A 57,671-nucleotide genomic window follows, 5' to 3' on the forward strand; every position below is an offset into this window, starting at 1 on the left:
GCTCCCGGCATGCCTCCGGGCAGTACGATCATATCGTAGCTTTTAACATCATCACTAATCATTGCATCTGCTTTGACTACAATGTCGTGGCTGCCGCGAATGAGTTCACCTGCTGTACTGAACATGTGACAATCGATCTGCGCCCGTCTCAAAATATCCACAATGGTCAGTGTTTCACTCTCTTCAAATCCTTCTGCCAGTATAACTGCAACTTTGCTCATGTTCATGCCCTCCTGTTATTTCAAATTTCTGCAGGACAACAATGGCCTGCTTACGCTTACAACGCTAATGTATCCGTGGTTACATTCATAATTTAGCATGAACATACGCAACTCGAAAGCACATATATACTGCTTGTATGTAACTATTAGCTGCAGTATGATGGTACCGGTACTATCAATTCCCATCAAAATCTCGAATGGACCTAATCAGGAGGTACTCATGCTCAATAACTATAAATACTTTCTAGTTCTGGCCGAAGAGCTGAACATTTCAAATGCAGCCAAACGTCTCTATATTTCCCACCAATCTTTAAGCAAATACTTAAAAGGGCTGGAAGAGAAGCATGGTGTTGCTTTTTTTGAGAGGAAGCCCAAAATAACCTTAACAGCCGCCGGGAAAATCATGCAGAACACCTTGCGTCAGATTGAGCTTCTCGATCAAAATATGGAGAATCAGCTTACGGACCTTAAGGAGGATAAATCGGGTACCATCCACTTCGGCATCACTGAAGGAAGATATCCCATTATTGTTCCGAAGCTGTTAAAAGAGTTCTACGATCTCCATCCCAAGGTCGAGTTAATCATTCATCGAAAGACATCACCGCAGATGCAGGAGATGGTATTGAACAATTCGCTGGATCTGTTTCTGTCTGGTGTTGATAATATTGTTACTCCACTTGTGAAGTACGAGACGATTCTCCACGAGCAAATGTATATAGTGATCTCGGACAATTTACTGAAGCAGTATTTTCCGGATCAATATCCGGGATGTATTGATACTTTTGCCCAGGGTGCTGACCTCAGCCTGTTCCAGCATGTGCCTTTTGTTCTGAACAAGAAAAACTTCAATTCCCGTATTCTGCTGGACAAGCATCTGTCTGAACGGGGGATTTCACTGAACTGCATTAATGAACTGACTCAGCCTGATATCCATCATCTGTTGTGTGCCGAAGACTATGCAGCCAGCTTCTGTCTAACCATGTATCTAAGGGGTATCGATGGGCTTAATGAGTCCGGTAATACGAACTCCCATCTGCATGTGTTCCCGATTTCGGACTTTGCTTACTTTAACCCGCTGGCGCTGATTTATCATAGAAATAAAATTTTCCCATCCTATACGGAGGATTTGAAAAGAATAGTAAAACGCTACTGTAGCCCTGCATCATATCTCCAGTAGCCGTAAGGATGCTTGAATTGCACGATGCATCCAAAAGTTGAGTTAGTGCAGTTAACTTGTGCTTGAGTTAAACAACACCGCAACCTTATATTTTGTTATGTAACTTCTGCAAATTGAAGTCAAAATAACGAGGTGGATGGTTGTGAGTTATATGATTGTTGAACTGGCGGATTATGTGGCCCGTCTCCGGTATGAGGATCTATCCGCAAGGGCTATAGAGGTTGGTAAACAGGTGATCCTGGATGCTTACGGGAATATGGTGTTCGGTCGTTACTCTGAAACAAGTGAGCGTATTATGGAGTACGCACAGATGACAGATAGTATGAATACAAGTGAAACTCGGGTATCGCTGCTCGGTGAGCAGGATATCCGCACCAGCTCGGATACCGCAGTGTTCGTACATACGATGCTGGCACGTTGCGCAGATCTGGATGATGGATACCGTCACGCCATGGGGCATCCCGGCTCCGTGCTGGTTCCCCTGCTGCTTACTATGGCTGAGCTGTACCACAAGGATGGCAAACAGATGATTACGGCAATTGTGGCAGCATATGATGTGTACGCCAGGTTAGGCGAGGTGATTAATCCCTTTATGTACCGGGAACGGGGCTTCGATGCTACAGGGGTATGCGGTGCGGTCGCGGCTGCAGCTTTGGTAAGCAAATTAACGAATGCGGATGCCGTACGAACCAAGGATGCCATGGGGATCGCTTCGCTGTTCACAGGAGGATTAATAGAATACCAGAACGACGGAACTTCCGGCAAAATTCTGTGCAGCGGCTGGGCTGCTCTAACAGGGATGAGGGCTGTAAGACTGGCAGCCTGCGGATTTACCGGCCCGGATGCTGCGCTTGAAGGGAAATATGGGTTTTTTCAGGCGTTCAAGGGTACCAGCGGTCATTGTAATACGGGTCAGGTGCTTGAGGGATTGGGCCAGAACTTCAAAATAACCAGTATCTATTTCAAACGTCATGCTTGCCAGCGCGGGCTTCATGCCACACTGGATGCCATGCTGGAAATGCGGGATAAGTATGATCTCACACCTTCGAAGATAAAATCCGTCGATGTGAGAACGTCTTCCTTCGTCTATCGTCTAAACAATCCCAAACCCAAGACAGCCATAGGAGCTCAGGCCAGCACGCAGTTTACTTCAGCCGTAGCACTGAAGTATGGCCGCATGGATTCAGAGGCTTTACTATTCAGAAGCTTTGAAGATCCTGAGATTCATGAATTGGTTCAAAAAATAACAGTCACCCAGGATGAGGAAGTGCAGCAGTACTTGCATGAGAACCCGACGCATTTTTGTGCTGCACGTGTTGTGTTGACATTACATGACGGCAGTACATACGAGAAGTGGATGCCTGTTCCGCTTGGCGATACAGAAACCCCGTTCGGCTGGGAGATGCTTGAACACAAATTCAGTCAATTAATTGCAGGCACGCCGTGTGAGAGAAACGGACAGGACAGAATCAGACTGATCAAAAATCTTGAGAACACGAGCAATGCCGATATGCTCCTTCGGATCTGAATGACTTAGTGGCTTCTATTAGCTGGTCCTCAAGCAGGATAACCGCCCCCTGGCGGTGGCCACGCACCCTGCAGACGGCGGAGCAGAACAATCTCCCCCAGGTGATAGGAGTTATGGGAGGCGATATTGCGCAGCAGCCCGCCCTTGGTCTCCCCTGGAAAATGGGCTAATGGCTCGTCAAGCTGTGCGCTCTGAGCGATAGCAACCGCCTTATCGACACCTTGCAGCAGATGTGCGATGGCCTCCTGAAGCTGGGCTTCCTCTGCCGGGGCCTTCTCCGCAGGCCAGCTCTCCTGTACGCTTGTAGGCCGCTGAGGCTGGCCGCCCTCCAGGTGGGTCAGCATGAAATCCTGCCAGAAGCCCATGTGCTTCACCAGCTGATAGATGGAGTAAGGAATTCCTTCTATTGTATAACCTGCAAGCTCCAGTGTCAGATCCGGCAAGGCCCGGGCGATCGGAATATGTCCGCGCTCTCCCACCAGAGATTTCACCAGTGCTTGACCAAAAGCATGATTGGATTCGGACATCAGTATGCTCCTCCTATTAATTGCGCGAAATATAATTTACCGAAATTCAATATAGCCGGATTCTGATGATTTGTCAATTCTGATATCGAATCTAATTTGCAACATCAAAAAGCGAAACGCTTGAAGCTCCGTTCCGCTTTTTGATCTCAGGCTATGGTATTCCATTCCAGTTAACGCTTATAAAGTACGCAGAATACCTAACAGCTCCTCCGACATCCTGCTTACTTCCTCTACAGAAGCATTAACCTCTTGCGTCAGTGCAGCCTGTGCTTCGGTCAAACTAGACATGCCGTTAATGGTGCTGATAATATGATCGATCCGGTCATTCATCTCCTGCGTGGTTTTCTCAATGTTGTTCGAAGCCATCTTGCTGTGGTCTGCGAGCTTGCGCACCTCACTTGCCACAATAGAGAAGCCCCGGCCATACTCCCCCGCATGAGCAGCTTCAATGGAAGCATTCAGCCCGAGCAGACTGGTCTGATTCGAGACCTCGCTGATGAATTTGGTGATTTCTTTGGTTTCATTCGTTTTTTCTTTCACATCAACTGCAGCCTTGTAGGATTGCTCCTGGACTTCGGCGATATCCTGAGCTTGCTCTGTTACCGATACAATCCCGTGAACAATCTCGTTAATCGCAGTCAGCAAGCCTTCCATCTGCAGGTTTACCCGTCTGATTGTATCCTCTTTATTGATTTCCTGCGTAATATCACGAATCGTTCCTGCTACCCGCAGAGGGATACCCTGCTCGTCCCGGATCGTTTCACCGCCTGCGTGATACCAGCGATACTCGCCATTTTTGGAGCGCAATCTGTAGTTCACTGTATAGTCCGTCTGCCCGGTGTAGTCATTCAGATGATTGGCGAAGGCATCCAGCGTGGGCTGCAGATCCTCCGGGTGTAGCTGGTTGCTCCAGCTGCTTAACAGGTTCGGGAAATCATGTTCGCCTTCAAAACCAATCGTTCTGCGGAATTGCTCCGACCACCAGAACTCATTATCCGGGTTGACCGGATCTCCTGCGATAACCACCATATCCCAAGGTGCTTCCACCAGGGCGCGGTTCACCAGATCATAGCGGACCACCAGTGCGCCCAGCTCGTCCTGCTTGATTTTTTTATCATGAATATCCAGCAAAGCTCCGGCTACCATAATAGGTGATCCGTCAGCGGCACGTACGGTTGTGCCCGTCGCCTGGAACCATTTGTACTCGCCTGCTTTCGTCTTGAGCCGGTATTCAATATCGTATTTGATCGTGCCCGTCCGGTCCAGCATATGATCTGCGAACAGCTGCAGAACCCCCTCTTTATCCTCGGGATGAAGGCAATTGGACCAGCTCTCCAGCACATTGGGGAAATCATGCTCATCCGTATAGCCGATCATCCGGCGCAGCTCATCCGTCCACCTGAACTCATTATTCGGATTCACCGGATCACCCTCATATACATCCATCTCCCACAGGGAGATCTCAATCGCTTCAGTGATCATTTCCAACCGAACCTTGTAATAGTCCTCACGCTTATGTATCACGGACGTTAGTCGCGTTAACAATGCTTGCAGTTCATCAGGAACTGCGGCAGAATATGTATCGGTTTGCTCTTCTTCCTTGCGTTCAGCCCGCTCCACATAGTTTCGTAATAGGTCGATCAGCTGATGGTCTGTTTGGGGCGGTGCACCTGCGTGTGTGTTTCCTTTGAATCTGTTCAGAATTGGCATGTTCTCTCAGTTCTCCTCATCTCATGGTGTGCGCTGCTTGGGAAAGCTAGATTGAGTATATAACAGGCCCGAACTTTTATATATAAATTTATATTTAAAATTTAATATAAAACAACGGCAGAATAAGACTTGACAAAAGTCTCAGACTGCCGCTGTTATTTGACTACCGTTTTGCATTTTCTCAAAAATTTTCGAAGCAATCTAATCCACTTGGGCTCGTATGCTTGGCTAATTGGAATCCCTTTATAATAAATATTATAAGGATCCATTCCCCATAGTTTTAAAAGTCCTTCAGGAACATCATGCTTATTTACAGGTGAGCTAGGATCTGCTCTGAAAAAATACTCATTACATGCAACACAGTACAAAATCAGCGATTCACCAGAGCCATATGCATAAACATTAAGCTCAGTTATACAGGTTTCACATTTACATATTCGATTGCGGTTTAGCCAATCAAGTAATTGCATGTTATCCCTTCCCCTTAGCTCAAATATACAATGTCAGTCTAATACTTTATTTTATAGATTAGAACTTGTTTTCTATGGATCAGGGAAACAGTTGGATTTTCTACACTTGCTGATGGACGATTAGGCCATAGTAGGATAGCAGTTGGAGAAAAGGCACTTAATTTTTCGCATTTTCTACTAAGGAGCGAGACTGAAGCAATTTAGTTGTACAATTTCCACTTGCTTCCTCCGTTTCTGCCAAAACCAACTGAACAAGATACGTTTATCCACCTACTTGCTGCCAGGTAACATCGACAACTAGGTAGCCCATACCAAAAAGGCACCCCGCTGACGAGGCACCTTACCTTGGATATATAATTATAGACGTTTGAGCTATACTGGATGGCCGGAGAAGGTGCGCTTAAGTCTCCAGCTCCTCCGGGGTCCAGTGCAGCTGAACGCCGAGCTCGATCAGTTGCTGCTGATAGGCCCTTAGATGTTCCGCTGATTCTCTGACTGCCGATGGTTCGACCTGTTGCCTGATGGCATAGGCCGCGAGGGTGCCCGCCGCTTCGCCGATATTCCATTCTGTGGGATGCAGGCGGTAGCAGCCGTTCGCAATCTGGGTCATGGATATGTTCTTGCAAGCCGGGAGCAGGTTCTTGACCCGCACCGGGATCAATGATCCGAGAGGAATCTCATAAGGATGGTTCGGGATATAAAAGGTACGCTGGCTCACTGTCGTGGGATGAAGATCCAGATGATAGCTGCCTACCCCTACGCTATCCTCATAACGCTTAGGCCCGGCCGGGCCGCGCAGCTCCTTGCTCACATCCTGCTCTGCTATCGTATACAATCCGCGGATGCGCCGGGATTCCCGGATATAAGGGGCCTTGGCCAGCCCGTCTTCTGTGCCGAGCACATCTCCGCGCAGGCGCACGCCCGGGTAGCCCTGCCCGCCGTCCATGCGGGGCGCTTCGGTCTGGAGCCAATACACGAGTGAGAGGGTAAGCTGTCTCGCCCCCTCCAGGTGCCGCTCCCGTTCCTCCGGCGATACGCCGATAATTGACCCCGCATAGTAATCGTTCAGTGCCCAGTTCAGCAGAGTGACTTCGCCGTCATTCAGCGGCTCCGTCCAGATGGCCGGGTCTACGATCCGCCGGTAATCCCACAGGGAGACAATCCCCTGCTCATTCGGGAACATCGTGAACTGCTTCAGCTTGCTAGTATCGTCTGCATCTGAAGCGAACCAGCTTAAGATCGGATACTGCGAGAACGATGGGACATATTCGCGCCAGTAATCATAATCTATTGGACGCGGAATCGTATAGTTTCCACCCGGCACATAGTCCACCGCCGCCACGTGGGTAATCGACTGCATGTCGAGCGGGTCCTGTGCCTCCAGAGCATGCGGCTCCCCTGTCTCGCTGCGGGCTTCAGCGCCGCTGACATGCTCCACTCCGGCCAGCGGCAGCAGATCGCCGCACTCCGTGGCGTCCAGATAATAGTCGCCGCGCAGCCTGAAAAGCTTACCGCCCGTTCCCTGCCGGACGGTCACTCCAGTAACGTAATCTCCTTCAGTATCGGCAGCGACCGGCACCGTATGATAGAGCACCTCGATCTGCCCGGTGTTCACATATGGGGCCAGCATCTCCTGCAGAACAGCCAGTGCTACCTTCGGCTCATGTGCCAGCCGGCTGACCCAACCGTTGCCGGGATTCAGTATAGGGTTACTCCTGGCAGCTTCCGTAAGCGGATAATTCCGCCTGTAATACTCCCTGACTCTGCTGCGGAACTCCCGGTAAGACGCGGTACTGCCCGATTCCTCAATCCAGCGGTGCTCATCCGGCGGCACGGCCTGGGAGGTCAATTGCCCGCCCAGCCAGTCCGTCTCCTCGGTCATAAGCACGCGCAGCCCGGCTTTGGCTGCGGCCAGTGCCGCCGCCGTTCCTCCAAGTCCGCCGCCGATAATTACTACATCCGAATGCTTCTCCTGTTCACCAGCCATCTCTCTGTCTCCTCCCTGCCGCAGCAGTTAGATCTGCCTTTCGCCTTCGTCCCGGCGCAGCCGTTCCAGAGCCAGCCGGGCTGCGCCGAAGCAGCCTGCCCGGTTGCCCAGCTCCGCCGGCACGATTCGGGCGGCCAAACTACCGCCCGCTTGCCCGGCCAGCAGCGGCCACCAGACCGCGCGGCTCTGAATGACCCCGCCGCCGATAATAATCAGCTCGGGGTCTACCGCCGCCCCGATGTTAGCTGTCACCAGCGCAAGATCCGCTGTGAAGCGCTCCAGCACCGCCAGTGCTGACGCGTCGCCCCGCTCCGCCGCCGCCATAATCTCCCGCCCGTGCGCATACGCCCGGCCGGTCTCCTCCAGTGCCAGCCGCAGCAGCGCCTGGCCGGACACATATTGCTCCGCGCAGCCGCGCTTGCCGCAATTACAGGGGCGACCTCCCGGCACCAGCACGCTGTGCCCCCAGTCGCCACCGCTCCAGGCGGCTCCGCGCAGCAGCCGGCCTTCCGCCAGATTAGCCCCGCCGACCCCGGTGCCCAGGGTCAGCATGACCAGGCTCGCCCTGCCGCGTCCCGCGCCCAGCCAGGCCTCGCCCAGCAGCGCCGCGTTGGCATCGTTATCGGCCACCGCAGGCCGTCCGAACGCAGCCGTTGCCCACTGCGTCAGCTGCATCCCCTGCCAGCCGGGCAGATTATCGGTGGCGTAGACCACCTCGCCCGAATCCGCATTCACCCTGCCCGCCGAGCCAATCCCCAGCGCTTCCACCGCAGGATGGCCAGCCAGCAGTTCCTCCACCAGGCTGTGGAGCTGGCCGAGAATAACCTCCCGGCCCAGCCGGGCCTCCGTGTCGCGTCCGGCTTCCGCGAGAATCGTCCCCGCTTCATCGGTTACAAGCCCTTTGATGCCTGTCCCTCCGATATCCACGCCTATGACTTGCCGCATTCGCGCCACCTCCACTATTGCATCTGTCTCTTCATTCGATTTGTACTCGGTTTTTCTGTGAAAATACGTCTGACACTGCGATAAACGTACGGGCTACACGGCGCACCCGGTCCAATTGTGTTCGGTTTTTCGATTACATTCGGCCTACGCGGCGCCACCAGTCCAATTGTGTTCGGTTTTTCGATTACATTCGGCCTACGCGGCGCCACCGGTCCAATTGTGTTCGGTTTTTCGATTACATTCGGCCTACATGGCGCACCCGGTCCAATTGTGTTCGGTTTTTCGATTACATTCGGCCTACGCGGCGCACCTGGTCCAATTCTATTCGGTTTTTCGATTACTTTTGGCCTACGCAGCGCACCCGGTCCAATTGTGTTCGGTTTTTCGATTACATTCGGCCTACACGGCGCACCCGGTCCAATTGTGTTCGGTTTTCCGCATACATTCTGCCCATTTGCCCTCGCACCAGCACATCAGCCCCCGCCAATCCCTTACCGTTACACGGTACATCACGTACCATCGCTTCATTCCCCCGAATCCTAATAAATCCGGTCAATGACCGCCCGCGCGGTGAGCTCCTTCATCCGCTTGGTCTCTTCGGCATGGAGCTGCTCCAGCCCTTGGCAGAGCAGGTCGATAATGAACAACTGGGAGACCTTAGCCCCTACGGAGCCGCCTTCCAGCGGCGATTCCTTCCCGGCTGTCAGCAGCACAATGTCGGCAATGGAAGCAATCGGGGACTTGGCGTAGTTAGTCATAGCAATCACCTTGGCCCCGTTCTGCTTGGCCTTCATCAGCATGTCATTCGTATCCAGTGTGCTGCCTGATACACTGATGCCAAATGCCACATCGCCCGCCCCCATCGTCACTGCCATCATCGACTGAATATGGCTGTCGGAATTGGCTTCGACACGCCGCCCGATCCGCAGGAAGCGGTTCTTGGCGTCCAGTGCTGTGATGCCGGATGAGCCTACGCCGAAGAACTGGACATACCGGGCCTGATCCAGAGCGTCTACCGCCTGCTGCAGCTGCTCCCGGTCCAGCATGCCCAGGCTGGATTGCAATACGCCAACCATTAAGGCATACAGGTGGTCGGCGTAATCCCCTCCGCCTGCCCCCTGCTCGCCGTCCGGCAGAGTCTGCCGCTTCGGTAGGCCCTGGGCCAGCATCAGCTTGAAATCCTGATAGCCCTTGAAGCCGATTTTGCGGCAGAAGCGCATCACCGTGGTCTCGCCCGTTCCGGCGAAATCCGCCAGCTCAGTCACAGACAGATAGATCAGATTATCCGGATGCTCAAGCACACACCGGGCTACCTTCTGCTCTGACTTAGTCATGGACGGGTAATACGTGTTGATTCGGTCATTCATTTCCATTACGGTTCATCCTCACTTTTCTCGCCGCTGCTGCGAACGGCCGGGTGATCAGCTGCGGCCGGGTAATTGCGGAGCCTACCACCACCGCATAGGCCCCCAGGTCCAGCGCTGCCTCCACTTGGGCGGGCTGGCTGATCCGGCCTTCGGCAATGACCGGAATATTCAGCCGCTGTGCAGCCTGCTCCAGCAACTCCAGATTCGGCCCTTCCTGCTGACGGGAATACGGTGTATATCCCGACAAGGTGGTCGAGACGCAGCTGACTCCAAGCGACTCAGCGTATAGCGCTTCCTCCAGAGTGGAGATATCCGCCATGGAAGCCGCCGGGCTTGCCGTGAGCAGGTCTATGATCTGCTCCAGCGTACAATTCCCCGGCCGGGTCTGCCGGGTCCCGTCAAAAGCTATAATATCCGCCCCCGCTTCCAGCAACTCCTCAGTCTCTCTAAGCGTAGGGGTAATATAGACGTCCGAATTCGGGTAATTGCGCTTCACGATGCCGATCACCGGCAGCGCAACTGCCTGCTTGATCGCCCGCACATCTGCCGCCCCGTTCGCCCGGATGGCGATGGCCCCGCCTTCCGCTGCCGCCACCGCCATCCGGGCCATAATCTCCGGCCCGTGCAGCGGCTCGTCAGGCAGCGCCTGGCAGGATACAATCAGCCCCAGATGCAGGCTTTCCAGTATATTTTTGCTCAGGGTCCCCACCCTCTCTCCTTATATTATATATAAATTGAACTTGCTACCGCTCCTACAGCTCCCAAATTCCCCCGTCACTCTTCCCTATCTGTATTGTTTCAAATTAATTTTATCATCAGCCCTGCCCTCACGATGGCTCATACTGCACAGTTAAGCCCACCTCGAACATCCGGTTCCATGGCATATAGCAATCGGTAATCTTAACCCTTCCCGCTGGACTGTCGATCCGTACAGCCAGCTCCTCACTCAGCCGTTCCTGTACACGCGCAGCTACGCGGCCGCGCGGTCCGTCCAGTTCGTATTTACCATAGCCCATCTCCTGCACCGGGCCCTCACTAAGCTCTCCGCGCACTACTGAACAATAGCATACATCCTCGGCATAGCGGAGCGCCAGGAAATCGAGATGCCCTTGTGTACGTCCGTAGATCAGATAGATCATCGCCTGCGAGATTACGGTCCCAAGCGAATTGGAGCTGGTATTCCAGGCGGCATATCCGGCCAGATCGAACAGGAGGTTCTTCTGCCGCAGCATCTTAACCAGCTTCTGATCACCGCCATTGGCATAGCCTACGTCCGCAACAGACACCGGCATCTCCTTGCTCTGCAGAAGGTAGTCCCCGTACTCTACAAGTTCCATCAGGTTCCGGTATACGTCATAACTATGAAAAGCATGCTTCTGCGACACCGCCTCCTCCATCGTCTCACCCGGCGTGCTGACCAGAAGAACCAGGTCTGCCTCGGCAGCACTGGATGCGATCAGCCCCCCGGCGGCCAGGATCTGATACTTCAGCGTCTCATAGAAAAAGCGGTCCTCGAACAGCGGCGTCACGAATGCCCCCTGCACAGCGGACAAACGCGGGTAGATCATCGGCCTCCGCCCTTCGGATTTGTTCAGCATCCGGGCGAGCAGCGTGCAGCCTACCTCATCTGCTCCCGGATACATATAAACCTTAAGCTCCAGATCAAGCGCCGTGATCCGTGCCCGCACCTTCTCCTGGTCCTTGGCGGTATGCCCATACGGCGCCGAATCATCCTGCGGAACAATCATGAAGTCAATCAGCCCGTCCCGGACCAGCTCCAGCGCCTGCTTGTTCGCTTCGATATTAATTGCTCTGCGGCTAAGATAATCCTGAAGCACCTCTGCCGGGAGCCGGAGATCAATATCGGCTAGCTCACGGATCTCCTCATCCGTGGCAATGCCCAGCTCCAGCCGGTGGCCGATGAAGCCCTTGCGGAAAATCTCCCGGCCCCAGTCGGCATAATAATCCGGTTCCTCGTCTGATAGAGAATACTGCGGACAGCGCATAATCAGCTGGAACGCATACAGCTTAAGCTGCGGATAACGCCGCCGGATCTCCCGCAGCCGCTCCAGGCGCGCAGCCAGCACTTCAAGCTCCAGCTGGTGCAGCCGCGAGGGAATAATGCCGCCGTAGAGCAGCGTATCCAGCGCGACCACCGCACCGTCAGCACCTTCACAGGCAGTCTCGAACCAGGACCACAGCCGCTCAACATCACCCGGACGTTTCTTCAGCCCCATAATCCCGGCGGGCGGACGCTCTACTCTATAATCTGTTCCCTGTGCCAGCAGATAAGGGAATTCATAATTGCAGGGCCGCTCATCGAGCGGAACCAGAATCAGCTTATGGTGCTTAGACATGCTGGTCCTCCTCCTTTGTCTCCTTCTCCATCACCGGCAGCTCGATCCCCAGCGCCTCAGCCGCACGCACAGCCGGATCACTGCCGAGACGCACACCATAGCTGCGGCAGGTCTCCAGCCGCTGGTGCACCTCCGCCTGAGCCTGCGGATTCAGCGGGTCCTTGAGCTGTCTGCGCACAGCCCGCCACAGTACAGCATCCCCGATGGCCCGGCGCAGCCATGGCCCTGCCTCTTCGATGAACTTGGCATTCTCTAAGCCGCCAAGCCGCACGGCAGCCTGCTCCAGCCGGCTGAAATAAGCGTCCAGCCGGTCCAGATCGCGCTCCGCCAGCGCATCGTCCAGCTCCGGGTACCCACCGGAGTACAGGCGGCTGTTCAGATTCTGGCGGCAGAAGAACATCATGTCCTCCGCCAGCTCCCCGGCGAATTCACGCACAGACAGCTCCCAGGACAGCTCCGGCATATAACGCTCGCTGTTCCACATATAATGGGCCATCGTGTTAAGCGTGATCTTGGAGCATTCCCACTGATTCATCGGATTGGCAACGACCGCTGTATGCCCGTAATTGCCGAGCCGGGAGCTGCGCCCGCGCACCGGATCGAGGAACAGCCGGTCCTTATCGCAGTCATTCACCGGAATATTGTCCCACAGCCACAGCTCATGCCCGTAAAAACTGTAATTATCCTCCGCATGCCCCCGGCCAATCTCCGGAGCGAAGACGAAATAGCCGGTCCAGAACACTTTGACAGCAGGATGAAGCTGCTCCCGGATATCCTTTTTGTACTCCGTATTCCAATACGACCAGTATTCCGACGGACACATCGCCAGGGTGAAGTGCGGCAGACATCCGGCTAAGTAATCATAGACCCGGTTCGTCACATAGGCATGGGCGGTCCCGGAGCGCTCCAGGAACTGCTTGTTGTCGTCTTGGAGCACATAATCGATGTCATCCATCAGCAGTGCGAAATGCCGCACTCCAATCGCGATCATGGCCCCAAGCTTCTCCGCAAGCTTCGCGAAGTCGCCTTGGCTGCGGAATTCCAGATCATTGCCCGGGCTAATACAATAGTAGAAATCCACCAGATGCTTGTCGCATTCCTGCTTAAGGTCATGAATTCTGGTGAACACATCGTCCGGGTACGGCTCACGCCATAGCTTCCGGTGATAGAGATCATCCTTCGGCGCGTACATGAAGGCGTTCATCCGGTGCCCGCTCATATAACTGACCGAATCCATCCGGTCCGCGAAGCTCCATGGCACGCCATAGAAGCCTTCAATAATGCCCCGCACCGGAAAAGAAGGCTCATCCTCCACCGTAACCACCGGCAGGCGGCAGCAATCCTCCTCCACGGTCAGGAGCATTTTCAGCGCATCCAGCCCGTACTTCAGTCCCCGACGGTTAGACGCAGCGACAACAAGCTTCGCATCCTCTCCAATCACCAGCCGGTATCCATCCGCAACAAGCCCGCCGTCATACTCCAGCATCAGCTGCGCATTGCCTTTATCAGCGGTGGCTACGCCCGGCCCGGCCGGTTCCAGAATTACGATGTCTCCGCCTTCAGCAAGTAGCCCGTTTACATCCTGATTCATCGCATACCGCGAGGCCAGCTCACAGCGCAGCTGCGGGCCCTCTACCACCAGCTCTTTCCCTTGCGTATAATAGTCGCGGAACAGATATTGGCAGTCCCGTAACGAAATTCCCATTGAGTTATGCCTCCTTAGTTAGCCTTTTATCGCGCCGGCAATCCCTTCCATATAATACTTCTGCGTGAACAGGAACACGAGGATGATCGGAAGCACCGAGATCATGGTTCCGGCGGCAATCCAGCCGAAGTTATAGGAGAATTGCCCGTTCAGATACGTAAGCGCCGCAGCGAGCGGATACTTCTCCGGGTCCTCCAGGACGACAATCGGCCACAGGAAGTTGTTCCAGAACGCCATGACCTCCAGTAATCCAATCACCGCAATCCCCGGCTTGACGAGCGGCATGACCAGTTGAATGAAGATGCGCAGCTCTGAGGCTCCGTCCATTTTACCTGAATCCCGGATGTCTGCCGGAATACCCAGGAACGTCTGCCGCATCAGGAAGATATTGAACACGGACACCGCTGCCGGAAGAACAACGCCGAAGAACGTATTGCCCAGCTGAAAAGCCTGAATCGTCAGATAATGCACAATCATAGCGGTTGCCGACGGAATAATCATGGTCGAGATCAGCAGCGTGAAGACCAGGTTCCGGCCCTTGAACCGGAAGGCCGCCAGCGGATAAGCCGTCAGACAGGATAGAATAATGTTGAACACGACTCCCAGCAGCGTGATGATGACCGTATTCAGAATGTATCGCGGAAAATTCATGAAGTTCCACACCTGCACATAGTTATCGAACGCAATGAAGGTGGGCAGAATGGCCGGCGGGTTCGCAAACACGTTGCGCCCTGGCATCAGCGAGACACTGAGCAGCCACAGGAACGGCCCCATCATGAACAGGGCGAGCAGGATCAGCAGTAGATAAGTGATTAGAACACGCAAGCTACGCGGCATCAATAGGAATTCACCCCGCCTTTCCGGTTCAGTCTGAATACGAGTACACTAAGCGCTCCCACCATCACACTGACGATCAGCCCGAGCGCCGAGGCATAGCCGAAGTTGAACTGCTCCAGCCCTTTTTGAAAAATATAGACGCTTGAGGTCAGTGTGGACGTCCCCGGTCCGCCCTTGGTCAGAATGTAGACCTCATCGAACACCCGGATCGCGCCCATCACCGAGATCAGCGTGCAGAACAGAATATGCGGGCGCAGCAGCGGCAGCGTCACATGTACAATCAGCCGCAGCGGGCCTGCCCCGTCCACTCTTGCGGCCTCATACAGATCTGCAGGAATGCCTTGAAGCCCGGCCAGATAGAGCATCATGTAATAGCCGAGGCCCTTCCACATCGTAATGAACATTAGAACATACAGCGCCGTGCTGCTCGTCGATAGCCAGGAGACCTGCTCACTGATAATCCCTGCCTTCAGCAGCAGGTAATTGACAACTCCGTTATTGCCGAGCAGCCAGCTCCAGATCAGCGCCACCGCAACCATCGAAGTGACGACCGGTATATAGTAGGCGGCCCGGAACATTTTGACTCCAGGAATCCGGCTGTTGACCAGAATCGCCATTAAGATCGAAATGATCTGGATCACCGGCACAATCAGCACATATACCAGTGAATTCCACAGTGAAATCAGGAAATTATGATCCTGGAAGGCCCGGGTGAAGTTCTCCAGACCTACATAATTCGTCTCTGTAATGACAGAATAATCTGTCAACGAGAGCGGTATACCGTAAATAATTGGCCAAAAGGTAAACACCGCCAGAAACAGCAGCCCCGGCGCCATAAACGCCCATGCGGTAAAAGATTCAGACCGAAACCCCTTGTACACCCTCTACACCCCCCACTCCTTCAAATACCCTCAAAATATATCCATCGGGGGAGAAGCTCCCCCGTATCAGCTATGCTTCAGCAGCTTAGGAACCCTGACTGATAATAGTATTGACTTCCTTCTCCACCTTGTTCAGCGTCTCCTTGATATCCGCGCCGTTCATCAGAATCTCCTGCAATCCCCGCGCCAGCGCAGAGTTGATATCTGCGGCGCTTGGAACGCCGACCATGTAATCGGTAGCCTTATCCAGACTCTGCGAAGAAGCCACCTTCGCTTCAGCTTCCAGAGAGCCGTCAGACTCGGTGAAGAACGGATCCTGAATGGACGCCTTGCTCGATGGCAGCGTGTTGGCGGCCTTGGAGAAGGCTGTCTGATTCTCGGCATTCGTAAGGAAGGCAGCGAATTCCACCGCCTGCTGCGGGTTCTTCGACTTCTGCGGCACGACCAGATTCATCGAATTGGAGAGACGCAGGTTCGCCTTGCCTGTCGGCAGCGGGACAGCAATGGTATTCTTGTAGACATCCGGCGCAGAGGTCTTGATGAAGTTAATGAATGTTGGGCCGGACAACTGGAAGGCTACCTGCTCACCGGAGAAATACTGAATCTGCTTGCTGAAATCCGCGTCCTCCTTGAGCACTACCCCTTCCTTCATCAGGTCGCGCATCTGGGTAATCATCGCCTCTGCTTCCGGCGTATTGAAGGCGGCGGCTGTCTTGTCCTCATTCAGGATTGAGATGCCGTCGATGGGGAACAGCTTGGAGACCAGCTGCTGGGCATACCCGGCTGCTCCGGTCTTCTCATGAACCTGTCGCGCCCACTCCACCAGCTCCTCGCGGGTCTGCGGCGGGTTCGCAGGGTCGAGGCCCGCCTTCTCCACCAGCTTCTTGTTCATGAACAGCACTTCTGTGCCAGTGTACCAGGGAAGTGCATACGCCTTGCCATCGAATACAGTGGAATTATAAATCCCCTCGAAATAACTCTTCGCCTGCTCATCCGTCAGATACTCGCTCAGATTCAGCAGTGCTCCCTTGCTGCCTAGCTGGCTGGCGAACTCGGTGTTCAGATTCACGACATCCGGGCTCTTGCCGCTGGCCGTGCTGGTCAACAGCCGCTGTGAGATGGCATCATAGGGATAGTCCTTCCACTCCACCGTTACTCCGGGGTGGCTGTCCTCATACTGGGTGATCAGATTATTGAAGTAATCATTGAACGTTGGCTGAAGTGCAATCGTCCAGAATTCAAGCTTCACCGGCTCCGCCGCAGCCGTAGCTTCAGCGCCCGTGCCGGGTTCTCCGGTGCTTCCGGCAGCCGGTGTCCCCTTCGTATTGCCATTTCCTCCGCAAGCCGCAAGCAGCATAGACATGGTCAGCAGCAGCGATACTGTGAAGCCCTTTCTGTTAGTTCCCACACCACATTCCCCCTCAGATTAAGTGTAAGGTGAGCGCCCTTCCCGCGTCAGGCTTCCTGACTTATTGCTCCCTCTTTGCAATGAGTATAGCAGAAATTTTAATTAAATGAAGTATTTTTCCTAAAATAAATTTAAAAAAGAAATAATTTTTCTTTTTATGCCCGCAAAACAGCCTCCGCCTGCACCGGAAGCATCTTCCCGGCAGGCGGAGGCTGTAGTTAGAATAGAATATCCCTTCATTATTCAGCTCCGGCCTGAGCCAGCCATTGCTTGAGCGTATCGAGATCCCCGATCTCTCCGACTACGATTTTGCTTATCTCGCCCGCCTTATTGATGATATAAGTTGACGGCAGTGCATTGACGCTATACGAGGCAGATATCCTTCCGGTAACATCGATAATGACGGGAAAAGAGAATTGTTGCTCCGCCATATACTCCGATACCGTCCCCTTGGATTCTCCTGCGTTCACGAACAAGGTCTCGACTGAAAGCTCTGCGGATTGGCTTAGTTCATTTAACAGCGGCATTTCCCGCATACAAGGCTTGCACCAGGTCGCCCAGAAGTTAAGCAGCACGACCCGGCCCTTGTATTCGCTGAGGCGCACCTTCTCCCCCTGTAAGGTTACCGCTTCGAACGCCGGAGCCAAAGCACCTGCGGTCATTCTCCCGGCCGGAGGTTGGCTGGACTGCTGAAGATATACCCCGATTCCGGCAGCACAGGCTGCGGCAATAATCAGCAGAGTAACGATCCGGCGCAGCTTCATCCCAGCCCCAGACTATGGTGAAAGGCGGCGTACAGCGAACCGAACTCTGTACGGATCTCTGCCGTAGTGCCTGACCCCACATGCTTGCCCTGATTCAAGAAGACAATCTGATCGGCCACCTGATCCGCAATCTCCAGCTGGTGGGTGGAAAAGAGAACCGTATGCCCCTCTTCCCGGATGTCCTGCAGCAGCTTCACGAATTCATTCATCCAGAACGGGTCCAGCCCGTTAGTCGGCTCATCCATAATCAGGAGCGGCGGCTTCGCCAGCAGCGCTTGCGCGAACAGCACACGCTGGCGCATCCCCTTGGAGAACGTGGTCACCAGGCTGTTGCGCTTATCCGCAAGTCCGACTAGAGCCAGCACCTCCTCTACCCGCTGTTTGCGTCTGGGAATCCGGCGCAGCGCCGCCCAGAAATTCAGCAGCTCTTCCGCAGACAGCCCGTGGCTGAACTGATAATCATCCGGCATATAGCCGATCTGCATGGAAAAGCGCTTGCGGGATTGCTTCCACTTCAGCCCGTTTACCGTAATTTCGCCTGAAGTCGGCTGTAGAATGCCAGCTACCATCCGCAGCACCGTGCTTTTGCCAGCTCCATTCCCGCCGCACAGGGCAAGTATGCTGCCGCCTGGAACCTGGAAGCTGATTTCTTCGACCAGTGTTTGCCGCCCGATGACCTTGGTAATCTCTTTCACCTGAATTAGCGGATTATCCACGGGAACGCCCCCTCTCCCAGATCCAATATACCGCTAAGATGGACAGCAGCACCCAGGCAGCGCAGACCCCGAGGAACAGCAGGCTGCCGCCCGGGCGGCTAATCCATTCCACCCACTGATAATATTCCGGTCCCAGAACCGACCCTCCGCCCAGCTTCACCACCACGAACAGGCGCACCAGCTCAGCCGGATTAAGCATCGTCAGCACAATCAGCACTGGCTTGATCCAGAGATACGGGAGCAGCCCTAGGCCTGCGATCAGGAATGTCGGCCAGCCGATCACCGCGAAGAACCAGACCGCTACAGAGATCGTCAAGGCCTGCCAGCGGTTGCGGGATAACGAGCCGATGATGAGGGCAAGGGTCAGGAACAGCAAGACCAGACCTGCCGAGAAGGCCAGGAACAGGAAGTAAGTATCCGCCGCAAAAGCCATCCCGAGCAGGCCGCTGAGCAGTCCCATCAGCCCGTAACCAAACGCTACAATCGTCAGCAGGACAGCGGCTAGCCCGGTATATTTTCCCAGGACAAATGATAAGGTTCCAATGGGATAGGTAGATAACAGCTGCCAGCTTCCGTCTTCCCGTTCCGAGGTCAGTGAGAAGGAGCCCAGAAATAACGTCATCAGCGGCAAAAGATACAGAATCAGGCTCAGCATGGAGCCCGTAACCGCAGTATAGCCTTCGACCGCGTTATTCACATGGATCAGCAGCAGCCCGAGACTGAAGGTACAGAACAAGGCCAGGAAGGAATAGGCCCACGGGTTGCGGAAGCCGATCTTAAGCTCTCTGCGGGCAATATGCAGGATGTCAGCCATACTCACATATCCGTCTCTTCGGAATGCGTACCTTCGTCTGAGCTATGCTCCTCCATATGACCTTCCCCGCTCTGCATGTCCATGTTCATCATATCCTTGTTCTGCTTCCATTCATGGGAGGCCAGCTCTCCGGCAGTCAGCACAGTGCCTAGCGCCTGCTCCTTCACGAATGCTTCTGCTGCCGCCTTGTCCTTGAAGCTGATCACTCCATAAGCCATCGGCGTACGCAGAGAAGCGTCATACACATAGCTCGCCTTGCTGAATTCAACCCAGCTCTTGTCGTTATAGTCGCGGACATAATCCATGCCGATCTGCTCCGTGCCGTTGCTCTTCTTCCACTCATTCATACAGCCGATATCGTCGAACTTGTAATTCTTGCCGTCCTTGGTCGTTAGCTGAGTGGCGAAAGCATCATCCTTCACCTGCATATTGCAGACCACACAGATATCGACGTCTTCATTAATCGCTACCGGCTCGTATTTCTTCTGTCCGCAGGCCGCGAGGATCACCAGACTCATTGCTACCATCAAGACCAGACTCCATCGTTTCATAATCGCAGTACCCCCAAGTATATGATTGTAATTACGGATAGGAACAGCAGCAGCCAGCCCGCTACCATGACCGTGCCCTGTCCGCCTGCCGCCTGATCCGGGCTAACCGTACCTGCCTCAAGCTGCATGAGCGGCGCTGAATCGGTGGACCACCCTGCCGAACCGCCGGTGTACATATCGCTCAGGAAGGTCATCCCCGGTGACTGGAAAAACAGCTGATACGCTGCATTCCCCGCAACCAATTCCTGATAGAAGGGGTTGATCGCATATTTCAGGTCGCTGACCCCATCCCCCGTGAGATCCAGTCCGCCAAAGGCATCCCAGTAATTCCCGTTCATCTCATTGTCCCTGCTGCCTGTGGCCTGGGCCTCAATGACGTTCGCAACAAACCCGTTACGCTCAAAGCGGTTGCCCTCTGCATTCTCGAACTGCACGCCGATATAGTTACGGAGCACCAGGTTCTGCTGCAGCTTGTTATCCGAGGACTGCTGCATGTAAATCCCCACCCGGTTGCCTTCGACCTGGTTGTTCATAATCGCGGAATTCCGCACATCGTAGAGCAGAATTCCCTGTGAATGCACATTCCGGCTCTGCTTGCGGAAGGAGTTCCCGGACACCACCACACCCGTAACACCCATCACCATCGCGCCGGTAATGTTGTATTCACCGGTGTTGTTAGTGACCTTCGAGCCATTGATATACATGCAGTGGACCCCGTACCGCAGATAAGTAAGCTTGTTCTGGTCCACCACCGTATTGCGGCTGTTCTCCAGATAGATGCCATCCCGCAGATAAGCGATGTCGTTGCCCCGGATCACAGCGCCGTGAGAGTTATAGAGATCGATCCCGTTGCCTCTCGTTCCCGGTGCTTCTCCTGTGGGGATGAACCAGCTTATTGAATTATCCGAGATCACCCCGCCATCGGCTTCACGAAGCAGTATGCCGTACCCTGCCGAATGAATGACCAGCCCCTTCAGGGTGACCTTGTCCGCTTCAACGCGTACAGCCGCCGCTTCCCCGTCATTATTCTGCTGAATCTTCAGGTTCTCAAGCCTTACACCGTCTGCCGTGATCAGCACCGCCGCCTGCTCGTCCTTTACCGTATGCAGCAGAATCGCCTCGCCGTTACCATTAATCATCACTCGCTTATCCAGCCGGACCGGACCGGAATAGGCTCCCGGAGCCAGGGTGATTAGATCTCCCTCACGGGCTGAGTCGATGATGGGCTGGAGCGGAAGGACTCCGGTGCTGGTGTCTGCGCTTACAATGCTGCCATGATTGAAGGAGCAGATTAACATGCCTAGAATCATGAAGACGAGAACCCTGATGCTGATGGAGCATTCATACCTTTTCACTACAACATTGTTCACCCCCACTGTAGGATGGTTTCTTGTGCAAACCCGAATTAAGTGTAAATAAAAGGAATTGAAGTGCCTATAGCCCAAACTGGCTATAGCGGCTAGAGTCTGTGACCATTCTGTGATTTATATCATATCCTCTCTTAATATTCGAAAAAGACACTCTTTAATTAAAGAGTGCCCATTTCCAGCTAATATAGAAGCCGTTACATGCTGCGGGACTAATCTTTTACCGGGGTGGAAGGATGAAGCTGTTGAATGAGCAGTATCCCGTCATACTGTTCGCGCGGGATCATTGTCTCATTGAGGACTCCCCATGCCTTGGCGGTACGCGGGGTGTACATCCATTCTGTGGTTGCGCTTAACGTGGTGTCTCTTAAGTTGATAAACTGTGCAGCGCCTGTTTCTTCACCCATAATCTCTTCAAGACTTCCCTTGTCATGCGGCATAATCTGCTCCACCTTACCGTTGTTCTTATGCGCACTTCCTTCATAAGCATATAATCCGATCACATAGTTATCTTGCTTCAGGGACCAAGGCAGCAGCTCCCCCATCGTAGGATAGGGTGTCTGATCATAACCGAATCCATTATGCTCGGTAATCATCGTAGAATTGTGTTTGCGGATATGGTAGTTGTGTCCCCACAGAATAATCTTTTCCCCCGGATAGGCTGTGTTTGCGAGCCAAGCCACATTCCCTGCCATCACGCGATCTCTCTCATAGCTCCCCTGCTTAACGTTCTTCTCCGGGTCTACCCCGGCCAGCAGCTGTACAATATGAGGATGGTAATAATCCAGCATATCGATCCTGTTCTGGAGGACACGCTCAAGAGTTGGCACCAGCTTGGGCTGTTTGGGATAGACTTTGCTCAATGAAGCCTTATGTTCTTTCACGAATGCCTGGAAAATCATATATTTGCTCTTGATTGCATCCTTCTGGGCTGTAAACTCTCCGATATCATCAATCATATTAAGCTTCAAATACCATTCTTCCGTCCGGGTAAACGCTTTGGCTTTAGAAGAGTCCACCCCGGCAAACCATTGTTCAACAAATGTAATAAAAGAGTCTGTGGCGGCCTGGGAGTCAAACCCGGTCAGCATCAGCGGATGATCTGTACGGCTCTGCTCCACTATGTACTCGAACAGCGGCAGATTCTCTTCCACCTGCCATACGCCGTAGATGGAGTTCTCCATCATCTGTTGCGGCTTCAGCTCCTGAACCTGTGTATACGCTGCGGCAGCATCCGCCAGGTTGGACTCGAAGGCGATGACGTTATAGCCCAGCTTTTCATGCAGATACTTAATTAGCCGGACCTTCACCGAATTATATTCGGTCGCCCCATGCGAGGCCTCGCCCAAGCTCACAATCCGTTTATCCGCCAGAATCGGCTGAAGAAACGCCAGATCGGAATAAGTGTCGCCCTTCTCAGCCTTAACAGTTGTGATGATGTTCGCAGTAGCCCGGACGTTCTCCTTCCAGCCGGCCTCGGCGGACATCGTACTCTTAACGTCAGCTGCAGGCGCCCCTTCCGCATGTACAGCTCCCCTAACGGTAATTAGAGTGAAACTGCACAAGACTGCTGACAATATTGCTTTGCGAAGCAATGGATTCATGATGTTAACCCTCCCTTTGTATATGTACTTCAGCTTATCAGGTGAAGGTTAAATCGAGCGTACTGCCCTGTTTAAAATTAGTTTAAAGCCGGACAGCTGTGCCCCGATGTATTCGGTTTTCGCATACGGTTGAACCCCAAAAAAAGCCCTTGAAAGTATCAAGGGCTGTAATGCCGTACGCCTGCGCTTATTGCTGAATCGCTTTGAACGACTCGGTCTGGCGGGTAATTCCCTGCTCCGCCGCGAAGCGCTCGATGCTTGAAGCGCCGAAGAATCCATGGATGCCCTTCGTCCGTTGAATGACATAAGCCGCATCCTCTGGCTCGGCAATCGGGCCGCCGTGGCAGATAATCATAATCTCCGGGTTGACCGCCCGTCCGGCTTCGATAATCGCTTCAATACGCTCTACACAATCGTCCAGGGTCAACGCGGTAACTGCACCAATCGTGCCCTTGGTGGTGAGGCCCATGTGGGCGACCAGAATATCTGCACCCGCCTCTGCCATGGCCCGTGCCTGTTCAGGGTCGAACACATAGGGGGTCGTCAGCATATCCAGCTCATGGGCGATGCGGATCATTTCAACCTCCAGGCCGTAGCCCATACCGGTCTCCTCCAGATTCTGGCGGAAGACGCCATCGATCAGACCCACGGTCGGGAAATTCTGCACACCGCTGAAGCCCTGCTCCTTCAGCTGCTTCAGGAATACCTCCATCACCCGGAACGGGTCGGTGCCGCATACCCCTGCCAGAACGGGCGTATCCTTGACGACAGGCAGCACCTCCGAGCCCATCTCCACTACAATCTGATTGGCGTCGCCATACGACAGCAAGCCTGCCAGTGAACCGCGTCCTGCCATTCTGTAACGCCCGGAATTGTACACAATCAGCATATCCGCTCCGCCTGCCTCACTACTCTTGGCGGTAATCCCCGTGCCTGCCCCGACACCAAGAAGAATCTTACCCGCCTTCACCTCTTGCTTGAATCTGTCCATAATCTCAGCTCTGGTCTGCTTATTCATTAGTAGCTCCTCCTTATTGTGGGGTTCAGGCCTTCGCGGCCTGCATGAGATCAATCAGCTTCTGGGCTGCTGCCCCGGCAAAGGCCGGATCGTTGATCGCCTCGTCCATTTCAATCAATTCAACCCTTGAGCGGTCCACCTGCCGGCGCAGGGTATCGAACAGCATCCGGTCCTCTTCAGGGCCGTAGAAGGGCTGACCCTCCACATCAATCGCCGAAATACCGCCAAGCGGCAGCATAAGCACCGTACTCTCCGTTGCCATATTGAGCTTCTCGGCGAGCTTCCTGCCGAGCTGTTCATTCTCTTCCACGGTCGTCCGCATCAGGGTGACTGTAGGATTATGATGGTAGAATTTGCGATCCTTGAACTTCTCCGGTACGGTATCCGCCGGTCCGAAGTTGCACATATCCAGGGCGCCCACCGAGACGACCTGCGGAATACGGTTGCGGCCTGCGGCCTCCAGGCGGTGCGGTCCTGCGTTCAAGACGCCGCCGATCAGTTCATCTGCCCATTCGGTGGTGGTTAAGTCCAGCACCCCTTCAATGAAGCCCGCTTCGATCAGCGCCTCCATCGATTGTCCGCCGATTCCGGTAGCATGGAATACCAGTACCTCGTAGCCGCGCTCCTCCAGATATTTGCGCGCTTCAGTCACACAAGGTGTGGTCACTCCGAACATGGTGGCTGCGACCAGCGGCTTTTTCTCCGGTTCATAGTCTGCTTCGAACATGAGCATGCCCGCGATGGCAAACATCGCATTGCTGAATATTCTCGTCGAGATCGAATTGAGGCCTGAGACATCCACGACAGACGGAATCATCATAATATCGCTGGTCCCGACATAGGGGGCGGTATTTCCGGAGGCAACCGTGGATACCAGCACCTTCGGTACGCCGATCGGCAAGGCTCTCATGGCAGGGGCAACCAGTGAGGTTCCGCCGGTGCCCCCGAAGGATATGATGCCGTCAAATTTGCCCTCCTGGTATAACCGGGGAGCAAGCTTCTCCAGCCCCTTGGACAAGACCTCTGTAGCTAACGCCCGGTCCTTCTTCGCGGCAAGCTCGTCCAGTTCCACACCTGCGGCGGATGCGACCTCCCGGTTAGACACATCGGGTTGAAAGGCTGGCTCGAATACACCGGTATGGATCATCAGGGCTCTGAGGCCCAGCTCCTCTGCAAGCTGCTTGATGTACAGATACTCCTCACCCTTCGTATCAAACGTTCCAGCTATGGCGATCGTCTTCATTCTGTGGCCTCCTCGTATACGAATCATAGATTCATCATACCGGGCATTTTTATGGATGAAAACGCTTTTATGTTCTATGTTTTTGTGTTTAGGTTAGATTTGTACTGCTTGGGCGAGCTGCCCATCAGCTTTTTGAACATTCGGCTGAACTGGGCATAGTCGGGGTAGCCGACCATTGTGGACACCTCGGATAATTGCAGATGCGGGGCCTGGAGCAGGATGGCAGCCTTTTGCATACGGAAGCCGACCAGATAGTTCTGGAAGCTGCACCCTACTTCCTTTTTAAACAAGCTGCTCAAATAACTGCGCGACACATGCGCCACCTTGGCCAGATCCGCGAACACTACTTCCTCGCTGTAATTCTGGGCGACATACTCTTTGACGAATTCTACGTAATCGTAATGCCGGGTGATGCCGCTGAGCATCTTGACCATGAGATCATCCTCATCCAGCTTGCCCAGGCGCTTGAAATCGCGGGTTATGGCTGTAATCGACTGCTCGGAGGGAATCCGTTCAAAGGCAGAGCCGCCAATGTAGCCCATAATCTGCGTGTTGCTGCTGTACATATACTGGACGTCAACCGGAGTCTTGACCGGACCGCCGTAGATCATCTTAATGACTTCAGGCTTAACCTCTCCGCAGGCAGTGAGAATACGCAGCGCCTTCGCCTTGGCAGCTTCCAGAGAGACCACCTTCCGTGCCCCCAGCAATCCGCCTACGGTTAGGCCGAGATGCACACAGATCACATCTGCCCCCGCTTCAGCCATCTGGACCGCCCCTGCTTCGTCGAAGACGAAGGCCACCGTGAACAGCTCCTGCTGATGAGCCAGACGTATAGCCTCCACCTCCCTGTCATAGCTGATACCGTCCTCCTCCAGTGCCTCTCTGAACACCCCGTCGATCAGGCCGACCGTCGGATAATTATTCACTCCCGCGAAGCCTCTGGCCTTAATCTCTTCTATATACAGGGACATTTCTCTCGTCGGATCATTCGCATTCAGCCCGAACAGCACCGGAGTGTCTCTAACCAGCGGTACAATCTCCTTCGAGGCAAAATCCATCACCATTTCATTACTGTTGCAGAAGGGCAGGAACCCCGCCAGCGAACTTCTCCCCATCTGCCGGAACTTGCCGGAGTTCAGCATTAGAATGAAGTCAGCTCCGCTGTCAGCGGCAACCTTGGCTGTAATTCCCGTACCTGTCGAGACACCAATAATATGGTTGCCTTCGCGCAGCTCTGACTGAAGCCGCTCCAGTATGGCTGTTCTGTTCAAGCTCTATCTCCTCATCTCTCCAGCAGAATTCCCAGCAGAACATACGCAAGCATGATCCCGCCGGCTGCATAATCCATCCGTGCATATTTCAGCACCCGATAGGAAGTCCGTCCCTTCCCGTTCCCGTAAGCCCTTGCCTCAATCGTCATCGCCAGCTGCTCCGCCCGCGCAAGGGTGGTGACGAGCAGCGGAATCACTAATTGGATGTAAGCCTGTATCCGGTTAAGGCCTTTGGTATCCTTGATATCATACCCTCTGGCCTGTTGTGCTACAAGAATGCGGTCCAGCTCCTGGGTAATGGTGGGGATAAAACGAATAGCCAGCATGACCGTCAAGGCCAGCGATTCTACCGGAACGCCCAAACGGGATAACGGCTTGCACAGCTGTTCCAGACCTTTGGCCAGATCGAGCGGTTTCGTCGTTAATGTCAGGATGAGAGCAAGCGAGACCAGGAGCAGAATCCGCCAGAGTGCGAAGAGCTCATTCCTGAGTCCTTCCTGGTTGAACAGGAGATGATAGAGCATTGGCAGCAGCAGGATGAATAGAATCGGCCGCAATGCCCGTAAGAGCATTCGAAACGGAACTCTGGACAAGAGGAGCTGTCCTCCCGCCAGAACTGTCGCAGCAATGTATCCGGTAATAGCCTGGAGATGCATACTGCCAATTGTGAAGGCTACAAGGATGAGCAGCTTGGTTCGCGGATCAAGCCGGTGGATGACAGAGTCTGAGGGGACATACTGCCCGAGTATGATTTTATCCGTCATCGCTCAGAGACCTCTTGCCTGCCAGATAGCATTCACCATTCGAAAAATCTCCGCTTCCCTGCAGCTTGCAGGCCGTGGCTTCGCTCCAGATACTTCCTCAATGATTCTCAAGAGCTGAATCGGTTCCGGTGCAGGCAGACCCGCTTGCTCCATGCAATCTGCCTGCTTCAGGAACAGTTCGTTTGCCTCCCAATGTCCTAACAAGCGGCCCTGCCCCATAATTATCACCTCATCCGAGTATTCGGCAACATCCTCCAGCTGATGGGACAGGAATAGCACAGTCCGCTCGTGCTCCTCCTGCCAGCTTTTTAGCCGCCTGAGCAAGTCGTTCTTGTTCCCGGGATCAAGCCCAGCGGTAGGTTCATCCAGAATAAGCAGCGCCGGCCCGGCGATCAGCACAGAAGCGATAGCCACCAGCCGCTTAAGTCCGCCACTTAGCTGTAAGGGATGCTGCTGAAGCAGCGCTGCGGGTAAGCCCAACTGCTCCATAACCTGCCGGATCGCTTGCTCCACGTTCGCCCGGGATTCGCCCTTCATGGTAAGCGCAAAAGCCAGCTCCTGATACACCGTTGCCGCAAATAGCTGCTGCTCCGGATACTGAAAGACATAGCCGATGTGCGGAACAGCCTTCAGCCTGCCTTGCGGATCCCTTGGCAACGGCTGCTGACGGTACGTATATTCGCCATTAGAGATCGGCAGCAGACCCTTGAATACTTTAGCGAGGGTGGATTTGCCGGCCCCTGACTTACCGATAACCGAAATCCATTTGCCCTCCTGAAGCGTGCAGCTTACCGACTTAAGAATGTCCCGCCCGTTCATCTTCACACTTACATCCTGCAATGCGTAGACCATAAGGTTCTGATCGTCTCCTTCCATTCTGCTTGCAGCGGAGCGTCCAGCCCGAGCGCCTGAAATAATCTTACGGCAAAAGGAGGTGCAAGCTGATGCTCCGTCATGCTTACACTGCTGAACAAGCCGGAGGGCGTCCCGTCAAAAGCCAGCTCTCCCCGGCTAAGCAGCAGCACACGGTCAGAAGGCAGTATCTCATCCATATGATGGGTAATGTGGATGATCGTCTGCCCTTGCCGGTGAAGCGTGTGCATCACCTGAAGAAGGTCCTGCCTGCCCTGCGGATCAAGCATGGAGGTGGCTTCATCCAGGATGAGGATGGACGGCTCCATTGCCAGAACCGCCGCTACGGCAACCCGCTGCTTCTGCCCGCCCGACAGCTGATGCGGAGCGGCGTCCATATAGTCTTCCATGTGAACGGCTTGCAGTGCACGGGTTGCCCGGCTGAGCATTGCGGTTCCCGGGACACGCAGATTCTCCAGCCCGAAGACCACCTCATCCAGCACGGAAGCCGTAATGAACTGATCGTCAGGATTCTGGAAGACCAGTCCAGCCCGCTCACGGATGCTTACGAGATTCTGGCGGTTCGAGGTAATCAGCCCTCCCAGCCTCACCTCTCCGGCTCTTGGCAGCAGCAATCCGTTCATTAGCTTGGCGATGGTGGATTTACCGCTGCCATTCGCGCCGATGATGGCAACGAATTCGCCTTGGCGAATGTCAAAGCTGAGCTGACGGAGCACCGGTTGCCCTCTCCGGTAAGCGAAATCGACTCGGTCAAAAACGAGCATGGGCGAAACTTCTTCCTGCACGGCCTTCTTCATGTCAACCCCTCTACCACGCGGCTCTTCATGAGCTGGCGGGCGATTTTGCCGGAACCGGTGTAGCTGAATCCCTCTACGTTAAACAACTTCTTAGGCAGCTTGTAGCTGGCCAGATAGGGGCGGCAATACTTCCTGATCTCATCGAGCGTAAGCCGTTCCTGGCCCTGCCACTGTATCAGTAACGTTACCTGCTCCCCCCAGCGTTCATCCGGTATGCCGAACACCATCGCCTCCCGGATATCCGGATGGCGAAGCAGTACTGCTTCCACTTCTTCCGGGAACACCTTGAGCCCCCCGCTCTTGATCATACTGCCCGCGCGTCCGGCCAGGCGCAGATGCATCTGCCGGTCCTGATATACGTAATCCCCTGTGCGCAGCCAGCCGTCCCGGAATACCCGCGCCGTCTCTTCCGGCAGGAGATGATATCCGGAGAAGATCATATCGCTGCGGATGTATAGCTCCCCCACCGTGCCTTGAGGAACCTCGCGGAACTGTTCATCGCAGATCAACAGCTCTACACCGCTGAACGGCTGGCCCAGAGAGTCCTGCGGCTCCGCTCCGGTAAGCTCCAGATAGCTGATGTAGCTGGCTTCAGAGGAGCCGTAATACTCATAGAGCCTAACCCCGTTGAACCTCTCGCGGCACTTAGGTATAGAAGACACAGGCCATTTGCCGCCGGAGCTAATCAAGGCCTGGATGGACACCTCGGCGTTGCTTGACTCCGCTTGGCGCAATAACGCCTCGGTCATAGCGGGCACAACGAACAGAATCATATCCGGTACGCGGCAGCACAGGGTGAGTACGCGCTCTGCATCGAATTCCGGAAGGAGATGGAACGTGGCTCTGCTGTACAGGGATTGCAGCAGGGCGAACAGCGACAGCGAATGCACGAACGGCCCGGGCGCAAGCACATGCTGCATCCGGTTCAGGCTGAACGCCTTCTCTGTAGCCTCCAAGCTGCTGAACCACGACTGATGGGTCCGCATATACCCCTTCGGGATACCTGTGGTGCCAGAGGTATATCCGATGAACAACAGTTCAGGGCTATCTGCGGCTTCAGCCTCCGGCCCGAAGCCTGCTACCCAATCCTCATAGCTGCCGGAGACCTGTTCCCTGCCGAAATATAGCTGGGGAATTCCGCTGTAACGACCAGTCAGATCAGCTGCGAAGCATGCTTCACTGACAATCAGCCCGGGAGCGCATTGCCGGATGACCTGCTCCAGCTCTGCTAGAGACCATTTCGGGTCCAGCAGTACGGGAGTGCAGCCTGCATAGATAGCACCCAGGACAAATTCGGCGAATTCCATGCGGTTACCGGATAGAAGCGCAACGGTCTGATTCGTGTGTCCGCCCTGCCGCAGACCGCTGGCAACCTGCTGAACCCGCTTCGTGAGCTGCTTATAGGTACGTTCTTCGTGTCCATCTGAAATTGCAATACGGTGAGGGACGAGTGCGGCACGTTCCAGAATGTGTTCTGCCAGATTCACCGGAATCTCACGCCCCCCTCTTCTCCTCAACCGGACTGAACACCCGGAGCTGCATGGTGATGACAGCGGCCAGCAGAGCCTTGATCAGATCTCCGGGCAGAAAAGCCGCAGACCCGGCAAGTCCGGTCCAGAGCGGAGTGTTCGTGATCCAGGCCATGGCAGAAGCCCCGATCAGATTCACCAGCAGAACGCCAAAGATCAGATTAACGGCGAACAGCTTCCAGGCCCGGAGCTTCGGCCAGACCGCTTCAGCGAACCAGCCGATCAGCCCGGCGGCCAGCGGCCAGCTGAACAGATAGCCTGCTGTCGGTCCAACGAGTATGGCCAGCCCGCCGCGTCCGCCTGGTAATACCGGTAAGCCTAAAGCGATAAGGATAAGAAAAATGATCAGGCTGAGTGCACCTGTCCGCCAGCCCAGGAAACAGCCGGCCAGCATGACGCCAAGCGTCTGGGCAGTGACAGGTACAGGAATAATGCCTAGCGATACGGGCGGAACCAAGCCCAGCACCGCGATAAGCGCGGCGAATAAGGCCGCATAGACCAACTCTTTGATTCTCAATTCAATAACCTCCACAAGATAAGATACAGGAATTGGGCGGCCTTCCGGTCAGGGAGTCCAGCCAACAAGCTGAATTATAGTGGAGGACGCCTTCATTGTAAACCATTAATTTTTAATAGGTTCACAATTAAGATGTGAGTATACCTGATTTTTCTAATGATCCTAAGCATGTTAATATATTTAAAGAGATGAGATCGGAACGTTAGACTTGTGGAGGGTTATAGGCATGACAGTTAAAGAACATATCCTGGCTTTACTGGATAGCAATAAGGGTGAATACTTCTCCGGCGAGGACATCGCCGGGCGGTTATCCGTGACGCGCAGCGCAGTGTGGAAGGCCATCAAAGCGCTGCAGAGTGACGGCTATTCCATTCAGGCCGTCACCAATAAGGGATACTCCCTGTCCCCCCAGACGGACATTCTGTCCGCCGCAGCAGTCGCCAAATACCTGGATGCCAGGGGGCAAACGCTGCGGCTTGAAGTTTTCAAGAGCGTGGCTTCCACGAACGAGCTGGTGAAGGCGCTGGCTTCCGGCGGTGAAGCGGAAGGCAAAGTCATCCTCTCGGAGGAGCAGACTGCCGGTCGGGGTCGGAAAGGCCGGCCTTTCTTTTCCCCTGCGGGGACGGGCATCTATATGAGCATTCTGCTGCGACCCCGGCTGTCGGCGGCAGATGCTACACTTCTGACTACCTCTGCTGCCGTTGCGGTGGCTCTGGCGATCGAGAGTGTGTCCGGCCTCAGCACGCAGATCAAATGGGTGAATGATGTATTCATGAACGGTAAAAAGGTATGCGGAATCCTCACCGAGGCTTCCCTGTCCCTGGAGAATGAGTGGCTGGATTATGCCGTACTCGGGATCGGGATCAATGTGGCGCTGCCTGCGGCGGGCTTCCCCGCCGCACTCTCTGAGATTGCAACCTCTGTATACAAGGAGGACAAGCCTCCAGGCGATCTGCGCAACCGGCTTACAGCCGAAGTGCTGAACCGCTTCATGGGCTATTATGAGCAGCTTAAGGAACGGCTGTTTCTGCCCGAATACCGGCAGCGCATGATGTCGCTGGGTGAGACGGTCATGGTTGTTAAGGAGCATAAAGAGCAAGCGGCAACCGCCGTTGATATCGACAACGACTGCCGCCTGAAGGTCCGGTATCCGAATGGCGACGAGGAATATCTGTCCAGCGGCGAAGTTCGTATTCTGCTCTAACGCTTAGAAACCACAATTCGCAAGAGATGCTTGCGGGGTGTGGTTTTTTTGTGCCATTATTCCGGCTCGGATATTTGACATGTGAATTGATTATCGATATAGTGTGAATGGATTCACACCACGTATTAAAGGAGGAAGCGATGCCAAAAAATACGTTCTTTCGATTGGATGAAGCCAGGCGCGAGGAAATATCGAACAGGGCTATGCAGCTTTTTGTGGATCATCTTTACGAGGATATATCGATGAAGATGGTTCTGGATAGCTTGTCCATGCACCCCGGAACCTTCTACCGTTATTTTGAAGACAAAGATGACCTGTATTGTCACTTAATCCGTAATGTGACCCGGAAAAGAGCTGCGTATTTTAATAACAGTACTGAAGATTCCCTGTTCCGGTCTTTCCTTACCGGCTTATTTGGTAACGTGAATGGTACGGTGGCCGAGCCGCTGAATGAGCTGGAGGTCAAGCTTACTGAGACTTTTTTACACATTCCCGAGGACATACTGCTGAAAGTATATCTGAACGTGCTAAAGGGCGAGTCCTTCCCCTTGATCAAGGATATTATACGGCGGCTGAGGGTGGACGGATATCTCCGGCCTGATATTGACGATGACCTGATTTCATTTATGTTTGAATCTATGCAGTTTAATTTAGTCATGTTTTATAGGGAATTCGGGATTAAGGATTCTCAGATGCAGCATAAGCTTAGCAAATACTTTGCTGACTTTATGGGTCATGGTCTGCTTGAAGATCATAAATATTCCGAGCTGGTTAGCGATATTAAAAAAGCAAAGGAGTAGAAGTGTATGAACAAGCATATGAGAACTTACGAGGTTTTTCCAGCACCTGTTGGCAGCTATACGGTTGGCCGGACTCAGATGGATCTGGAGTACACGGCTTCGGACCATTCCACAAGAGAACTGACAGCGTTCGTATTCTATCCGTCTGACAGCAGCGAAGGTAAAGCTACATCAGCATACATGTTTCCTGAAGTCTACGGGTTGTTAAAGGATCAGCCGCTCGTCACGGGGTATGTTACAAGCGATTTTTTCTCCATAGAGTTCAAGACCCGGTGTTACGAAGAACTTGCTCTCTCCGCGAAGGAGCAGCGCTATCCGGTGTTATTCTATGTTTGCGGCGGGGGCGGCTCTCCGGAATGGGGCACAGTGCTCTGTACAGACTTGGCCAGTATGGGATATGTTGTGGTAAGCATCGGCCATCCGAATAGCACGATGTACAAGCGTACAGACGGGCGTCTGTTTAATGTATCCAAGGACTTCTCCGATGCTATCATAGCGTTGTCTGAAGATCCGGAGATGCTGGCGCTGGCTGGTAAGATGGAGATGCGGCCTGACGATGAAGCTGCCGTTCAGATGTGCCGTAGCGTGCTTGCACTCCCGGTACTTGCCAAGTTAACAGAGTTTAGTGAGTTACAGGCAGAAGATGTGCGTTTTGTAGCCGATGTTCTGTACAAGCTGGACACTGGAGAGCTGGATTCTATCTTTAAAGGCAGACTGCTTGTTGACACCGGCATGGGCATCGTCGGACATTCTTATGGTGGGCTTACGACGGCGATGGTCTGCCGGGACGACGACCGGTTTACCTGCGGGATTGGCTTGGATAGCGGTGCATTCGGTCTCCTCGATAGCGATCTTAATACGCCCTTCCTGCTGCTGTATCGTGAACCCAACTACAACATGAATGCGATCATTGGCGCTAACAATAGCAGAGAAACCTATTATTTCTCTGTTGACCGGGTTGCGCATTTAGATTATTGTGACATCGTGTTTACTGGTATTAATGAGGACCTTAGAGGCGAACGGGATGCGATGGAGATGCGAAATCTGGTTACAGACTATACGAAGACCTTTTTGGATCATTACCTCCGGCAGAAGGCGGCAAGTGTGGAAAGTCTGGCTTACGATGGCGTGGACTTGGTCAGGAAGACCAATAATAAGTGAGCCTTACAGTTTCAATTTTCACCGGCAACAGAGAAATATCTACCCGGCGCCGAAGTCCATATTCTGTCTAAAACGCCAAAAAACCGCACCCCGCAAGCAATGTCTGCGCGGTGCGGTTTTTCAATTGCGGCTTATGAATGCTCCAGTGCTAAAATCACTTACTCCCCTGCGCCTGCTGGGTAGGCCCGTAATTCGCCGCTCCGGTGAAGTGAACATCTTCCGGCGTGGGATACACTTTCGGGATGCGCAGATCCCGCTGATATAGTCTCAAATGCTCTCCCCGGGGAGAGATATCCACGACATCACAGCCTCTCCAGTATACCTTGTATTCCTCACCGCGCACCGTCTCCTTCACAGTCAGCGTTTCCATTGGATGCTCCAGTTCCAGAGTGTCGCCTGCTCCAACATTGCGGATAACAAGCAGATTCCCTTCCCTCTCAGGTGTGCAGAAGGCTCCGTTAATCTTCAGGCTGGGGTTCTGACCCATCCAGTCATAGACCCGTACCGCAACATCGCATGGCTGCTTGGCTGTAATGGACATATAGCCCCGGTCGGGATAGCTCATGGTGACGGCAGCCTCCTTCGTCTCCTTATCCACCGGCATATTGACGATTACCGTTCCGTCATGGAATTCCACCGCCCGGTTCCATACGATCTCCAGGGCCACCGGAGCCATGCCGACACAACAGCCCGCAATCGAGCGGAACTTGGATAATGACATGGAATTGACGAGCGAGCCTCCGGTGAAGCCCCCGATCATTCTTTTATCAATCTCCCTGTAGGTTATACCTGCTTCGTCAGCCCGGGTGTTGTCTGTGACCACGTAGGAAGATACCTTAAGCTGATTCTCCACCAGCTGGTTCCGCGCAAACAAGGTCATATCCTCCCAATATTCCTCATACCCGGCCAGAATCAGCTCATTCGCACATTCGATCATATCCTTGATGCAGCAGGTCTCGCAATGCTCCTCATGCGGCGGATGCCACTGGGCATATTCCGGCACCCAGCCGAAGGAGGAGGACAGGCTGCGGATATAATCATAGATTCCTTTACCTGCGGTAATATACCGCTCCTTGCCTGTTACCCGGCCCAGACGTACCAGCCCGGAGGCCACCCAGCCTGCGGAATGGACATGGCCGAAGAATTCCATCCTGTAATTGAAATAGCGCGAAGGTCCGAGCAGATGGTTAGCAATGCCCGTTGCCAGATCAAGCGCGGCCTCATCTCCGGCAATTTCATATCTGCGCACCAGAGAATGCAGGACAATGGCATTGCGGATCGCCTGCTCCCCACGCCCGGTATGCCTGGACAGCTCGAAGCCGCCGTCCTTCAGGTACACATCATTGGGGAATTCGTACAGGGGCTCCTGCTCCTCATAATCCCCCGACCAGAACGTTCGAACCTTCCGCACGATCACCAGAGAGCGCATTCCCCTGACCAGCCCGGCTGCTCTGCTCTCCGCCTCCTGATCCCCGGGATCATTCTCCAGCATGCGGTTCAGCGCAGGAAGAATATAGCCCATTTCATGAAAAGAACTATGATTCGTATGCGTCCACGGATAAGGCTCATGAAAGCGCAGGCCGTGCTCTCCCCAGGACTTCATGAGATGACGGTAAAAGGATTGCTGCACCGCAGCGCCTTCCTCCGTCTTCAGCATTTTGCGCACCGCATCGATGGCCTCATACCAAGAGCCGACCAGCTCCGCATCGTCCACCCGGCAATGGGCAGCCTCGGCAGGCTTCTTATGCGGCAGTATCAGCCAGTAGGGCAGATTGTCTTCCTGCTCATCCACCATAGAGGTCAGATACCCCAGAACGAGCTTGGCGTTGTGTAACGGCGTGAACTTTTCATAGACCTGACTTGACATGTTGACTATCCCTCCGCTGGTTAATCTCCGGTAACCCTAACCTTGAAATCGTCGAAGTCGATGGACGCATTCGCGTAGCCGTCAACACCGAACAGTTGTCCAGTCAGAGTGCTGCCGCCAGTGTGGCGGAAGGCGAAATCCGTAGCGGCCGGAACAGATTCATTGTTGATATACACGCTGTACGTCTTGGCATCCCAGTTCGCGACCATTTTGATGGCGTACCATGTGCCCAGCGAGAAGTCTCTCACCTTGACCTTGTTGGAACCGCCATTTTGCACAAGGATTTTACCGGAATCGAACGCTGTAACCATCGAATAGTTGCTTGTACCGCTATCATTTCTTACCATGGCGCCGTTGGCATACTGGAAGCTGCTGTTTAACCGGACGCGATACTCTATGACAATGCGCTGATTCCCCGCAGCACTAACCTCCCCAAGATAAGGCAGGAACAGGTTGGCTTTGCCTGATACCGCGGTCGTGGTCAGCCGCAGAAATTTGTTGCCGGCTTCTTCCTGGACTACAGCCGTAGCGCCATTCGTCAAATCCTGCGCAGTAATGCCGTAAGGATATTTGCCTGCTGTATCGCCGGAGAAATCCCGGTACGCCTTATAAGTTATGCCGTTCTGCGTGGTATTCAGCGAATTCAGCAGGGCGGCTTCCGCATTAGCCAGCGCATTCAGTTCTGCATTGAACTGCGCCTCCGTCAGCTCCGCATTGCCGGCCAGCGTCTCCGCTTGATCCACAGCGGCAACGAAGTCCGCATACTTGGCTGCACTATAATTGCCTGCCCCGTTTCCAAGCGGATAAGAGTTATTTGCCAGCTTGCTGCGCAGCTGACTTACGATCTCATCCAGACCATAACCAGGTACAACCTCTACAGAGATAGTGGAGGAGAACTCCTGGCCGCTGATCTTGAGCGTCACAGGAATCTGAACCGTGCCAATGGTGCTGAAGTCCAGTCCTGCCGTCTCGCTGCCGGTCACCTGGGCCTGAACCGTCTGGTTGTGGTAGACGGCATTTACAACGCCCGGAAGCACGGGAACCACGCCTGAAGGTGTCTTCACTGTTGAAGTGACCTGAACGGCATTTGACGCGGCAATGACCGTTATACGGTGAGTGGTTTGCTTGCCACCATAGGAGGCAGTAATTAGCGCCGTGCCCGGTTGAACGGAATTTACCGTATGGGTGGCCGGGTCGATGACTGCCACGCCTGGATTGCTGCTGGTATATTGCGCACTTCCTGTTACATCCTGAACTTCATAATTGTTGTAATATGCTGTTGCCCGCAACGGTGAGCTGATCTGGCCGCTGATCAGCACAGGCTCAGGCCCGGTGAGCGTCAAGGACTGTACTGTTTTCGGTTCAGCCTTGACGTTAACTGCAACGGCAGCAGTTTTGCCGTTATAGGTGGCGGTAATGGTTGCACTTCCTGCTCCGGCGGCTTTCACCTGATTCCCTGCTTGAATCACGGCTACATTCGTATCGGACGAGGTCAGGATCACGCCTGCCGTGATAGCAGCATAGGTAGTTCCTGTTACTGTATAAAGGGGCAGACTGCGGATCTCGTTAAGACCAAGCGTATATCCGGGAGTCCCGAACAGCAGCTCCGTTGTATTCAGCCGGGATAGATCCAGGCTATCGATGTCGGCCAGATTATTCCCCTTGGTGAAGCGGAGAACGTTGTCTCCCTGCTGAAGATAGATTTTCGCCGTGGAGGCTCCCCAGCGGTTCGCGCCGGAATAGACAATATTCATCGTCGCTCCGGGCCCGCCGTTGACCGACAGGATATGGGAGGCATCCCCCGCATTCGCAGAGCCGTTGCTGTTGCGCACGGACATCACATAGAAGCCCGCTTCCGGCACGTTAACGTTGAACTGGGCGTAGTCGTAAGCGTTAGCCAGATTGGTGATCTTCATCCCGCCGGAGGCGGAGCTTTCGCGCCGGACTGCTGGGGATGAAGTGCCAGCCGGATCTTTTACAAGCAGAGCTTCTTCAGCTTGATAACGAATCCGGGCTGGCTCGCCTGATGGGATTGCTATCGGACTGTTCGGATTAACGGGTTCTCCCAGGTTCGGCGTGTTATCTGCGTTCCAGGAGAACTTCTGCGCGCGGACATTGCGGGTCCAGCCTGAGCCCGGCCAGCGGGCGGAGTGGTAGATGATCCAGTCCTCGGTCCCGTCCGGTGAGGTCACGATACTGTGATGGCCCGGGCCATAGACACCGTTCGCGCTGGAGAAGATCGGCTGATTACGCTTGGTCCAGGAAGCGGGATTCATCAGATCAGCGCTGGTGCTGGCGGTGATCAAGCCGAGACTATAGCTGTCTGTCCAGCTCCCATTGGCGGAGTAGACCAGATTGATCTTGTTCCCCTTGATCGTAATCTGCGGGCCTTCATTGATCCGGCCGGGTGAGGTCTCCCAGTCATACTCCGGCGTGGACAGGAGCACTCGCTGCGAGCTGATCGTCCACGGATTGCTCATTCTGGCGATGTACAGGTTCTGAAAGCTGCCATCGGTGTCCTCCCAGCCGGACCAGATGAAGTAGTGCTGGTCACCGATCGTCAGCACAGTGCCGTCAATCGCCCAGCGGTCCGTGGCATCGGTAATCTTGCCTTTGAAGGTCCAGCTTCCGGTCATCGGATCGGCACTGGCATTCTCCATCACATACATACGGTGGTTAGCGTTGGTTCCGTTATCGGCTGCAACGTAGATATACCATTTGTACTGGCCGTCCGTGTCTTTGAGATAATGCATCTCCGGCGCCCACACGTTGGAGCTGTACATGGTTCCCTTAACTGGCGACCAAGCCAGACTCCGCTCGCCTGCTTCAATACCGGTAATCGTCTTCGACCTGCGGACCATCACTCCACTGGCATTAACAAAGGTGTTGTAATAATAGCCGTCCGTGTGCTTGTATACCCAGGGATCGGCCCCGGTCTGCATGATGACATTGTAGAAATTCGTCACATTCGTTCCTCCTTGTGCAGCCACTACCGGCTCTGGTAGAGACGTCCCCGACTCTTCCGCCGCAGCTCTCCCTCCCCACTGAGGTAGCATGAGCAGGACCGCGAGGCTGAGCAGCAGAGCTTTGACGCTTGTTCTGGACCACTTCTGTTCTTTCCGGGCAAAATTAACCGCTTTCATTTTTTCATCTCCTTCTCGTTCGAATGATGACTCCGGCTAGCGTACTCATAATACCCTCCAGGGCCGCTTAAAAAAATGGACTATCTTAAATTGTTTTTGTAACCGTTTTAGTAGAAAATAATTTCAGTGCGTCAACGAGCCAGGTCAGTAACCAAACAATTGGATACTTGGCTAACAAATAATTGGATAAACGCAGCTCATCCTGAAGCCTGCCCTCCCCCATGCAGCCAAACAGGGCACCTCCCGCTAAACGGAGGTACCCTGTCCAAACTCATATACTATTAACTCCTCCCGGCAGCTTCGGGATTTTCACGTTCACGGTTGTCCCATAGCCCAATCGGCTGTCAACGGTAAGTCCGTAGCCTTCTCCGAACAGATGGCGGAGCCGGTTATGAATATTCAGCAGCCCGATGCCCTGCGCCGATTGCCCGGTCAGGGCAAGCTCCTTATGCTCCAGGCCAAGCTTGGCCTGAAGGGCGGCCAGTTCCTCCGGCTCCATTCCCCTGCCGGTATCCGTAATACAGAAGCACACATCTCCGCGCGCATCCAGGCTCCCGCTAATCTGAAGGCTTCCACCCTGATCCATCCGTTCCAGCCCGTGATAGACTGAATTCTCCACGATGGGCTGGAGGATCATCTTAGGGGTCTGCAGCTCCAGCAAGCTCTCCTCCACATCGAGCGACAAGGAGAATTTATTCTCGTAGCGGATCAGGATGATCTTCATGTAAGCTTGTATGCAGTCTACCTCTTCACGGATCTGCACAAGATCATCCTTCTTGATGCTATAGCGGAAGATCTTGGACATGCAGTACGTAATTTGCGCAATCTCCCGGCTCCCATACTCCAGTCCGATGCTGCTGATACAATTCAGCGTATTATACAGGAAGTGGGGATTAATCTGGCTCTGCAGGGCAGAGAACTCCGCCTGCTTCTGGCTCAGCTCGGATTCGTATAGTCTGGCCTGGGTATTGAACATCTCCCGCGTCATTTCGTCCATCTCGTCCATCATCCGGTTAATATCCTGGGCCAGCAGGCCCACCTCGTTGGTGAACCGGACTTTGATCCGGAAGCCTCTGTCCCGCCCTGCCACCTTCTTCATATCCATGACCAGTCCCATCAGGGGACGCATCAGATTGTGTAAGAAGAAGCTGCCTGTAATAATCATACTCACAATAATACCAAGGCCGACCATAATGCTAACCTTCCGCATGGGAATCATGTCGGCCGTCAGTTCCTGCACCGGGATCATACTGACCACACGCCACCCGTCAGCCTGCTCCAGCCCCTTAACCTGAACGAGAACCTCCTTGCCGCCGATCGTTGCTTTTACCCCGTTAAGCAATTGGTTCTTGTCCATAGACAGCACATCTTTGATCACATTGCCCCGCGCATAGGAATTGGTGGAGGCAACCACCTCGTCCCGGTTATTCAGAATATACAAGGTGGAGTTGTGCGTTAATTCCGTATTCGCGACCAGTCCCTGCATTTTGTCCATATTGACCATCACCATGCAGTAACCCGTAATCTGTGAGAAATGGACGCCCCCGATCGACTCCACAATGGGAGCAATATAGAAGAACTGATCTGTCCCTGTCCGGTCATCCTTCAGAATGGCGGTGAACTTCCCCTTCTGCCGAAGCGCAGGATCGTTCTTGTACGGGCGGATAAAGGTCTCATACAGGTTAATATAAAAAATATCGCCGCTTGCAGAATCCTCGCTGGAGAGGCGTCTTCCCTGGAGGTCATTGATCATGATGCCGTTCACATACGAATTGAAGGACCGCATATATTCCATCAGATCCAGGGCATAGGGAGCGCTGTCGAACGCCCTTTTGTAATCATCATCGGCGATGGTGAATTCCTGAATCAGCTTGCTGTTGACCGCAAAGCCGGTGCTGATCCGGATATCATTGAACACCGAATCAATCTTGCGGCGGGTCTGCTCAATCATCTTGTTGCTGTAGGTGACCGCCCGCTTCTGTGTCAGGTTCGAGAAGCTGTAGAAGAAGTAGAACTCCATGACCATGAAGATCAGGATGGAGCACACGATGAACAGCCATAGCTGATGCTTCAATTTCACCTTGCCGGTCTTCATGGCCTGCGGCTCCGTTCACTTTCCCTTTTTCTGAATTTGGCGGGCGTCATCCCGCAATGCTTCTTGAACACCTTATTGAAATAATAGTAATCTACATACCCGGACTGGATGGCAATGCTCTCAATAGACAAGTCTGTCTGCTGCAAAAGCCCGCGGGCTTTCCTGATCCTCAGCTCAGCCACGTATTCAGAGAAGGTTTTGCCCAGATTCTTCTTGAACAATTGACAGCAATACACCTGATTGATGAAAAATTGGACCGACAGCTCCTTCAAATACAGCTTCTGCTCATAATTCCGGTCGATATAGGCGACCATCCGGTTGAAGCAGGAGAGAATATCCCCTTCCTGCAAAGCACGGCTATTCCCTTGCCGGAGCACGGTAAGAACGTCATGCAGGAAGCTGCACAGCGACTCCAGATCCTCGAACCGCTCCTTCAGCTCGGCATAATTCAGGAACTCCAGCTCCATGTCTCTGAGTTCTTCCGAATAAGCGCTAGTCAGAAGTCCGACGGCCTGATTCCATAAGTAGACCACCTCAATCATTCCCAGCTCATGAAGCCTGAAGTATTCCTGCAAGCCCAGGATGTAAGTCTCGATGCTGTCATATTGATTACCATGAACTATAGAGTGCAGCTCATCTATACAGGGCTTCACCAGAGGCAGCTTGGGATTATAATAGTGAAATGCGCCGGAAGCATCATCCACGAATACCCGGGAGGCCGCCAGCTCTGCTTCCTTGATCAGCTTGCTGATCTGCTTAAGCCCGCTGCCGATGCTGCTGATCCCCACCACAGGAAGCCCTGGACTGCCTGCGGCCGCAGGCCATTCATCCGTGATTCCTTCCAGCTCACTCTCCTGCTCTGTGATCAGAACCGCCAGCAGGGTGCTTGCTCCGTTCTCTACCTCCAGCACATGAACCGGCTGTCCGTCCAGCTTCAGCAATTCGCCGAGCTTCGGCCGGTCTGCCTCATAATGGACAGCAAGCACCCGGCAGCAGCCTGCACTCATGCCGGCAGGAAGGCAGCGCCTGATCTCATCTTCATCTGCCGAGGTAAGCGCATCCAATAGAAGATGATTGCGCGCCGCACTTCGCCGGGAGAAGTGCAGGGCGAGCTTCGCCAGGAACGTATCGGTCATATCCACATCCAGCGGCTTCAGGAAGTAATCCAAGGCCCCGTAGCGCAGCGCTTCCTGGGCGTATTCAAATTCCGCATACCCGCTTATAATGACGAATTCCGAGTCTATGCCCTGCGCTTTGGCCCGCTTCATCAGATCGAGCCCGGAAATCTCCGGCATCCGGATATCTGTGACCACCAGATCCGGCTCCTGCAAGGCGATGGCTTCCCACGCCTGATATGCACTTGTGAACTGTCCCGAGATTTCAAAGCCATACTGCTCCCAGTCAAAGGCATTGCTGATCCCTCTAATCGCCCACGACTCATCATCTACAATAATGACCTTGTACATGGATATCCTCCTGAGACTGTGGATTCTTCTGATGTGGTTACACAAAGGAAATGCGGATAAACCAGGCCAATGAACAGCCGGTGGTTTATCCGTATTTCAGGTGTTACTTCTTATTCGCTGTGACTTCCCTGTAGTTCTTCACATTCTCTTCCTGAACCGCTTTACCGCCGGCATCCATGTATTCTTTGACCAGCTTATCGTACAAGGCGTCGAATTCGGACTCCTTGGCCACGATCAACCGGTCAATCATCTGCTTGTTCATATCGCCCAGCGTCTTGCCGTATTTGATGTTGGATTCGTTCGGTACCCCGTAATAGAAGGATGAATAGCCGTCTGTTGTGTTAATTTTGTACGATTCCATAGCGAGTTCCTCATATTGCTTATCCCCGGAGGCCAGGGCTGCGGCATAGGTTTTGACGTTCTTTTCGGTGTCACCCAGCTCAGCGCCGTTAACAATCATCGTATAATCCATGTTCAAATTACTCATCTGCATTTTCTCGCCGGTCTGTGATATCCCTTGCGGAATGCCGTCTTTCAGCGTATGGTGAACGCCTTCTTCACCGAACTGCAGGAAGAACATCACCTCCGGGTCCGCCATCCAGTTCAGATATTTGACCGCCAGCTCCGCGTTTTTGCTGCTTTTAGGAATGAAGGAGAAGATTCCGTTCTCATTATATACCTCTTTGAGGTATTTGCCTTCGGCATTTTTGAAGGTATCCACCGGAACATAGTGGGCATCCGGCGAGTTTTGCTTCAGTGGTTCACGGATTTTCTGGGTCATCGGATAATCCCAGTTGGCGGCATAGAAGCCGACCTTGCCGTTGGTGACATCGGCATCCGCTTGCTTGGTGGTTTTGTCCAGGGCAAAATCGGGGCTGATCAGCTTCTCATTATACAGCTTATTCAGCCATTTGTAGGCATCTTTGTTGCCCGGCTTCAGCCAGTTCGGCGTGGTGACGAATTCCTCCTCTGACATCTGGCCCCAGAAGGATTGAACGAGGTTGCCGAAGGTGTAGTTCATGCCGGCTGCCGCCGTTGCCCAGGGAATGACGCCGTTCACATTGCCCGGGTTCTTGTCGCGGAAGGCCACCAGCGTATTGTATAACTCATCTCTATTGGTCGGAAGCGGCATCCCGAGCTTGTCGAGCCAATCCTTACGGATGAACATCCCGTTCCAGGCCAGCAGGGTGCGCTTGCCCGGGATGGATACCTGCTTGTCGTTATATTTGCCGTAAGCGAGAACGTTCTCCCCGAGATAAGCCTTTAATTGCTGGCCGTGGCTCTCCAGCAGCTCGTCGAGCGTGTAGAGGCCGTCACTTTTGGCAAAGCGGGTCACCAGTGTCCCGTCATAGGTGAACGAGATGTCCGGAGCCTGGCCCGCAGCCATTAATACATTCAGCTTATCAACCTCCTGGGACCGGGGAACCGGTACATATTCCACAATGGCGTTATTCGGCTTGCCGAAATGCTCATTCACATATTTCGTCCAGAAATTATTATTCAGATCCGGCTGGCCCTGAACCCCTCTGTCGAACACCTCCACCGTAAGCTTTGCAGGAGGATCAGAAGGAGACTTTGCTGCATTAGACGACTCCGGCGCGGCTGTCTCTTTGCTCTCTTTATCATTGCCGCCGCAGCCCGCTGCAACGCCGGCCAGCAGCACGGTGCTGCACAGAACGGCCGATATTTTCTTGATGCCTGTCTTCACGGTATACCACCCTTTCATCTCTTATCATGATAGTAATCCAGATTATAGCTTTCTTGCCCAGGCAGCTTCAACTTCCGCCAGTCTGGCCTCCCCCCTTCCGCAGAGTATACCCGCCTCAGCCCTTTATCGCGCCCGTCATTACACCGTCGACGAAATACTTCTGCAGCTTGGGGTAGATCAGCAGAATCGGAATGGTGGTGAACATGACGCTTGCGGCTTTCAGCGACTCTGGCACGATGAACGAGCCGACACTGCCCTCGCCGCCCTGCTGGCTGTCCAGCTGCTGGTTGGCTGAGATGATCTGGTACAGCTTGAGCTGCATGGGATAGAGCTCTTTTTTGGTAATATAAAATAACGCATCCTGGAATCCGTTCCACCGGTCTACGGCATAGAAGAGACTTAAGGTGGCAATCGAAGGCAGCGAGAGGGGCAGGACAATCCGGAGAAGAATTCCCAGATCCGAGCACCCGTCAATGGACGCCGATTCCTCCAGACTCTCGGGAAGGGAGCTGAAGAAGGTTTTCAGGATAATCAGATTAAATACACTCATCGCGCCCGGCAGCACCAGACTCCATATCGTATCCATCATCCCCAGGTTCTTGATCAGGATATAGGAAGGAATCAGACCGCCGCTGAAATACATCGTGAAGACCAGAGCGGACAACAGGAAGTTTCTCCCCCACAGCCGCTTTTTCGTTAACGGGTACGCCGCACAGATCGTCAGGAACATACACACCACCGTGTAAAAAATGGTCAGGACAATACTATAGCCCAGCGTATACAGCATATCGGCATCGCTAAGAATCGTCTTATACGTCTCTACAGTGAAGTCTACCGGCCATAAGCTAACCTTTTGCGAGATAATCGCTTCGTTGGAGCTGAATGATAGCGCTATCATATATAAAAACGGGACAATGCAGGTGAACGACAAAGCCACTATAAAGACTATAATCGCAATATCTGCCACACTTGTTTTCCGGCCAATCCGCCCTGCTCGTATCGTACTTGCCGCTCTCACCATATCCCATCCTCACCCAATTTCTTCGCAATATAGTTGGCACCGATCAGCAGGGTCAGACCTACCACAGACTGGAATAGCCCGACGGCCGTTGCCTGGGAGAAGTCTCCCGAGCTGATACCCACTCTGTACACGAAGGTGCTGATGACATCGGAATATTCGCTGACCAGTGAATTCCCCATTACAAACGGGCGGTCGAACCCGATCGATACCATTCGGCCAATCTGAAGAATCAGCAGAATGTTAATCGTAGATTTAATGCCCGGCAGTGTAATATGCCACATTTTGCGGAGTCTGCTGCAGCCGTCCATATCGGACGCTTCATACAGCTCCTTGTTGATACCGGTAATCGCCGCGAGATAAATAATCGTCCCCCATCCGATATTCTGCCATACCCCCACAGTAATATAGGTGACCAGCCAAGGGGTCTTCTGCGACAGAAATTCAATTTTCGACAGTCCCAGGCTATCCAGGAAAAGATTGACCATTCCGCTGTTGGAGAACATCAGATAGACAATCCCGCCGATAATTACCCAGGACATGAAGTGAGGCAGATAGAGAATCGTCTGCGTTAATTTCTTGAACCTTGCCATGCGGACTTCGTTAAGCAGAATCGCCAGGATAATCGGGGCCGGGAAGCCCGCCACCAGATCCAGCACATTCAGGACCAGCGTATTTTTGAGGGCACGGTAGAAGCTGTCCTGCTGAAAAATAAACCGGAACACATCCAGTCCCACCCATTCGCTTCCACTCGTCCCCTGAAAAATATTGTAGTCCTGAAAGGCCATAATCAAGCCGTAAATCGGTGCATATTTAAAAATGGCAATGTACAGGAGTGGCAGCAGCAAAAGGATGTAGAGTAGGGCATCTCTCCTGATCCTGAGCCAAAAGGTGTGTCTTCGCGTGAGTCCGATTTGATCTTGCTGATTGTTTAAAACCGCTTTCATTTCTCCCATCCCTCCGGCTGTATTAAGGAGCTCTCTTGTTCTTTATTATAGCTACCCCGGGAGATATGAAAATGTAATCGCTTAAATGAATTTGGTAATAACTTAAAAGACAGCCCCCGGAGGGACTGCCTTAAGCTTCATTTCATAATCAGATCGATTCTGCCGAACAACAGCTTCACCAGCTCGGTGGGACCCGGCAAGCCTGGTTGAAATAACAGAAGAATGGTAAGACCCGCCGCAGCAAACGTAATGCCTGCAATCACCTTTCTGGCTTTCTTGTCCTTACTGCCCCGGAATTCAAAAATAATGATCCCGCAGGACAGCAGCAGAATTGATAGGATTATTGCTATTTTCATGCTTCCCCCATCCTTCTATGGTTGCTGGAATTCAGGCGTACCTTCCGTCAGTTGGCCGATTGCTCTGGTATGCCTTGGGGCCCGGTTGATCTTCCGTTACCAGTAATACTCGTCTTGACGGAGACCTCCACCTGCAGCTCGGGGTACATAGTCTCCCACTGTTCCTTCTTTGCCTTCCACTCTTGCGGGTAATGTTTGCGGAAGGAATCGGCGAATCTGTAAAAGTCGGTCTTCTGCTCCTTTTGGGACATATGGAGTGCCTGATCGGCAGCCTCCTTAAGCCGCTTCTCCCAAGCCTTCTTCAGCGCTATCACCTTCGACGGATCAGTCAGATTGGCATCAGTTGTATTCAGAACGACCTCTCCACTCGCCACAATCCGGACCTTCATCATCCATTCCCCATTAACGATGCTTGGCTTCAGCATGGTGGTGATTTGTTTGGACAGGATCGAGAAGGCCCCCTTCTCCCCTTCCAGAGTAACCGGCATGATAATATTATTAAGCTCATTAATCATGAGCAATACTCCGAGGCTTACCGGTTCTTTTACAGTGAGGGAATAACGGCCGTGCTTATACAGGCTTAACCCCTTGAGTGAGGGGGTCGTCGCATTCGGTCCATCGTTTGGTTCCGGGGGAGCAATCAGGATACGGGTTAGGATGGCCGAACCGCTGGCTCCCTGAATGGATTGGGATAATTCCAGCAGAGTCACACGCGTGCCCAGGTTCATATTCGCCATTTCCCGGAGAGATTCGGAGGAGCTGCGCTCCAGCGGGTCCAGCAGGGCAAGAATATCCTTGGCGGAATCCTTGCTGGAGAAGATATACGCATGTTCGCGGAACTGCGGATAACGGAGGAAGAAATCGACGAATTCACGCAGCCCCTGCTTCCCCGCCTCTTCACTGATCACAATCACCTCACATTGGCCCCAGAACATATGGCGGGCGACCTTCCGCTGCAGCCGGTTCAAGGCTTCCGCAATGTTCACTCCTTCAGCAGTGCGGGTCATGGTGACTCCGCTTGCGCTTTCGCCTGCCCCGCCGCTCTCCGAGCCGCCGCTTCCTTTACGCGGAATGAAGATCTGGGCCGTCAATTGTGCCTGGCCGTCTTTATAATCCACGCCGGTGGCGAGCACGATGGCCAGGTCATTGATCTCCGTCCGGTCCCAGCATCCGCTGAGCAGTATACTGCTCAGCAGCAGCATAATCATGACTCTGCTGCCCCGCATTGCCCTCCCTCCTTATCATCATCCCTTGCTCAGAAGCTTCAGCCCCTTCTTCAGCAGAGCCAGTCCATAGATTGCGGCGGGAAGCCCCACCAGGAACATCATTGTATATATGTTAGCCGAAGCACTGATAAGCGCAGCCGCGCCCGCAGCGCCCGTAACTACCCAGTAAGAGAACAACATGCTTACGAAGGCGAGCGGAATCACCAGCGGTTTATAATCGTCCAGCCCGAACCATTCAGCGGCTGAGGTGGCGAAGATGTAGAGAAAGACAGAGATTTTGACAAAGATCCCGAAGATCCAGATCGCAATAATGAGCGCCTCAATATGCTGCAAGAAATCGGCAATCGTAATGTAACGTGCAGCAATCATCACCGGAAAAGCAAAGCTGTCCGTCAAATCACCCATCAGCAGCAGACAGAACAGATTGGTCACCGTCATCGCCAGTGTCGTTACGACAAGCGAAACGAGCATCGTCCGGCCCAGATGTTTCTTGCTGTTGATGTAGGGCAGCAGAAAGGCCAGCACAGAATATTCACTGAACCATGCCGCCGGAGCCACCGCGCCTTTGACGATAGGAACGAATCCGTTCTCCATGAACGGAAGCAGCTCGGCAGGCCGGAGTTCTCCGGTCAGGAGCACAAAGATCAGGCAGAGCATCACCACCAGGAGCGTAACGAACACCTGGGCGGTCCGGCTGACCACCTCTATGCCCTGCCTTACATTAATCGCGCAGACCGCAACCATCGTCCCCATAATGACAAGCAGCGGCGTCTTGGGAAGTGCATTATTCACAATGAACTCGCCGTATTCCAAAATAATCAGGCCGTTCAAATGGGGCAGAAAGAGCAGAAAACCCAGCCCGATCACCTTGCCCGGCAGCCACCCGGCGATCAGCAGACTGGACTGCATAATGGTCTTGCCGGGATAAAGCCGGTTCAGTCCAAGCGAGATCCCTATAACCGTTACTCCAATCAGCGAGCCCAGGATGGGCGATAACCACATATCATGTCCTGCATAATGCATGGTGATCCCGGGGACAGACAGGATAGCGGTGGCAAGAATCGAGGGGAAAACAAGGAAGGCCAGCTGGGTAACAGATATTTTCCCTTTGTCAGTCAACATAAGAATCCCCTTCTCTGGTGAAGTCCGGCTGCCGTCATTTGCTCCGCGGCTGCGAGATCCACAATACATCCTTCAAGCCCTTGCTGAATGTCGGAGCTGCCGGTGACAGATAGGGCCTGCCGAACGAACGCAGACTGCTAAGATGAATGACCACCAGGATGATGCCGAGCATGACGCCGATCAGCCCCATCGTGCCTGCCAGAATCATCATGGGGAACCGCAGCAGACGGGTTGCGATACTGGCGGAATAACGCGGAACCATGAAGGAAGCAATGCCCGTGATAGCCACGATAATGATCATCGGTGCAGAGACAATTCCCGCAGTGGTGGCAGCCTGGCCTATGATTAGTGCGCCCACGATACTGACAGCGGAACCTATCTGCTTCGGCAGCCGGACGCCGGCCTCCCGCAGCGCCTCGAAGGCTATCTCCATAATGAGCGCTTCCACCAGGGCCGGAAAAGGGATCTCCTCTCTCGCCCGCGCGATACTCAGCAGCAGTACGGTAGGTATCATCTCCTGATGGAAGGTGGTGATGGCGACGTAAGCCGAAGGGAGCAGGAGCGACAGAGCATAGAAGATGTATCTGAGCCAGCGGACAAAAATACTCATGTAAATGTTCTCGTAGTAATCCTCCGGGGATTGCAGCATGGAGAACATGTTAACCGGGGCAATCAGACTGAAGGGAGTCCCGTCAATCAAGAGCGCAAACCGGCCCTCCAGCAGATTGGAGACCACCACATCCGGGCGCTCCGTGGCAATCATCTGCGGAAACGGCGAAAAGGGCTGGTCAATGATGCCCTGCTCAATATACTGGCTCTCCAGCACATCCTTGATATTCAGGCGGCTTAGCCGTTTGTTGACTTCAGTGACCAGTCCCGGCTGAATGATTCCTTCCACATAAGCGAGGGTGACCTTCGTATGGCTGTACTCTCCAATAGTGTTAGAGTGCAGCTTCAACGCTGGTGTCTTAAGCCGCATACGCAATAAAGACTGATTCATAGCCAGAGCTTCCGTGAACCCGTCACGGGCACCGCGCACAGTGGATTCAGCCGCCGGCTCTTCGGGAGTCCGGGTGGGCACCTTGTATAGAGGATAGCCCTTACCCGAAGTCTGGCCGTCCAGCAAAAGCACAGCTTCACCGTCCAGGATCGCTGTTACGGCTTGTTCTACGGTCCCAATTCGGTGAATCGAGGCGAGCGGAACCTCAGCAGACCCTTGCACAGCCGTTTCAACTGCAAGGCCGGTCTGCTCCAGAGGTGCCAGCAATTGCTGTTCAAGCCGCTCCGTATCACATAATCCTGTACAGTACACACAGAGCGCGGAAGTACGATGAATCGTCTGGAACGAATGGAACACCACATCCTCACAGCCCGCAAACACTCCGCGCAGCACCTGTTCATTCTCTGCCAGCCGCCGGGTCAGCTGGGTCTCCTGTTCTGCTTCCGATGCAGTATTCATCCGTACTCCCTCCCTGCGCTATCCTTTGAATTTCATATTCATAGTGATGTTATCCTGTGCTATTGGGGGAAAAATTATACAAGCCCGGCCTTCCAGGCTTCCCGGTTCAATTCACCATTCACCGCAGCAGCAGCCAGCGCGCCCGATGCGGCCGCAGCGATGGATTGATGCATCATGGAGGCGGCATCCCCGGCGGCGTAGATCCCGGGCACGCTGGTCTGGCCGGACTCGCCGACTTCAAGGATACCCTGCTCAGATATCCGGCAGCCCAGGGAATGCGGCAGATCCGTTCCCGGAGCCAGCTCAGGCCGGAAGAATATTCCGGTACACGGAATTTCTGTTCCATCCATAAGCTTCACATGCTTAACCATGCCTTCCTCTGATGCAATCTCGCGAATAGGAGTATCGAATAACGGAATAGCGTGGGCACGCAATTCTTCGCGTTCTGCTTCTGTCAGCTCATCGGGTCCATTCGTGCAGACCGCAAATTGCTTAGTCCACCCATATAACAACGGAGCCAGATGCATGAGTGCTGCTCCTCTGCTGATGATTACCAGCGGCTGATCTCTTAATTCCCAGCCATCGCAGTACGGACAGACAAAGGCGCTCTTCCCGTAGACCTTGGTCAGCCCCGGAATGTCCAGCCTGCGGTCCTTCATGCCTGCAGCGAACAGCAGCTTCTTGCTGGTCAGCTTACGCCCTGAAGCGGTCTCCAGCAGGAAGGCCCCATCCTCCCCGGTAATGGACACTACTGTATCTTCAATGTGTGAAACGGATGGATAAGCGCCTAGCTGTTCTATGGCAATCCGCCGGAGTTCGAACGGAGCGATCCCGTCCCGGGTCAGAAAGCCGTGCGCTTCCCGGGTGACCGCATTACGCGGCTGCCCCGCATCAATCACAATCGTCCATTTGCGTGCACGGCCCAGCATCAGCGCAGCATTAAGCCCGGCTGGGCCACCGCCGATAATTACTGCGTCTGCATTTGCTGCATCTGTATCAACTACGTTTGCGGCATCATTATTTTTCAGATTCGTCATTTGTAATTCCTCCCTGTGGTTGGTTTGAGTGGTTGGTGTCTGGTGTGGCGGTGACGGCAGGTAGATTTGCGGATATTAGAGACTTCTGTAGTCCGTGAATATTACAAAAAAATAGACACCGCATCTCCTTCGCTCACCTGCGTCGCCAATCTGTATTGCACAACTGCATCGACCAATCTGTACTGCCAATCTGCAATGTACATCAGCGTCGACCAACCTGCATCGTCCAATGTACATCGCCAATCTGCAATGTACATCAGCATCGCCCTCATTAAGGACTATGTGTGTCTATAATAACTTTGAATTTGAATGATGTCAATTGTGGCGCTTCCTAGCGCTTATTAAGCCTTATTCAAACAGATGCTTATGCTGATTGAAAAATTGATAGAAAGATTGTACATTCTCCAGCTCATACCACTCCCTGTCTGCAAGGGGCTGGCAGTGCCCATTGCGCTTGGATAGCGGATGAGACTGGGATGTGTATGTTTGCGGGAGCGCATTTAGTTGGATTTTCTCCACTTCCTGAGGAACGTATGGGCCATGCTAGGGAAACAATTGGAAAAATGGCACTTAAATAATCACTCGTTACCTGAAACGGCCTAATCCGTAAGCAGCAGTTGCTATTTTTCCACTTGTTTCAGGACATTTCGCAGAAAGAGGGAAATTAAGATACGTTTATCCATTTGTTTGCTGGCAAGGCAGATTTGCCTTAATCAAAGCCGCCTTGATTCGCACTAGTATGGACCTTACGCAAGCCGTTCAAGGCTGCAAATAACCGATAATCTCCATTTTGCCTCCTATTCTGGACTGAAGCTCGCTAATTCTGCGTTCCTCTGCCGCAAAAATCACCGCTGTCGCCGGCCCCCCGGATGCCTGTAGCTTATCCTCTATTCCAGGCACCGGCTGGAAGCTGCAGCCGCTTAGCTCCGCCAGCAGTCCTGCTTCATACCCGGCTCCCTTCGAGCCGACCGGATGAATGTCATGGACCTCCGGCGCGCCTGCCAGAAGCTGAAGCTGCCGGAGGGTACACTGGCTTGCTTCCTGCTCCAGAACAGCGCTTCCGACCAGCGGTTCGCCCAGCATCACGATGCAGTCTCCTGTACTTGAACATCCCAGCTTCAGCTGCGTCTCATCCGCCTCCCCTATCACGGTAATACCGATACCGGTCTGGCAGGTCACGAAATTATCCTCGGTACTGCCGTTCACGTGGGCGGCAGTCAGTCCGGCTTCCTGAAGCAGCCTGTGGATGCCCCGGATAATTTCATTCCCTGTAGGCTCCTTCTCTACCGCTAAGGTATCGATGACCGTTAAGATCTCCGCCCCCACAGACAGCACCTCCATTACTGCAACTCTGGCAGCATAATAGCCTGCGACAGCCGGGGTGGTCTTCACTGCATCCATCGGCTTATTCCCGATGCTGGCGCTGGAATCGCAGCCGACGACCAGCAAGCGCCCACCCTCTTTTCGTATTATGGTCAGATCACGGATTCGCTGAACTTGCGGTTTCATATGTTTGATCCTCCTGTATCTTTTTCGTTCCCGTTCCTAAGTGCGGCCCGGTATTCACTCGGCGGCATGCCCGTAGCTTTGCGGAATTGCTTAGAGAAATACAGGGCGTCATTGAAGCCGACCGATGAGGCTACCTGTTCGATGGTCAGCGGGCTTGCGAGCAGCTCTTTGGCCTTGTCCATCCTCACTTTGAGCAAATACTGCTTCGGTGACATTCCGGTCCGCTGCTTGAAGGCCTTGGATAGATGGACCCGGTGATAGCCGAGCGAAGACGCGATGTGATCAATGCTGAGCTGCTGGTGGAACTGCAGCGTAATCCAGCGGATCGCCTGGTCGATCTGCCGGTCGATCATCTCCGGCATTTCGCTTGGATGCGGCGGCAATTGATCCAGATTGTCCCGCCCGAAGCGGTGAAGCAGCAGCCGCACCCAGCCCGAAGCCTCCAGGCTCTCCAGCCGTGGATATGCGGATTGCTTGAAGGATTGCCGGATGCCCTTATACAGGTTATGCAGCTCCGGGACCGAATCCGAATGGGCGAAGGGCCGCTCCCTGGTGATCCCGACCGCCCGAAGCTGATCCAGCACGCCAATGCCCTGCAAGGCGACCCACGCATAATGCCACGGGTGGTCCTCGTCCGCCTTATAACTGAATAACATCCCCGGGATAATCACAAAGGTATCTCCTGCCTTGCACTCCGCCGAGAATGTATCGCTCTCGAACCGGCCGCTGCCCGCAAGAACGGTATGGATCAGGTAGAAATCATGTACAGACGGTCCGACGGTGTGGCCGGGATGCGGCCTCCCTTCCCCGCTGAACAGCACGGACAGCTCCTGCTCCTCCGGGGTCAGGTTGATGCCCAGGGTGAATTCATAATGCTCCGGGTCCATGCAACATTCCTCCATATGTATCTTGTCTTTCTCCATAGCCTGCGCAGCGGTTCTATTCTATAGTGATTATAGTATAAATCAGCGCAAAAAGCTTCTGTTCCAGCACATTTCTGTCAGTTTCATCCGCAAGCGCCTGTATGACAGAAGGCTTTTCACGCATCTTATAGGAGGCTTATCACTTATGTCTAAAGTTACATTTATCGGTGCCGGAAGTACCGTCTTCGCGAAGAATGTCCTCGGCGATATCATGGCTACACCTGCCCTTCAGGGCTTCGAGCTTGCATTATTCGATATCGATCTTCAGCGCTTGAATGACTCAGCGAATATGCTCCAGAATTTGAAGAAAAGCAGCGGCAGCACATGCACTGTGACCACATATACCGACCGTAAGAAAGCGCTGCGCGGTGCCAAATATGTGGTGAACGCCATTCAGGTTGGCGGGTACGATCCTTGTACGATTACCGATTTTGAGATTCCCAAGAAATACGGCCTGCGCCAGACGATTGCTGACACGGTAGGCATCGGCGGTATCTTCCGCAACCTGCGCACCATCCCGGTAATGCTGGACTTCGCGGCCGATATCCGCGAGGTGTGCCCGAATGCGCTGTTCCTGAATTATACGAACCCGATGGCCGTTCTGACGAATGTCATGAACACTTACGGCGGGGTGAATACTATTGGACTCTGTCACAGCGTGCAGCAGTGTATCCCTGGATTATTCGATCACCTCGGCATTGACAAGACAGGGGTACAAGCCAAAATCGCCGGCATCAACCACATGGCCTGGCTGCTCGAAGTCACCAAAGACGGCGAGGATCTGTACCCGGAGATCAAACGGCGCGCGGCCGAGAAGCAGCTTGAGCCGCATTATGATATGGTCCGCTATGAGATGATGCTGAAATTCGGCTACTATATTACAGAGTCCTCCGAGCATAATGCCGAATACCATCCATACTTCATTAAGCGGAACTACCCGGAGCTGATCGAACGCTTCCAGATTCCGCTGGATGAATATCCGCGCCGCTGCGTGGAACAGATTAAGGGGTGGGAGCAGATGCGCGGAGATCTGGTGAACAACCAGGATCTGACGCATGAGCGTTCCCATGAGTATGCCTCCTACATCCTGGAAGCCATGGAGACAGATGTACCGTTCAAGATCGGCGGCAATGTGATGAACACGGGCCTGATCACCAATCTGCCGCGTGAAGCCTGTGTCGAGGTGCCTTGTCTGGTGGACAGAAGCGGCGTAACGCCAACCTTCGTAGGCGATCTGCCGCCGCAGTGCGCAGCGCTGAACCGGACCAACATTAACACCCAGCTCCTGACCATAGAAGCCGCTATGACTCGCAAAAAGGACCATATCTACCACGCCGCCATGCTGGACCCGCATACCGCCGCCGAACTGTCGATGGACGACATTGTCAGTATGTGCGACGACCTGATCGCGGCTCATGGTGACTGGCTGCCGAAGTATCAATAAAAATTAATTCTCAATAACAAAGGCAGCAATCCTCTATAACTGGAGAATTGCTGCCTTCTATTTTTGCGTTGCGCGCTTGCAGAACCATTTATTTCACATAAATTTTGATTTGATCCGGTGCTGTTCTTGCAAGAACGCGATACCCTGTTACTGAAGCGGTCGCTACTCCATTCTCACCAGGCAGACAGTATCCGTTCACCTGGCAGGTTCCGTCATCCCGGACCAGAAGCTTGCCCATGGTTCCTACAGCCACCCATTCTGCACGATCGATCCGCGATACATACTTTTGGGAAGGGGCGAATTGGGGATTAACAACAGCCGTGCTCATAGTATATGCAGGTGCCATAACATTACCTTTGCTGTCTGTCACAGCCCTCACTTCCCGGTCTTCATATCTAACCCTGCCCCATTCATCCCTTTCGTATTTGCCTTTCCAGTTCAAAGGACTTGCATCACCAAGCACAGAAGGACTTGCACTGACCACGCCCAAGATATATTGATCTGACGGGGTTGCTTTTCTGACCCGCTCTCCATCCGTGGTTACAAAATATCCAGGCTCTATCGGCAATCCATCCACCGTCTCAAACATTTCGGCATAGTCTGCCCCAGGAGATATTACAGTGCCTTGAAGATATAAATTTCCTGTAGAACCCTGAAGCACAGCAGCCAGGTCAGGGGCGGCCGGATTACCATTGGCTAAATGCCAAGAAGCAGGAAACAGTGTTTCACCATAAGTACCCATAATATGAGCATCAGTGTGTTCTGGCAGAACAACTGTACTGTTCCCTTCAGCATGAGAGTTCTGAGCACCTGCAATTGTACCTGAACCTTCAGCATGAGAAAAGTTTCCATTGGCCTCAGTGAAGGAACCTTCAGCATGAGAAATAAACCCATTTGCCAGTGTTGAGAAGCCTTCTGCATGAGCAGCAGAACCAGCAGCTACAGTCAGGTAGCCTTCTGAGTGGGAATATTCTCCACTTGCAGTGCTCTGATTGCCTTCCGCATGTGAAGCTACACCCGAAGCAACCGTTTGAGCACCCTCAGCGTGAGATTGAGTTCCGGAAGCAGTAGTTAAACCTCCCTCAGCGTGGGCAGCGTCATTGATTGCAAAGGTCCTGTAGCCTTCCGCATGTGAGGCCGGTCCTGATGCAAGCGAACCATTCCCTTCGGCATGGGCCGTGTCCAGAACTGCAAGGGTCTGGTACCCTTCAGCATGAGCCGCAGAAGCGTTGGCTGTGGTCTGGTACCCCTCAGCGTGAGAAGCAAACCCGCTTGCGGTCGTGGAGTTCCCCTCTGCATGTGAGCAAGATCCGGAAGCGGTTTGATTGCATCCTTCATCTGCCATAAGCCATTCCTCCTAATATTGTGGTTTTTATGGTCCTGCCCTACACAATATTACGGACTTGATGGAATGGACACGGCATGTCTCCCGGGTACAAAATATTATTTGTCATAGCTTCCCCGGAACGCCTCTTATATTAGCCCAAAGTCAGCCATCTCCGGTTATGGTGCTCCTGCACCTCAACCGGAGTATCGAAGAATTCGCTGAGCACCTCGGACTTCAGGCATTCTGCGGTCTCGTCAGCTTTATAGATTTCACCTTTTTTAACCAGCAGGGTATGCGTGAAGCAGGGTGTAATCTCTTCGATATGATGGGTCACATACAGCAAGGTGGGGCCGCCTTCCTGTTTCGTGATCTTTTCGATCATCTGCAGCAGCTGCTCCCGCGCAAAAATATCCAGTCCCGTACACGGCTCGTCCAGGATGAGCAGCTCGGGATTTGCAATGAGTGCCCGTGCGATGAGAATCTTCTGGCGTTGTCCCTGTGACAAGGTATCATAAGTGCGTGCGGCCAGGGCCGAGCAATCCAGGAATTCCAGCAGCTCCTCTGCCTGCTTCAGGTCCTCTTCTTCCGTCTTGTCGTACAGTCCGATTGTGGCGAACTTGCCGCTCAAAATGATGTTCAGCGCCGTCTGATGGCCGTACAGCTTCTGCTGCAAAGAGGTGCTGACCCAGCCGATCCGCTTGCGCAGCTCTCTAAGGTCTACATCGCCGAAGCGGTGGTCCAGCACCTCTACTTGTCCCTTCGTTGGCCAGATATAGCCGTTCACAACGTTCAGCATGGTCGTCTTGCCTGAGCCGTTCAGACCGACAATGCACCAGTGCTGTCCCTTATGCACCTGCCAATTCATCTCCTGCAGAATCATCGTCTGCTCACGCCGCCAGGATACATTT

At 53.6% G+C, this 57,671-nt stretch carries 49 protein-coding genes (2 of these 49 running past the window's edge); 6 read left to right on the forward strand and 43 right to left on the reverse strand.

Annotation, left to right across the window (positions count from 1 at the left end):
• On the reverse strand, positions 1-221 hold the beginning of the coding sequence (locus tag MKY64_RS10810; RefSeq protein ID WP_340952862.1) for a DJ-1 family glyoxalase III. 337 nt of this gene lie to the left of the window's left edge; 221 of the gene's 558 nt are visible here — the first part of the coding sequence; its start codon is at positions 219-221; the stop codon falls past the left edge of the window.
• 220 nt (positions 222-441) lie between these two features.
• Between MKY64_RS10810 and MKY64_RS10815 the strand changes: the two genes are divergently transcribed.
• Positions 442-1,398 carry a LysR family transcriptional regulator gene (locus tag MKY64_RS10815; RefSeq protein WP_339256846.1) on the forward strand — a complete coding sequence of 319 codons (957 nt, stop codon included), beginning with the start codon at positions 442-444 and terminating at the stop codon, positions 1,396-1,398.
• A gap of 151 nt (positions 1,399-1,549) precedes the next feature.
• Positions 1,550-2,926, forward strand: coding sequence for an MmgE/PrpD family protein (locus tag MKY64_RS10820; protein WP_339257487.1), 1,377 nt, complete (start codon positions 1,550-1,552; stop codon positions 2,924-2,926).
• 29 nt (positions 2,927-2,955) lie between these two features.
• Here the strand turns inward: MKY64_RS10820 and MKY64_RS10825 are convergent, their stop codons facing one another.
• The 26 genes from MKY64_RS10825 to MKY64_RS10950 all read right to left on the reverse strand — a co-directional run bounded on the left by MKY64_RS10825 (position 2,956) and on the right by MKY64_RS10950 (position 30,951).
• Positions 2,956-3,453 carry a DinB family protein gene (locus MKY64_RS10825; RefSeq protein WP_339256844.1) on the reverse strand — a complete coding sequence of 166 codons (498 nt, stop codon included), beginning with the start codon at positions 3,451-3,453 and terminating at the stop codon, positions 2,956-2,958.
• Positions 3,454-3,630: 177 nt separating this feature from the next.
• Positions 3,631-5,163: a methyl-accepting chemotaxis protein gene (locus MKY64_RS10830; RefSeq protein WP_339256842.1), complete on the reverse strand. Its 1,533-nt coding sequence runs from the start codon at positions 5,161-5,163 to the stop codon at positions 3,631-3,633.
• Positions 5,164-5,318: 155 nt separating this feature from the next.
• A complete protein-coding gene (locus MKY64_RS10835) occupies positions 5,319-5,633 on the reverse strand; it encodes a hypothetical protein (protein WP_340952867.1) in 315 nt (104 codons plus the stop codon).
• 400 nt (positions 5,634-6,033) lie between these two features.
• Positions 6,034-7,620 carry an FAD-dependent oxidoreductase gene (locus tag MKY64_RS10840; protein WP_340952870.1) on the reverse strand — a complete coding sequence of 529 codons (1,587 nt, stop codon included), beginning with the start codon at positions 7,618-7,620 and terminating at the stop codon, positions 6,034-6,036.
• A gap of 27 nt (positions 7,621-7,647) precedes the next feature.
• A complete protein-coding gene (locus tag MKY64_RS10845) occupies positions 7,648-8,565 on the reverse strand; it encodes an ROK family protein (protein ID WP_340952871.1) in 918 nt (305 codons plus the stop codon).
• Between the two features lie 539 nt (positions 8,566-9,104).
• On the reverse strand, positions 9,105-9,938 hold the full coding sequence (locus MKY64_RS10850; RefSeq protein WP_340952873.1) for a MurR/RpiR family transcriptional regulator: 834 nt from the start codon (positions 9,936-9,938) through the stop codon (positions 9,105-9,107).
• Complete coding sequence (locus MKY64_RS10855) at positions 9,925-10,632, reverse strand: N-acetylmannosamine-6-phosphate 2-epimerase (RefSeq protein ID WP_340958058.1); 708 nt, start codon at positions 10,630-10,632, stop codon at positions 9,925-9,927. Before MKY64_RS10855 ends, MKY64_RS10850 begins: the two co-directional genes overlap by 14 nt.
• A gap of 127 nt (positions 10,633-10,759) precedes the next feature.
• Positions 10,760-12,289 (reverse strand): DUF4127 family protein, encoded by a 1,530-nt coding sequence (locus MKY64_RS10860; RefSeq protein ID WP_340952876.1) that lies wholly within the window; start codon positions 12,287-12,289, stop codon positions 10,760-10,762.
• The gene (locus tag MKY64_RS10865) at positions 12,282-13,994 is read right to left on the reverse strand and encodes a beta-N-acetylhexosaminidase family protein (protein WP_340952878.1); all 1,713 of its coding nucleotides are present in this window, start codon (positions 13,992-13,994) and stop codon (positions 12,282-12,284) included. The genes MKY64_RS10860 and MKY64_RS10865 overlap by 8 nt, the downstream gene beginning before the upstream one ends.
• 18 nt (positions 13,995-14,012) lie before the next feature.
• The gene (locus MKY64_RS10870) at positions 14,013-14,831 is read right to left on the reverse strand and encodes a carbohydrate ABC transporter permease (protein ID WP_081751222.1); all 819 of its coding nucleotides are present in this window, start codon (positions 14,829-14,831) and stop codon (positions 14,013-14,015) included.
• Positions 14,831-15,712, reverse strand: a complete 882-nt coding sequence (locus MKY64_RS10875) for a carbohydrate ABC transporter permease (RefSeq protein ID WP_036727002.1) — start codon at positions 15,710-15,712, stop codon at positions 14,831-14,833. The genes MKY64_RS10870 and MKY64_RS10875 overlap by 1 nt, the downstream gene beginning before the upstream one ends.
• Before the next feature lie 85 nt (positions 15,713-15,797).
• Complete coding sequence (locus MKY64_RS10880; RefSeq protein ID WP_036727004.1) at positions 15,798-17,120, reverse strand: ABC transporter substrate-binding protein; 1,323 nt, start codon at positions 17,118-17,120, stop codon at positions 15,798-15,800.
• A 239-nt stretch (positions 17,121-17,359) separates the two neighbouring features.
• Entirely contained in the window at positions 17,360-17,884 is a 525-nt protein-coding gene (locus MKY64_RS10885) for a TlpA family protein disulfide reductase (protein ID WP_340952881.1), read from the reverse strand.
• Positions 17,881-18,600, reverse strand: a complete 720-nt coding sequence (locus tag MKY64_RS10890) for an ABC transporter ATP-binding protein (protein ID WP_340952883.1) — start codon at positions 18,598-18,600, stop codon at positions 17,881-17,883. The genes MKY64_RS10885 and MKY64_RS10890 overlap by 4 nt, the downstream gene beginning before the upstream one ends.
• Positions 18,593-19,414, reverse strand: coding sequence for an ABC transporter permease (locus MKY64_RS10895; RefSeq protein ID WP_340958060.1), 822 nt, complete (start codon positions 19,412-19,414; stop codon positions 18,593-18,595). The genes MKY64_RS10890 and MKY64_RS10895 overlap by 8 nt, the downstream gene beginning before the upstream one ends.
• Before the next feature lie 2 nt (positions 19,415-19,416).
• Positions 19,417-19,965, reverse strand: a complete 549-nt coding sequence (locus tag MKY64_RS10900; RefSeq protein WP_340952885.1) for a nitrous oxide reductase accessory protein NosL — start codon at positions 19,963-19,965, stop codon at positions 19,417-19,419.
• Positions 19,962-21,320, reverse strand: coding sequence for a right-handed parallel beta-helix repeat-containing protein (locus MKY64_RS10905; protein ID WP_340952887.1), 1,359 nt, complete (start codon positions 21,318-21,320; stop codon positions 19,962-19,964). The genes MKY64_RS10900 and MKY64_RS10905 overlap by 4 nt, the downstream gene beginning before the upstream one ends.
• 224 nt (positions 21,321-21,544) lie before the next feature.
• On the reverse strand, positions 21,545-22,936 hold the full coding sequence (locus MKY64_RS10910; protein WP_340952889.1) for an erythromycin esterase family protein: 1,392 nt from the start codon (positions 22,934-22,936) through the stop codon (positions 21,545-21,547).
• 187 nt (positions 22,937-23,123) lie between these two features.
• Positions 23,124-23,954 (reverse strand): phosphoenolpyruvate hydrolase family protein, encoded by an 831-nt coding sequence (locus MKY64_RS10915; protein WP_209990660.1) that lies wholly within the window; start codon positions 23,952-23,954, stop codon positions 23,124-23,126.
• 25 nt (positions 23,955-23,979) lie between these two features.
• Positions 23,980-25,197: a Tm-1-like ATP-binding domain-containing protein gene (locus MKY64_RS10920; protein WP_340952891.1), complete on the reverse strand. Its 1,218-nt coding sequence runs from the start codon at positions 25,195-25,197 to the stop codon at positions 23,980-23,982.
• 74 nt (positions 25,198-25,271) lie between these two features.
• Positions 25,272-26,471: a phosphoenolpyruvate hydrolase family protein gene (locus MKY64_RS10925; RefSeq protein WP_340952895.1), complete on the reverse strand. Its 1,200-nt coding sequence runs from the start codon at positions 26,469-26,471 to the stop codon at positions 25,272-25,274.
• Positions 26,472-26,482: 11 nt separating this feature from the next.
• Complete coding sequence (locus MKY64_RS10930) at positions 26,483-27,235, reverse strand: energy-coupling factor transporter transmembrane component T family protein (protein WP_340952897.1); 753 nt, start codon at positions 27,233-27,235, stop codon at positions 26,483-26,485.
• 3 nt (positions 27,236-27,238) lie between these two features.
• Positions 27,239-28,087: an ATP-binding cassette domain-containing protein gene (locus tag MKY64_RS10935; RefSeq protein ID WP_340952900.1), complete on the reverse strand. Its 849-nt coding sequence runs from the start codon at positions 28,085-28,087 to the stop codon at positions 27,239-27,241.
• Entirely contained in the window at positions 28,063-28,905 is an 843-nt protein-coding gene (locus MKY64_RS10940) for an energy-coupling factor transporter ATPase (protein WP_340952902.1), read from the reverse strand. The genes MKY64_RS10935 and MKY64_RS10940 overlap by 25 nt, the downstream gene beginning before the upstream one ends.
• Positions 28,902-30,392 (reverse strand): class I adenylate-forming enzyme family protein, encoded by a 1,491-nt coding sequence (locus MKY64_RS10945; RefSeq protein ID WP_340952905.1) that lies wholly within the window; start codon positions 30,390-30,392, stop codon positions 28,902-28,904. Before MKY64_RS10945 ends, MKY64_RS10940 begins: the two co-directional genes overlap by 4 nt.
• A gap of 7 nt (positions 30,393-30,399) precedes the next feature.
• Positions 30,400-30,951: a biotin transporter BioY gene (locus MKY64_RS10950; protein ID WP_340952907.1), complete on the reverse strand. Its 552-nt coding sequence runs from the start codon at positions 30,949-30,951 to the stop codon at positions 30,400-30,402.
• Positions 30,952-31,177: 226 nt separating this feature from the next.
• Between MKY64_RS10950 and MKY64_RS10955 the strand changes: the two genes are divergently transcribed.
• The 3 genes from MKY64_RS10955 (at position 31,178) to MKY64_RS10965 (ending at position 34,116) form a co-directional block, all read left to right on the forward strand.
• Complete coding sequence (locus tag MKY64_RS10955) at positions 31,178-32,155, forward strand: biotin--[acetyl-CoA-carboxylase] ligase (RefSeq protein WP_340952910.1); 978 nt, start codon at positions 31,178-31,180, stop codon at positions 32,153-32,155.
• Positions 32,156-32,295: 140 nt separating this feature from the next.
• Positions 32,296-32,955, forward strand: a complete 660-nt coding sequence (locus MKY64_RS10960) for a TetR/AcrR family transcriptional regulator (RefSeq protein ID WP_340952911.1) — start codon at positions 32,296-32,298, stop codon at positions 32,953-32,955.
• Between the two features lie 18 nt (positions 32,956-32,973).
• The gene (locus MKY64_RS10965; RefSeq protein ID WP_340958061.1) at positions 32,974-34,116 is read left to right on the forward strand and encodes an alpha/beta hydrolase; all 1,143 of its coding nucleotides are present in this window, start codon (positions 32,974-32,976) and stop codon (positions 34,114-34,116) included.
• 154 nt (positions 34,117-34,270) lie between these two features.
• On the opposite strand, the gene MKY64_RS10970 is transcribed toward MKY64_RS10965, so the two are convergent.
• The 14 genes from MKY64_RS10970 to MKY64_RS11035 form a co-directional block, all read right to left on the reverse strand.
• Entirely contained in the window at positions 34,271-35,983 is a 1,713-nt protein-coding gene (locus MKY64_RS10970) for a hypothetical protein (RefSeq protein ID WP_340952913.1), read from the reverse strand.
• 20 nt (positions 35,984-36,003) lie between these two features.
• Complete coding sequence (locus MKY64_RS10975; protein ID WP_340952915.1) at positions 36,004-39,126, reverse strand: family 43 glycosylhydrolase; 3,123 nt, start codon at positions 39,124-39,126, stop codon at positions 36,004-36,006.
• A 271-nt stretch (positions 39,127-39,397) separates the two neighbouring features.
• The gene (locus tag MKY64_RS10980; RefSeq protein WP_340952917.1) at positions 39,398-41,221 is read right to left on the reverse strand and encodes a sensor histidine kinase; all 1,824 of its coding nucleotides are present in this window, start codon (positions 41,219-41,221) and stop codon (positions 39,398-39,400) included.
• Entirely contained in the window at positions 41,218-42,687 is a 1,470-nt protein-coding gene (locus MKY64_RS10985) for a response regulator (protein ID WP_340952919.1), read from the reverse strand. The genes MKY64_RS10980 and MKY64_RS10985 overlap by 4 nt, the downstream gene beginning before the upstream one ends.
• A 103-nt stretch (positions 42,688-42,790) precedes the next feature.
• Positions 42,791-44,395 carry an extracellular solute-binding protein gene (locus MKY64_RS10990; RefSeq protein WP_155991530.1) on the reverse strand — a complete coding sequence of 535 codons (1,605 nt, stop codon included), beginning with the start codon at positions 44,393-44,395 and terminating at the stop codon, positions 42,791-42,793.
• A gap of 115 nt (positions 44,396-44,510) precedes the next feature.
• Positions 44,511-45,416, reverse strand: a complete 906-nt coding sequence (locus tag MKY64_RS10995; RefSeq protein ID WP_209870812.1) for a carbohydrate ABC transporter permease — start codon at positions 45,414-45,416, stop codon at positions 44,511-44,513.
• On the reverse strand, positions 45,410-46,360 hold the full coding sequence (locus MKY64_RS11000) for an ABC transporter permease (protein ID WP_081751225.1): 951 nt from the start codon (positions 46,358-46,360) through the stop codon (positions 45,410-45,412). The genes MKY64_RS10995 and MKY64_RS11000 overlap by 7 nt, the downstream gene beginning before the upstream one ends.
• 137 nt (positions 46,361-46,497) lie before the next feature.
• Positions 46,498-46,716: a hypothetical protein gene (locus MKY64_RS11005; RefSeq protein ID WP_340952922.1), complete on the reverse strand. Its 219-nt coding sequence runs from the start codon at positions 46,714-46,716 to the stop codon at positions 46,498-46,500.
• A gap of 47 nt (positions 46,717-46,763) precedes the next feature.
• Positions 46,764-47,942, reverse strand: a complete 1,179-nt coding sequence (locus MKY64_RS11010) for a Ger(x)C family spore germination protein (RefSeq protein WP_340952924.1) — start codon at positions 47,940-47,942, stop codon at positions 46,764-46,766.
• Positions 47,943-47,960: 18 nt separating this feature from the next.
• A complete protein-coding gene (locus tag MKY64_RS11015) occupies positions 47,961-49,064 on the reverse strand; it encodes a GerAB/ArcD/ProY family transporter (RefSeq protein WP_340952927.1) in 1,104 nt (367 codons plus the stop codon).
• 34 nt (positions 49,065-49,098) lie between these two features.
• Positions 49,099-50,523: a spore germination protein gene (locus tag MKY64_RS11020; RefSeq protein WP_340952929.1), complete on the reverse strand. Its 1,425-nt coding sequence runs from the start codon at positions 50,521-50,523 to the stop codon at positions 49,099-49,101.
• Positions 50,524-50,597: 74 nt separating this feature from the next.
• A complete protein-coding gene (locus MKY64_RS11025) occupies positions 50,598-51,560 on the reverse strand; it encodes an NAD(P)/FAD-dependent oxidoreductase (RefSeq protein WP_340952930.1) in 963 nt (320 codons plus the stop codon).
• Positions 51,561-52,319: 759 nt separating this feature from the next.
• Positions 52,320-53,069 carry an AIR synthase related protein gene (locus MKY64_RS11030; RefSeq protein WP_340952932.1) on the reverse strand — a complete coding sequence of 250 codons (750 nt, stop codon included), beginning with the start codon at positions 53,067-53,069 and terminating at the stop codon, positions 52,320-52,322.
• Positions 53,066-53,956, reverse strand: coding sequence for an AraC family transcriptional regulator (locus MKY64_RS11035; protein ID WP_036727046.1), 891 nt, complete (start codon positions 53,954-53,956; stop codon positions 53,066-53,068). Before MKY64_RS11035 ends, MKY64_RS11030 begins: the two co-directional genes overlap by 4 nt.
• A gap of 181 nt (positions 53,957-54,137) precedes the next feature.
• On the opposite strand from MKY64_RS11035, the gene MKY64_RS11040 reads away from it, so the two are divergent.
• Entirely contained in the window at positions 54,138-55,436 is a 1,299-nt protein-coding gene (locus MKY64_RS11040) for an alpha-glucosidase/alpha-galactosidase (protein ID WP_340952935.1), read from the forward strand.
• Between the two features lie 88 nt (positions 55,437-55,524).
• Here MKY64_RS11040 and MKY64_RS11045 read toward each other — a convergent pair whose 3' ends face one another.
• Together MKY64_RS11045 and MKY64_RS11050 are read right to left on the reverse strand one after the other, a co-directional pair.
• The gene (locus tag MKY64_RS11045) at positions 55,525-56,781 is read right to left on the reverse strand and encodes a peptidase G2 autoproteolytic cleavage domain-containing protein (RefSeq protein ID WP_340952937.1); all 1,257 of its coding nucleotides are present in this window, start codon (positions 56,779-56,781) and stop codon (positions 55,525-55,527) included.
• 133 nt (positions 56,782-56,914) lie between these two features.
• Positions 56,915-57,671, reverse strand: the 3' portion of a protein-coding gene (locus MKY64_RS11050; protein ID WP_339256776.1) for an ABC transporter ATP-binding protein. The gene runs 17 nt beyond the window's last position; only the last 757 of its 774 coding nucleotides appear in the window; the start codon falls outside the window, past its right edge; it ends in the stop codon at positions 56,915-56,917.

The sequence above is a fragment of the Paenibacillus sp. FSL R7-0210 genome (genome assembly GCF_038009085.1).
GTDB lineage: Bacteria > Bacillota > Bacilli > Paenibacillales > Paenibacillaceae > Paenibacillus_AQ > Paenibacillus_AQ silagei.

Bases quoted from the DNA above. Each gene is read 5' to 3' on its own strand.
- MKY64_RS11025 (WP_340952930.1), bottom strand. From the start codon at position 51,560: ATGACGAATCTGAAAAATAATGATGCCGCAAACGTAGTTGATACAGAT.
- MKY64_RS10870 (WP_081751222.1), bottom strand. From the start codon at position 14,831: ATGCCGCGTAGCTTGCGTGTTCTAATCACTTATCTACTGCTGATCCTG.
- MKY64_RS11005 (WP_340952922.1), bottom strand. From the start codon at position 46,716: ATGAAAATAGCAATAATCCTATCAATTCTGCTGCTGTCCTGCGGGATC.
- MKY64_RS10860 (WP_340952876.1), bottom strand. From the start codon at position 12,289: ATGTCTAAGCACCATAAGCTGATTCTGGTTCCGCTCGATGAGCGGCCC.
- MKY64_RS10915 (WP_209990660.1), bottom strand. From the start codon at position 23,954: ATGAATAAGCAGACCAGAGCTGAGATTATGGACAGATTCAAGCAAGAG.
- MKY64_RS11030 (WP_340952932.1), bottom strand. From the start codon at position 53,069: ATGAAACCGCAAGTTCAGCGAATCCGTGATCTGACCATAATACGAAAA.
- MKY64_RS10940 (WP_340952902.1), bottom strand. From the start codon at position 28,905: ATGAAGAAGGCCGTGCAGGAAGAAGTTTCGCCCATGCTCGTTTTTGAC.
- MKY64_RS10930 (WP_340952897.1), bottom strand. From the start codon at position 27,235: ATGACGGATAAAATCATACTCGGGCAGTATGTCCCCTCAGACTCTGTC.
- MKY64_RS10850 (WP_340952873.1), bottom strand. From the start codon at position 9,938: ATGGAAATGAATGACCGAATCAACACGTATTACCCGTCCATGACTAAG.
- MKY64_RS11045 (WP_340952937.1), bottom strand. From the start codon at position 56,781: ATGGCAGATGAAGGATGCAATCAAACCGCTTCCGGATCTTGCTCACAT.
- MKY64_RS10845 (WP_340952871.1), bottom strand. From the start codon at position 8,565: ATGCGGCAAGTCATAGGCGTGGATATCGGAGGGACAGGCATCAAAGGG.
- MKY64_RS11040 (WP_340952935.1), top strand. From the start codon at position 54,138: ATGTCTAAAGTTACATTTATCGGTGCCGGAAGTACCGTCTTCGCGAAG.
- MKY64_RS10960 (WP_340952911.1), top strand. From the start codon at position 32,296: ATGCCAAAAAATACGTTCTTTCGATTGGATGAAGCCAGGCGCGAGGAA.
- MKY64_RS11020 (WP_340952929.1), bottom strand. From the start codon at position 50,523: ATGAATACTGCATCGGAAGCAGAACAGGAGACCCAGCTGACCCGGCGG.
- MKY64_RS10965 (WP_340958061.1), top strand. From the start codon at position 32,974: ATGAGAACTTACGAGGTTTTTCCAGCACCTGTTGGCAGCTATACGGTT.
- MKY64_RS10910 (WP_340952889.1), bottom strand. From the start codon at position 22,936: ATGAATCCATTGCTTCGCAAAGCAATATTGTCAGCAGTCTTGTGCAGT.
- MKY64_RS10900 (WP_340952885.1), bottom strand. From the start codon at position 19,965: ATGAAACGATGGAGTCTGGTCTTGATGGTAGCAATGAGTCTGGTGATC.
- MKY64_RS10985 (WP_340952919.1), bottom strand. From the start codon at position 42,687: ATGTACAAGGTCATTATTGTAGATGATGAGTCGTGGGCGATTAGAGGG.
- MKY64_RS10895 (WP_340958060.1), bottom strand. From the start codon at position 19,414: ATGGCTGACATCCTGCATATTGCCCGCAGAGAGCTTAAGATCGGCTTC.
- MKY64_RS10820 (WP_339257487.1), top strand. From the start codon at position 1,550: ATGATTGTTGAACTGGCGGATTATGTGGCCCGTCTCCGGTATGAGGAT.
- MKY64_RS11010 (WP_340952924.1), bottom strand. From the start codon at position 47,942: ATGCGGGGCAGCAGAGTCATGATTATGCTGCTGCTGAGCAGTATACTG.
- MKY64_RS10980 (WP_340952917.1), bottom strand. From the start codon at position 41,221: ATGAAGACCGGCAAGGTGAAATTGAAGCATCAGCTATGGCTGTTCATC.
- MKY64_RS10970 (WP_340952913.1), bottom strand. From the start codon at position 35,983: ATGTCAAGTCAGGTCTATGAAAAGTTCACGCCGTTACACAACGCCAAG.
- MKY64_RS10975 (WP_340952915.1), bottom strand. From the start codon at position 39,126: ATGAAAGCGGTTAATTTTGCCCGGAAAGAACAGAAGTGGTCCAGAACA.
- MKY64_RS10840 (WP_340952870.1), bottom strand. From the start codon at position 7,620: ATGGCTGGTGAACAGGAGAAGCATTCGGATGTAGTAATTATCGGCGGC.
- MKY64_RS10995 (WP_209870812.1), bottom strand. From the start codon at position 45,416: ATGGTGAGAGCGGCAAGTACGATACGAGCAGGGCGGATTGGCCGGAAA.
- MKY64_RS10825 (WP_339256844.1), bottom strand. From the start codon at position 3,453: ATGTCCGAATCCAATCATGCTTTTGGTCAAGCACTGGTGAAATCTCTG.
- MKY64_RS10920 (WP_340952891.1), bottom strand. From the start codon at position 25,197: ATGAAGACGATCGCCATAGCTGGAACGTTTGATACGAAGGGTGAGGAG.
- MKY64_RS10835 (WP_340952867.1), bottom strand. From the start codon at position 5,633: ATGCAATTACTTGATTGGCTAAACCGCAATCGAATATGTAAATGTGAA.
- MKY64_RS10830 (WP_339256842.1), bottom strand. From the start codon at position 5,163: ATGCCAATTCTGAACAGATTCAAAGGAAACACACACGCAGGTGCACCG.
- MKY64_RS10935 (WP_340952900.1), bottom strand. From the start codon at position 28,087: ATGGTCTACGCATTGCAGGATGTAAGTGTGAAGATGAACGGGCGGGAC.
- MKY64_RS11015 (WP_340952927.1), bottom strand. From the start codon at position 49,064: ATGTTGACTGACAAAGGGAAAATATCTGTTACCCAGCTGGCCTTCCTT.
- MKY64_RS10885 (WP_340952881.1), bottom strand. From the start codon at position 17,884: ATGAAGCTGCGCCGGATCGTTACTCTGCTGATTATTGCCGCAGCCTGT.
- MKY64_RS10955 (WP_340952910.1), top strand. From the start codon at position 31,178: ATGACAGTTAAAGAACATATCCTGGCTTTACTGGATAGCAATAAGGGT.
- MKY64_RS11000 (WP_081751225.1), bottom strand. From the start codon at position 46,360: ATGAAAGCGGTTTTAAACAATCAGCAAGATCAAATCGGACTCACGCGA.
- MKY64_RS10865 (WP_340952878.1), bottom strand. From the start codon at position 13,994: ATGGGAATTTCGTTACGGGACTGCCAATATCTGTTCCGCGACTATTAT.
- MKY64_RS10815 (WP_339256846.1), top strand. From the start codon at position 442: ATGCTCAATAACTATAAATACTTTCTAGTTCTGGCCGAAGAGCTGAAC.
- MKY64_RS11035 (WP_036727046.1), bottom strand. From the start codon at position 53,956: ATGGACCCGGAGCATTATGAATTCACCCTGGGCATCAACCTGACCCCG.